55 protein-coding genes and 1 pseudogene are annotated in these 55,825 nt (G+C 49.2%); 45 read left to right on the top strand and 11 right to left on the bottom strand.

What is annotated here, in order from left to right:
* Positions 1–460: 460 nt before the first annotated feature.
* Both tnpA and hrpA read left to right on the top strand, forming a co-directional pair.
* A pseudogene (gene tnpA, locus L3J94_07640) lies at positions 461–700 on the top strand (IS200/IS605 family transposase).
* Between the two features lie 350 nt (positions 701–1,050).
* Positions 1,051–4,938 (top strand): ATP-dependent RNA helicase HrpA, encoded by a 3,888-nt coding sequence (gene hrpA, locus L3J94_07635; protein ID MCF6218614.1) that lies wholly within the window; start codon positions 1,051–1,053, stop codon positions 4,936–4,938.
* A 13-nt stretch (positions 4,939–4,951) separates the two neighbouring features.
* On the opposite strand, the gene folD is transcribed toward hrpA, so the two are convergent.
* The 3 genes from folD to L3J94_07620 all read right to left on the bottom strand — a co-directional run bounded on the left by folD (position 4,952) and on the right by L3J94_07620 (position 7,829).
* Positions 4,952–5,809: a bifunctional methylenetetrahydrofolate dehydrogenase/methenyltetrahydrofolate cyclohydrolase FolD gene (gene folD, locus L3J94_07630; GenBank protein MCF6218613.1), complete on the bottom strand. Its 858-nt coding sequence runs from the start codon at positions 5,807–5,809 to the stop codon at positions 4,952–4,954.
* 83 nt (positions 5,810–5,892) lie between these two features.
* Positions 5,893–6,540 (bottom strand): 2-polyprenyl-3-methyl-6-methoxy-1,4-benzoquinone monooxygenase, encoded by a 648-nt coding sequence (gene coq7 / locus L3J94_07625; protein MCF6218612.1) that lies wholly within the window; start codon positions 6,538–6,540, stop codon positions 5,893–5,895.
* 38 nt (positions 6,541–6,578) lie between these two features.
* Positions 6,579–7,829, bottom strand: a complete 1,251-nt coding sequence (locus L3J94_07620; GenBank protein ID MCF6218611.1) for a (Fe-S)-binding protein — start codon at positions 7,827–7,829, stop codon at positions 6,579–6,581.
* Positions 7,830–7,942: 113 nt separating this feature from the next.
* Here L3J94_07620 and L3J94_07615 point away from each other — a divergent pair, with 113 nt between their 5' ends.
* The 30 genes from L3J94_07615 (at position 7,943) to L3J94_07470 (ending at position 34,725) form a co-directional block, all read left to right on the top strand.
* A complete protein-coding gene (locus L3J94_07615) occupies positions 7,943–8,257 on the top strand; it encodes an NAD(P)H-dependent oxidoreductase subunit E (GenBank protein MCF6218610.1) in 315 nt (104 codons plus the stop codon).
* Complete coding sequence (locus L3J94_07610; GenBank protein MCF6218609.1) at positions 8,257–8,877, top strand: alpha/beta hydrolase; 621 nt, start codon at positions 8,257–8,259, stop codon at positions 8,875–8,877. Before L3J94_07615 ends, L3J94_07610 begins: the two co-directional genes overlap by 1 nt.
* A 236-nt stretch (positions 8,878–9,113) precedes the next feature.
* Positions 9,114–9,542 (top strand): 50S ribosomal protein L13, encoded by a 429-nt coding sequence (gene rplM / locus L3J94_07605; GenBank protein MCF6218608.1) that lies wholly within the window; start codon positions 9,114–9,116, stop codon positions 9,540–9,542.
* A gap of 13 nt (positions 9,543–9,555) precedes the next feature.
* The gene (rpsI, locus tag L3J94_07600; GenBank protein MCF6218607.1) at positions 9,556–9,948 is read left to right on the top strand and encodes a 30S ribosomal protein S9; all 393 of its coding nucleotides are present in this window, start codon (positions 9,556–9,558) and stop codon (positions 9,946–9,948) included.
* Positions 9,949–10,114: 166 nt separating this feature from the next.
* Positions 10,115–11,110 carry a porin gene (locus tag L3J94_07595; GenBank protein ID MCF6218606.1) on the top strand — a complete coding sequence of 332 codons (996 nt, stop codon included), beginning with the start codon at positions 10,115–10,117 and terminating at the stop codon, positions 11,108–11,110.
* 20 nt (positions 11,111–11,130) lie between these two features.
* On the top strand, positions 11,131–12,168 hold the full coding sequence (locus L3J94_07590; protein MCF6218605.1) for a 6-bladed beta-propeller: 1,038 nt from the start codon (positions 11,131–11,133) through the stop codon (positions 12,166–12,168).
* 340 nt (positions 12,169–12,508) lie between these two features.
* Positions 12,509–13,375 carry a cytochrome c3 family protein gene (locus L3J94_07585; GenBank protein ID MCF6218604.1) on the top strand — a complete coding sequence of 289 codons (867 nt, stop codon included), beginning with the start codon at positions 12,509–12,511 and terminating at the stop codon, positions 13,373–13,375.
* Positions 13,376–13,450: 75 nt separating this feature from the next.
* Positions 13,451–14,422 (top strand): peptidylprolyl isomerase, encoded by a 972-nt coding sequence (locus L3J94_07580; protein ID MCF6218603.1) that lies wholly within the window; start codon positions 13,451–13,453, stop codon positions 14,420–14,422.
* A 58-nt stretch (positions 14,423–14,480) separates the two neighbouring features.
* Positions 14,481–16,190: a hypothetical protein gene (locus L3J94_07575; GenBank protein MCF6218602.1), complete on the top strand. Its 1,710-nt coding sequence runs from the start codon at positions 14,481–14,483 to the stop codon at positions 16,188–16,190.
* 80 nt (positions 16,191–16,270) lie between these two features.
* The gene (locus tag L3J94_07570) at positions 16,271–16,663 is read left to right on the top strand and encodes a hypothetical protein (protein MCF6218601.1); all 393 of its coding nucleotides are present in this window, start codon (positions 16,271–16,273) and stop codon (positions 16,661–16,663) included.
* A gap of 26 nt (positions 16,664–16,689) precedes the next feature.
* Complete coding sequence (locus L3J94_07565) at positions 16,690–17,325, top strand: cytochrome c, class I (GenBank protein MCF6218600.1); 636 nt, start codon at positions 16,690–16,692, stop codon at positions 17,323–17,325.
* 152 nt (positions 17,326–17,477) lie between these two features.
* A complete protein-coding gene (locus L3J94_07560; GenBank protein ID MCF6218599.1) occupies positions 17,478–18,908 on the top strand; it encodes a hypothetical protein in 1,431 nt (476 codons plus the stop codon).
* A gap of 12 nt (positions 18,909–18,920) precedes the next feature.
* Positions 18,921–19,481 carry a hypothetical protein gene (locus L3J94_07555; GenBank protein ID MCF6218598.1) on the top strand — a complete coding sequence of 187 codons (561 nt, stop codon included), beginning with the start codon at positions 18,921–18,923 and terminating at the stop codon, positions 19,479–19,481.
* Positions 19,442–20,584, top strand: coding sequence for a 6-bladed beta-propeller (locus L3J94_07550; protein ID MCF6218597.1), 1,143 nt, complete (start codon positions 19,442–19,444; stop codon positions 20,582–20,584). The genes L3J94_07555 and L3J94_07550 overlap by 40 nt, the downstream gene beginning before the upstream one ends.
* Before the next feature lie 139 nt (positions 20,585–20,723).
* Complete coding sequence (locus tag L3J94_07545; protein MCF6218596.1) at positions 20,724–21,812, top strand: 6-bladed beta-propeller; 1,089 nt, start codon at positions 20,724–20,726, stop codon at positions 21,810–21,812.
* Positions 21,813–21,922: 110 nt separating this feature from the next.
* Positions 21,923–22,924, top strand: a complete 1,002-nt coding sequence (locus L3J94_07540; GenBank protein ID MCF6218595.1) for a cytochrome c biogenesis protein ResB — start codon at positions 21,923–21,925, stop codon at positions 22,922–22,924.
* A complete protein-coding gene (ccsA, locus tag L3J94_07535; GenBank protein MCF6218594.1) occupies positions 22,924–23,778 on the top strand; it encodes a cytochrome c biogenesis protein CcsA in 855 nt (284 codons plus the stop codon). The genes L3J94_07540 and ccsA (L3J94_07535) overlap by 1 nt, the downstream gene beginning before the upstream one ends.
* A 2-nt stretch (positions 23,779–23,780) precedes the next feature.
* Positions 23,781–24,344, top strand: coding sequence for a hypothetical protein (locus L3J94_07530; GenBank protein MCF6218593.1), 564 nt, complete (start codon positions 23,781–23,783; stop codon positions 24,342–24,344).
* Entirely contained in the window at positions 24,345–24,896 is a 552-nt protein-coding gene (locus L3J94_07525) for a TlpA family protein disulfide reductase (GenBank protein ID MCF6218592.1), read from the top strand.
* A 208-nt stretch (positions 24,897–25,104) separates the two neighbouring features.
* A complete protein-coding gene (gene ccmA / locus L3J94_07520; GenBank protein ID MCF6218591.1) occupies positions 25,105–25,719 on the top strand; it encodes a cytochrome c biogenesis heme-transporting ATPase CcmA in 615 nt (204 codons plus the stop codon).
* A 9-nt stretch (positions 25,720–25,728) separates the two neighbouring features.
* The gene (gene ccmB, locus L3J94_07515) at positions 25,729–26,397 is read left to right on the top strand and encodes a heme exporter protein CcmB (protein MCF6218590.1); all 669 of its coding nucleotides are present in this window, start codon (positions 25,729–25,731) and stop codon (positions 26,395–26,397) included.
* Between the two features lie 9 nt (positions 26,398–26,406).
* On the top strand, positions 26,407–27,168 hold the full coding sequence (locus L3J94_07510) for a heme ABC transporter permease (protein ID MCF6218589.1): 762 nt from the start codon (positions 26,407–26,409) through the stop codon (positions 27,166–27,168).
* The gene (ccmD, locus tag L3J94_07505) at positions 27,165–27,353 is read left to right on the top strand and encodes a heme exporter protein CcmD (protein ID MCF6218588.1); all 189 of its coding nucleotides are present in this window, start codon (positions 27,165–27,167) and stop codon (positions 27,351–27,353) included. Before L3J94_07510 ends, ccmD begins: the two co-directional genes overlap by 4 nt.
* On the top strand, positions 27,350–27,856 hold the full coding sequence (gene ccmE / locus L3J94_07500; protein MCF6218587.1) for a cytochrome c maturation protein CcmE: 507 nt from the start codon (positions 27,350–27,352) through the stop codon (positions 27,854–27,856). Before ccmD ends, ccmE begins: the two co-directional genes overlap by 4 nt.
* A gap of 32 nt (positions 27,857–27,888) precedes the next feature.
* A complete protein-coding gene (locus L3J94_07495) occupies positions 27,889–29,883 on the top strand; it encodes a heme lyase CcmF/NrfE family subunit (protein ID MCF6218586.1) in 1,995 nt (664 codons plus the stop codon).
* Positions 29,883–30,455: a DsbE family thiol:disulfide interchange protein gene (locus L3J94_07490; protein MCF6218585.1), complete on the top strand. Its 573-nt coding sequence runs from the start codon at positions 29,883–29,885 to the stop codon at positions 30,453–30,455. Before L3J94_07495 ends, L3J94_07490 begins: the two co-directional genes overlap by 1 nt.
* Positions 30,455–30,943 (top strand): cytochrome c-type biogenesis protein CcmH, encoded by a 489-nt coding sequence (locus L3J94_07485; GenBank protein MCF6218584.1) that lies wholly within the window; start codon positions 30,455–30,457, stop codon positions 30,941–30,943. The genes L3J94_07490 and L3J94_07485 overlap by 1 nt, the downstream gene beginning before the upstream one ends.
* Complete coding sequence (gene ccmI, locus L3J94_07480) at positions 30,940–32,199, top strand: c-type cytochrome biogenesis protein CcmI (protein MCF6218583.1); 1,260 nt, start codon at positions 30,940–30,942, stop codon at positions 32,197–32,199. The genes L3J94_07485 and ccmI overlap by 4 nt, the downstream gene beginning before the upstream one ends.
* Positions 32,200–32,344: 145 nt before the next feature.
* Positions 32,345–33,445: a regulator gene (locus L3J94_07475; protein ID MCF6218582.1), complete on the top strand. Its 1,101-nt coding sequence runs from the start codon at positions 32,345–32,347 to the stop codon at positions 33,443–33,445.
* A 38-nt stretch (positions 33,446–33,483) separates the two neighbouring features.
* A complete protein-coding gene (locus L3J94_07470) occupies positions 33,484–34,725 on the top strand; it encodes a regulator (protein MCF6218581.1) in 1,242 nt (413 codons plus the stop codon).
* Positions 34,726–34,816: 91 nt separating this feature from the next.
* On the opposite strand, the gene L3J94_07465 is transcribed toward L3J94_07470, so the two are convergent.
* From L3J94_07465 to ccsA (L3J94_07440), 6 genes are all read right to left on the bottom strand, one after another.
* On the bottom strand, positions 34,817–35,188 hold the full coding sequence (locus tag L3J94_07465; GenBank protein MCF6218580.1) for a rhodanese-like domain-containing protein: 372 nt from the start codon (positions 35,186–35,188) through the stop codon (positions 34,817–34,819).
* Positions 35,189–35,331: 143 nt separating this feature from the next.
* Positions 35,332–36,528 (bottom strand): cupin domain-containing protein, encoded by a 1,197-nt coding sequence (locus tag L3J94_07460; GenBank protein ID MCF6218579.1) that lies wholly within the window; start codon positions 36,526–36,528, stop codon positions 35,332–35,334.
* A gap of 36 nt (positions 36,529–36,564) precedes the next feature.
* The gene (locus L3J94_07455; GenBank protein MCF6218578.1) at positions 36,565–37,452 is read right to left on the bottom strand and encodes a carbon-nitrogen hydrolase; all 888 of its coding nucleotides are present in this window, start codon (positions 37,450–37,452) and stop codon (positions 36,565–36,567) included.
* Between the two features lie 27 nt (positions 37,453–37,479).
* Positions 37,480–38,538, bottom strand: coding sequence for an agmatine deiminase family protein (locus tag L3J94_07450; protein MCF6218577.1), 1,059 nt, complete (start codon positions 38,536–38,538; stop codon positions 37,480–37,482).
* A 7-nt stretch (positions 38,539–38,545) separates the two neighbouring features.
* Complete coding sequence (locus L3J94_07445; protein MCF6218576.1) at positions 38,546–39,811, bottom strand: HlyC/CorC family transporter; 1,266 nt, start codon at positions 39,809–39,811, stop codon at positions 38,546–38,548.
* A 65-nt stretch (positions 39,812–39,876) separates the two neighbouring features.
* A complete protein-coding gene (ccsA, locus tag L3J94_07440) occupies positions 39,877–40,698 on the bottom strand; it encodes a cytochrome c biogenesis protein CcsA (protein ID MCF6218575.1) in 822 nt (273 codons plus the stop codon).
* A gap of 492 nt (positions 40,699–41,190) precedes the next feature.
* Here ccsA (L3J94_07440) and L3J94_07435 point away from each other — a divergent pair, with 492 nt between their 5' ends.
* From L3J94_07435 to L3J94_07375, 13 genes are all read left to right on the top strand, one after another.
* Entirely contained in the window at positions 41,191–41,955 is a 765-nt protein-coding gene (locus L3J94_07435) for a 3',5'-cyclic-nucleotide phosphodiesterase (GenBank protein MCF6218574.1), read from the top strand.
* A gap of 41 nt (positions 41,956–41,996) precedes the next feature.
* Positions 41,997–43,379 (top strand): signal recognition particle protein, encoded by a 1,383-nt coding sequence (gene ffh, locus L3J94_07430; protein ID MCF6218573.1) that lies wholly within the window; start codon positions 41,997–41,999, stop codon positions 43,377–43,379.
* Between the two features lie 135 nt (positions 43,380–43,514).
* The gene (gene rpsP, locus L3J94_07425) at positions 43,515–43,760 is read left to right on the top strand and encodes a 30S ribosomal protein S16 (protein MCF6218572.1); all 246 of its coding nucleotides are present in this window, start codon (positions 43,515–43,517) and stop codon (positions 43,758–43,760) included.
* 69 nt (positions 43,761–43,829) lie between these two features.
* Positions 43,830–44,348: a ribosome maturation factor RimM gene (rimM, locus tag L3J94_07420; GenBank protein ID MCF6218571.1), complete on the top strand. Its 519-nt coding sequence runs from the start codon at positions 43,830–43,832 to the stop codon at positions 44,346–44,348.
* Positions 44,348–45,091, top strand: coding sequence for a tRNA (guanosine(37)-N1)-methyltransferase TrmD (gene trmD / locus L3J94_07415; protein MCF6218570.1), 744 nt, complete (start codon positions 44,348–44,350; stop codon positions 45,089–45,091). The genes rimM and trmD overlap by 1 nt, the downstream gene beginning before the upstream one ends.
* Positions 45,092–45,133: 42 nt before the next feature.
* Positions 45,134–45,490, top strand: a complete 357-nt coding sequence (gene rplS / locus L3J94_07410) for a 50S ribosomal protein L19 (GenBank protein MCF6218569.1) — start codon at positions 45,134–45,136, stop codon at positions 45,488–45,490.
* Positions 45,491–45,688: 198 nt separating this feature from the next.
* Positions 45,689–46,606, top strand: coding sequence for a site-specific tyrosine recombinase XerD (gene xerD / locus L3J94_07405; GenBank protein MCF6218568.1), 918 nt, complete (start codon positions 45,689–45,691; stop codon positions 46,604–46,606).
* Between the two features lie 273 nt (positions 46,607–46,879).
* Positions 46,880–47,620, top strand: coding sequence for a thioredoxin fold domain-containing protein (locus L3J94_07400; GenBank protein ID MCF6218567.1), 741 nt, complete (start codon positions 46,880–46,882; stop codon positions 47,618–47,620).
* A 64-nt stretch (positions 47,621–47,684) separates the two neighbouring features.
* The gene (locus tag L3J94_07395) at positions 47,685–47,969 is read left to right on the top strand and encodes a hypothetical protein (protein MCF6218566.1); all 285 of its coding nucleotides are present in this window, start codon (positions 47,685–47,687) and stop codon (positions 47,967–47,969) included.
* A 47-nt stretch (positions 47,970–48,016) separates the two neighbouring features.
* The gene (locus tag L3J94_07390; GenBank protein MCF6218565.1) at positions 48,017–48,766 is read left to right on the top strand and encodes an endonuclease/exonuclease/phosphatase family protein; all 750 of its coding nucleotides are present in this window, start codon (positions 48,017–48,019) and stop codon (positions 48,764–48,766) included.
* Between the two features lie 22 nt (positions 48,767–48,788).
* Positions 48,789–50,081: a hypothetical protein gene (locus tag L3J94_07385; GenBank protein ID MCF6218564.1), complete on the top strand. Its 1,293-nt coding sequence runs from the start codon at positions 48,789–48,791 to the stop codon at positions 50,079–50,081.
* A 217-nt stretch (positions 50,082–50,298) separates the two neighbouring features.
* The gene (locus L3J94_07380; protein ID MCF6218563.1) at positions 50,299–51,285 is read left to right on the top strand and encodes an efflux RND transporter periplasmic adaptor subunit; all 987 of its coding nucleotides are present in this window, start codon (positions 50,299–50,301) and stop codon (positions 51,283–51,285) included.
* A 6-nt stretch (positions 51,286–51,291) separates the two neighbouring features.
* On the top strand, positions 51,292–54,372 hold the full coding sequence (locus L3J94_07375) for an efflux RND transporter permease subunit (GenBank protein MCF6218562.1): 3,081 nt from the start codon (positions 51,292–51,294) through the stop codon (positions 54,370–54,372).
* A 231-nt stretch (positions 54,373–54,603) separates the two neighbouring features.
* On the opposite strand, the gene L3J94_07370 is transcribed toward L3J94_07375, so the two are convergent.
* Together L3J94_07370 and L3J94_07365 are read right to left on the bottom strand one after the other, a co-directional pair.
* Positions 54,604–55,185: a hypothetical protein gene (locus L3J94_07370; GenBank protein MCF6218561.1), complete on the bottom strand. Its 582-nt coding sequence runs from the start codon at positions 55,183–55,185 to the stop codon at positions 54,604–54,606.
* Between the two features lie 278 nt (positions 55,186–55,463).
* On the bottom strand, positions 55,464–55,825 hold a 362-nt coding region (locus L3J94_07365), incomplete at its 5' end, for a transposase (protein ID MCF6218560.1).

Below are 55,825 nucleotides of genomic sequence, written 5' to 3'. Positions count from 1 at the left end.
CCGTGTGCGTAAATAGCGCAAGCACGGTTCTGAGAGGGGTGTGGTAACAATGGTAGAAGCAGGAAATCGGCCGTGTGATGGCCATCATGATCCTGATAAAGCTAGAGGAACCCATCTACTCGACCAAATACAATATTGACGCTGTATTTTTCGACCTGACAAGCCAAACTTTTATCTTCTTCCATCATACGCCTCAATCCCAAGCGAACTGCGAGCAGCATGGATAACCAAGGATAAGTCATACAACAAAAAGAGTAATATTGCATTTGCCCCCTTTTTGACCCCTTTTCTTGCATTTTCTCTGTCATGAGGAACATGATGAATGCGTTTCTATAAGGCGCGTAAGAGAGTTGCGGACCAAAATTCTTAATGAAACCCGAGAGTCGTAGGTTGCACCCCCCGATCCTGGGGACGTAGACTCTCGAAATTCGGAGAGTTTACATGCAAGTACCTAACCGGACACTATTGGATAGGAATGCCACCGAGTTTATCGGTATCTAAAACGGTGCAGTTTATGAAGGGTAAGAGTTCTCACAAGATGTTAACGGAGTTTCCGCAATTGAAGAGGTACTGGGGTCAGCCTTTGTGGGCGAGAGGCTATTGGGTAGCTTCAAGCGGAAACGTGACAGACGAAGTCTGGAAAGCGTATATAGAAAACCAGAAGCCGAACAACCCCGATGATGATTTTAGTGTGCTGTAAGTCGCCTTTAGCCGGTGGAGTATTCATGAGTTCTAGTGAATATGTATACCTAGTTACAGGGAGTATTACTGAGTAATTTTCTCAAACACGGCTATCTGTTTTGAAATATCTTTACTAAAGAAACACATAACTGGGTAGATCAAGGGTCGTGTTGACTGGCAGATTCAACCCAGAATTGCGACAATTCAGCTCAAATATCGATCAGACAGCCGATGAGGTTGGTTTTTTTTGTTGCGAGAGATTAAAATCACCCCTCGATTATCGTAGCAGCCACCTTTAGGTGGCGAACCCTGTAGGGTCTCTGCTTTATCGCAAGCTAACGCTTGCTTCTGTGTTCGTGGCTGTTTTTCATGAGAGATAAAAATACAATTCAACAACTGTTCTCCCGGCTTGGCCAATGTATGTTGGCCGAGCAGTTTGTGTTGCGTAAACGGTTGAATGGTCTTCAGCGGCGCGTTAAAGAGGGCCAGCCGATTGAGCAGGCGCTGGCTAAAATAACCGAGGCAGTTGATGCTTCTGTTGCACTAAAATCTAGTCGTCTACGGCATTTACCCAAGCCCAGCTACCCAGAAAATCTCCCCGTTAGTGAGCGGCGTGAGGAGATTAAAGAGGTGATTGCTGCACATCAGGTGGTGATTGTGGCGGGTGAGACCGGTTCGGGTAAAACCACCCAGCTGCCTAAGATCTGCTTAGAGCTGGGGCGCGGTGTTAATGGCTATATTGGTCATACCCAACCGCGTCGGCTGGCGGCTCGCAGTCTTGCCGCCCGTATTGCTGAAGAGCTTAATAGCGAAGTGGGCAAGGCGGTGGGTTTTAAGGTGCGCTTTAGTGATCAGACTCAACCGGAAAGTTATATTAAAATTATGACGGACGGTATTCTGCTGGCAGAGATGCGCCAGGATCGCTCTCTGAATCAATACGACACCCTTATTATTGATGAGGCCCATGAGCGCAGTCTCAATATCGATTTTCTGTTGGGTTATCTAAAGCAGCTACTGCCAAAGCGCCCTGACCTTAAAGTGATTATCACCTCTGCTACGATTGATACGGCTCGTTTCTCTAAGCATTTTGATGATGCGCCGGTGGTTGAGGTCTCGGGGCGTACTTATCCGGTTGAGCAGCGTTATCGCCCACTTTATGAGAGTGAGGAGAAGGGAGTGGATCGGGTGCAGGGTATTCTCGATGCAGTGGATGAGATCTCCCGTCTGGATCGCCGGGGCGATATGTTGATTTTCCTGCCTGGCGAGCGTGAGATTCGTGAAACTGCCGAGGCGTTGCGTAAGCACCATCCTCATGAGAGTGAAATCTTGCCACTCTTTTCCCGTTTGAGTGCTGCGGAGCAGGGGCGCATCTTTCAGCCGAGCCGTAAACAGCGGATTGTGCTCGCTACCAATGTGGCTGAAACATCGCTTACTGTGCCGGGTATTCGTTATGTGATCGACCCCGGTGTGGCGCGTATTAGTCGTTATAGCTATCGCAGCAAGGTGCAACGTCTGCCCATTGAGGCGATTTCACAGGCGAGTGCTAATCAGCGTGCCGGGCGCTGCGGACGTGTCGCGGCGGGGGTCTGTATTCGCCTTTACTCAGAGGATGACTTTAATGGTCGCCCCGAATTTACCGTGCCCGAGATACACCGCACCAATCTTGCCAGTGTTATTCTGCAAATGAAGGGTCTGGGGTTAGGGGATATTGAGGCGTTTCCGTTTGTCGATGCTCCTGATAGCCGGATGGTGAATGATGGTTATAAACTGCTGCAAGAGCTGGGAGCCATCGACCGACAGCAAAAACTGCTGGAGGTGGGGCGCAAGCTGGCTCGCTTGCCTGTTGATCCGCGCATTGGACGTATGGTGTTGGCAGCGATTGAAGAGGGGGCGCTGGCAGAGGTACTAGTGATCGCTTCTGCGTTAAGTGTTCAGGAACCCCGTGACCGCCCCGCCGACAAGCAACAGGCGGCGGATGAGAAGCACAATGAATTCAAAGATGAGGCATCCGATTTTTTGCTCTACCTCAATCTGTGGAACTGGTTTCAGCAGCAGAAGGCACAGCTGAGCCGCAATCAGTTACGCCGCTTGTGTAAAAAGCAGTTTATCTCTTACCTGCGTATGTTGGAGTGGGAAGATATTCATAAACAGCTGGCCAGCCAGTTAAAGGAGATGGGGCATCGCAGTGGCCAGCAACCTGCCGATTACGCCAAAATACACCGCTCGCTAATGAGTGGCCTGCTGGGCAATCTTGCCTTTAAACAAGATGACAAAACCTACCTGGGTACCCGCAGTAAAAAGCTGATGATCTTCCCTGGCTCTGCGCTGCGCAAAAAACAGCCCAAGTGGCTAATGGCTGCCGAGCTGGTCGAGACCTCTCAGCTTTTTGCTCGCACCGTTGCCAAAATAGAACCTGAGTGGATCGAAGCCATTGCCGAAGGGCTGTGTAAAAAGAGTTACAGCGATGCGCACTGGGAAAAGCGGCGTGCGCAGGTGGTCGCTTTTGAAAAAGTAACCCTCTACGGATTGTCGATTGTGGCGTGGCGCAAAGTTCACTATGGCCCGCTGGAGCCTGAACTGAGTCGGGAGATTTTTATCCGTGGTGCGTTAGTGAGTGGTGAATACCGCACTCAGGCTGCCTGCTTGAAGCATAATCGTTGTCTGATTGATGAGATTGAGCAGCTGGAGAGCAAATCCCGCCGCCGGGATTTGCTGGTCGATGAGGAGCTGATTTTTGCCTTTTATGATCGTCAGCTACCGAAAGACATTTTCAACGGTATCCATTTTGAACGCTGGTACAAAAAGGCGCAGCTCGATAGCCCCTCGTTACTCTTTTTATCAAAAGAGGATCTGCTACAGCGCGAGAGTACGCTTTCACAACAGGCATTTCCTGACCAATTAAACTATCAAGGTATTCAGCTTGACCTAGAGTACCACTTCGATCCGAACCATCAGGCCGACGGCATCAATCTGAAAGTACCGCTGGCGCTGCTTAACCAGCTAGAGGCGGAATATTTCGAGTGGCTTGTGCCGGGCATGTTGCCTGAAAAGGTGACCCGGCTGATTAAAGCGCTGCCCAAACCGATCCGGCGAAACTTTGTGCCAGCACCCGACTATGCTCAGGCGTGTGTTGATGCGCTGCCCGCTACACCGTCAGGCTCACTGCTCACGGCTGTTGCCCGCCAACTGAATCGCATTGCCGGTGAGCCGCTGCCAGTAGGGGTATGGGATCAGTTGGCGCTACCCGACCACTTATTGATGAACTTCAAGGTGATTGATAGCAAGGGCAAGCTGTTGGCCCAAGGGCGCGACCTTAGTCACTTGAAAAGTGAGTGTGGTTCTTTGGCGAGTGAGCACTTTGCAGCGCCACAGCGCAACGCTCTGGAGAGAAGCAATATCACTCAGTGGGATTTTGAATCCCTGCCAGAAGTGGTTGAGCATAAGCAGCAGGGGGTGGCGTTACGCGCTTATCCTGCGCTGGTTGATGAGGGCGCATCAGTGGCGCTTAAGGTGCTTGATACAGCCACTAAAGCCGAGCAGAGCCATCATGCGGGGCTGCGCCGGCTCTTTGTGCTGCAACTGTCGGATAAAATTAAGTACCTGCACAAGAATATTCCGCATCTACAGAAAATGACGCTCTGCTATAGCAGCCTGGGCAATGGTGAGCAGTTAAAACAGCAGATTGTCCTCGCAGCGGTTGAGCGGAGTTTTATGAGTAATGGCGTTTCGATCTATGACAAGCAGACCTTTGAAGAGCAGCTTCAGCGCGGGCGGGGTACCTTTATTACTCATGTGAATGAAGTGGCTGATTTGTTGCAGAGTGTGTTGCAGCAGTATCACCAAATACGGGTTGCCATCAAGGGGAATATCCCCCCTTTCTGGTTGAATGCAATGGCCGATATTCAGCAGCAGCTGCAAGAGCTAATTTATAAGGGATTTATTATTGAAACACCGTATCAATGTTTGGTAAATTACCCACGCTATTTGAAGGGTATATTGCTTAGAATTGATAAGCTGAACCACAATCTGGATAGAGATAAAACCGCGATGCTCACCGTTGCGCGGGTGAGAAAAGAGTATCAGCAATGTTTTGATCGTATCATCAAAAGGGGAGATGCCGAGCAGGTTGAGGCGCTGCTTAAAATAAGGTGGTTGATCGAAGAGTTGAGAATTTCGCTCTTTTCTCAGGAAATAAAAACCTTGCAGCCGATTTCAGAGCGCCGGCTGGAGAAGATGATGGGCCGTTTGCTCGGTTGAGATTGCTGTGGGTTTAGCGGTGGCGGTGCTGTTCATCTGCCGACTGCAATGTGTTTTCCAGTAATGTGCAGATGGTCATTGGACCAACACCGCCCGGCACCGGAGTGATCCAGCGGGCACGAGGTAGTGCGCCTTCAAAGTCCACATCGCCACAAAGCCGGCCATTGTCCATGCGGTTGATACCGACATCAATTACAATGGCACCTTCTTTAACCCACTCGCCGGGGATGAAGTTGGCTTTGCCCACCGCAACAATCAAAATATCTCCCTGGCTGACGAACTGCTCCAAGTTTTTCGTGAAGCGGTGAGTGGTGGTGACCGTGACACCTTCCAGTAGTAGCTCAAGCCCCATTGGACGGCCAACAATATTAGAGGCACCGACAATAACCGCGTGCATCCCTTTGATATTTTCCCCGGTTTTTTTCAACAGGGTGATAATGCCTTTGGGTGTGCAGGGCTGCAAGAGTGGCTGCCGTAGTGCAAGGCGACCAATGTTATAGGGGTGGAAGCCATCCACATCTTTAGCGGGATCAATCGCTTCGACAACCTCATTGGTCGACAGCCCTTCAGGCAGTGGAAGTTGAACCAAAATACCGTCAATTGTCTCATCTTTGTTGAGTGTTTTGATGAGATTTAGGAGTGCTTTTTGCGTGGTATCGGCAGGCAGGTTATGGGAGATGGATTTAAAGCCAGCCTCTTCACAGGCCTTGCGTTTGGCTCCCACGTAAACTTCGGAAGCGGGGTTGTTACCCAGCAAAATGACGGCTAAACCAGGTGCTCGCTTACCTTCAGCGATGCGCTGCTCTACGCGGACTTTGATGCTTTTACGAATCTCCGCAGAGATCGCTTTACCGTCGATGATTTGTCCCATAAGCCCTGTGTCGTTTGGTTAGTGTTGGCTAGCATTTTCTCATGAAGAGCGAGATATTCCAAATTGCCTCATGTTGTGTGGTTTTACACCCAATAGGCTGTCTTGGTCATGATTTTTGAGGTGAGCTGCATCATGCCTTTTATGGGTGATGGTAGCTCGGCACCACCCGCATGGAGTGCCACCGTTGCGTGGCGGGCTTCATCCTCTTTCATCTGCTGCAAAATGGCTTGGCTTTTTTTATCTTCTGCGGTGATTTCGTTCATATGTTCATCCAGGTGTTTTACCACTTGGCGTTCTGTCTCTACCACAAAGCCAAGGCTCCACTTGTCACCCGCCAAGCCTGCAATAGCACCAATGGTCAGAGACCCCATATACCAGAGAGGGTTAAACAGACTAACCTGGGTATCAAGCTCTTTGGCGCGTGTTTCACACCATGCTAGATGGTCATTCTCCTCCTGTGCGGCGCGCTCCATTTTATGACGAATTCCGGGTAAACGTGCGGTGATCGCCTGGCCTTGGTAAAGCCCTTGGGCGGAGACTTCGCCCGCATGGTTGATACGCATCAGCCGGCCAGCCAGTTTACGCTGTCCGGTGCTGAGGTCGCTCTCCTCAATATTGGCCGCAGGGTTGGGGCGCTCGGTGATGATTGGCTGGCCAAACACGGTGCGCAGTCCATTGTCTACAGTGGATATCAGTTGGTCCAGCGGTGAAAAGTGGCGTGCGTTTTTCATGGCTGTCTACTCCCTTGGAATGAACGGATAGCTATATGCTAATGGATAAGCTGACGCACCAGCAAGCTTATTGGATGAATAACCTCTACCGACAGCCCCTGCTGGCGAATACCAGCTGCGAGGTACATGGCGCAACCGATATTACTGCTGACCAGTATCTGGCTCTGTTGCTGTTGTACGGCGTCCAACTTGTTCTGGCGTAGCTGCTGAGCCATTTGTGGCTGTTCCAGCATATAGCTTCCCGCTGCGCCGCAACAGTGGCTATTATCTGCCAGTGGAGTGCTTTTTAGCGAGGGGATGAGCTCAAGTAGCTCAAAGGGTGTCAGGCTCTGCTTGAGAACATTGCGTTGGGTGCAGGGGAGGTGAATAGAGACTGACTTATGTAATGGCTTGAATGCGAGCTTTTGAATGCCATTGCTGAGCAGAAAGTGGCTAATTTCATCTACTTTGACTGAAAAGTGATGGGCTTGAGAGGTGTTTAACTGCTGTCGGTACTCCATTAAATGAGCCCCGCAACCCGTGGCGCAGTGGATGATATGTTGGTCTGCGTTAGCAGAAAAAGCTTCGATATTAATCTCGGCCAGACGTTGGCTGTTGGCGGTGTCTCCCGCGTGGTGGTGCAGTGCGCCACAGCACGCCTGCTGTGCGGGAATCTCTACCCGAAAACCTATGTGTGTTAGTAGTGTGACGGCATCTTGCAGGGTTTTTTGGTCGCAAATATCGGCAATGCAGCCAGTAAAGAGTGAAATGCAACCTCGCTCTTCGCCTATCGCCGAGTACTGTTTTTCCCAGTTTTTACGGGCGGGCAGTGGTGCCGGTAGTAACTCGCTGATGTGCGGTTGATCTACAATAAAGCGCTCGATGCCTTTACTCAGCAGCGCGTAGGTGCCGCTGCGTTGTGCAAGCCGTATCAGTTTTGCGCTGTTGCGCAGCCTTTTGCCAGAGGCGAGTGTCTTGAGAAGCCGCTCTTTCGCTTGGTTTGGCCGCTCTTCTTGTTGACGTTGCACGGCGCGTATACCGTCCAGTAACTCACCATATTTCACCCCGGAAGGGCAGCTTGCTTCGCAAGCACGGCAGCTAAGGCAGCTATCGAGGTGCTGTTTTAGTTGATCATCCAGCGCGAGCTTGTCGTTGAGAAGTGCTTGTATTAATGCAATGCGGCCACGGGGTGACTCTGCTTCATTGTGGTGCTCTCTATAGGTGGGACAGTGAGGCGCGCACATACCGCACATGACGCATTGGTCGCTTATCTTGAGTAGGGCTGTTTTTTTGTCAGGAGAGATGTTCATGGTGTCTCGGTTATGGGGTGCAAAATATGCACGGGTTATTGTTTTCCCTAATATGATGGCACACTATAAGAGGGCTATGAATAAATCGTTTTATCTGTCTTCGAGAGGGTCTGATGGAAGAGAAGCACTATTACCGTTATCAGCTGTTCTTTTGTACCCACCAACGTGATGGGGCTGCGTGCTGTGCAGATCTTGGAGCCCAAGCCTTACGTGACTACTGTAAAGAGCGTATTAAGGCGTTGGCACTACAGGGTGCGGGCGCTGTTCGCGTCAATAGCGCAGGCTGCCTGGGGCGTTGTGGCGAAGGGCCTACAATGGTGATTTATCCAGAAGGCACCTGGTACACCTATAGTGATCGGCGTGATGTGGATGAAATTATTGAAAGCCACCTGCTGAAAGGCAACCCGGTCGAGCGGTTGAAGATTTGATGCCGGTACTTGAGCGAATGGTGCCCGGTACAGTGGGCGATATTGAACTGCTGGTTCAGCTTCCGGATGATTATTTTCCAGGTGACCCCGTTGCAGTGGTGTGCCACCCTCACCCTCTGCGAGGTGGGACGATGAGTAACAAAGTGGTGCATACGGTGGCGCGCAGCTTCGTTGAGATGGGGGTGCCTGTGGCGCGTTTCAATTTTCGCGGGGTGGGGCAAAGCGCCGGTTGTTATGATGAAGGGCGGGGTGAGAGTGAAGACCTGCTAACCGTGGTGAATTGGTTGCGGAGGCAGTATCCGCAAGCACCCTTGTGGTTGGCGGGTTTCTCATTTGGCGCTTATGTGGCAAAAAGAGCCCACCTGCGAGTAGGTGCTGAGCGGTTACTGCTGATTGCACCACCCGTTACAATGTATGATTTTTCTGAAATGCCGCCATTGACTGTGCCAACCCTGGTGATACAGGGCAGTGATGATGAGGTGATTGATCCTCAGGCGGTCACCGTGTGGGTGGCTGAAAAAGCACCCCATGCAACCTACCACTGGGTTGAAGGGGCTGGACACTTCTTTCACGGGAAATTGGTTTTGTTGCGCAGCTTGATTACCCAGCGCTGGGGGTGAAGATGGCCGGGAATCGCACTCTCTGAGAATGAGGGTTATATATTTCGTGCTGTTTTAATATTTTTTTGTTATTATTCGGCTCCCGTTTGGTTCGCTGATCACCCCGTTTCAGCGGCAATAGTATCTATATGTCAGGTTTTTCCCGCCTGATGTTGACGTGGCCGCACATAAAAACTACTATGTGCCGCCTGTTATTCGAATAAGATTAAGCTCTTACGCTTTTGGAGAAAAAAGTTGTGAAAACATTTAGCGCAACTCCCGAAACGATTCAACGTGACTGGTTTGTGGTTGATGCCAGTGATAAGATTTTAGGTCGTTTGGCCACAGAAATCGCACATCGTTTACGCGGTAAGCACAAGCCCGAATACACTCCTCATATGGATGTTGGTGACTACATTGTCGTTGTGAATGCAGAAAAAATCCAGGCATCCGGAAACAAAATGAAAGATAAGATCTATTACCACCACACCGGATTTCCGGGTGGTCTGAAATCGATCTCTCTAGGTAAGCTGCTGCAAGAAGCACCCGAACGCGTTATTGAAAACGCTGTAAAAGGCATGCTTCCAAGGGGTCCTCTGGGTCGTGAAATGTACCGTAAGTTAAAGGTATATGCCGGCCCTCAGCACGCCCATGCAGCGCAACAGCCGCAACCTTTAGATATTTAATTAGGATAGATTCATGGCAGAGAAACAGTATTACAGCACTGGTCGCCGTAAAAGCTCTTCGGCTCGCGTCTTTCTTCGTCCGGGTAGTGGTGCGATCACCGTAAATACCCGTCCGCTGGACGACTATTTCGGACGAGAGACTTCCTGCATGGTTGTTCGCCAGCCACTGGAAACCGTAGAGATGACAGAAAAGTTTGACATCATGGTGACGGTTAAGGGTGGTGGTGACACGGGCCAGGCCGGCGCAATTCGTCACGGAATTACCCGTGCCTTGATGGAGTATGATGAGTCACTGCGTGGCGTACTGCGCAAGGCAGGCTTCGTTACTCGTGATGCGCGTGAAGTTGAGCGTAAGAAAGTTGGCTTGCGTAAGGCACGCCGTCGTCCACAGTTCTCTAAGCGTTAACTTTGGCGTAGTTCAACTGCAATAATTTTTGTAGTTGTGACGGAAAAACGTGATAGCCGATCTTTGATTGGCCGTTGCGTTTTTTTATGTCTACCAAAAAGTGCCGAGATTTGATATAAACATGGCCTGTTATATATAGTATAGTTCTTATTTTTTAGGGGTTTTTATGAGGAAAGTTGCTGCACTGCTTGCGTTTGGATGGTTTGCTGCTGCGCCTGTGATGGCCGCCCCTGTGTTGTACGGTGAGGCGCACCTTTCAGTCAATAAGTTTAGCCAGCTAAGCGATGGCGAGCTGCGAATGGAGAGTCATAATTCACTGATTGGCCTCAAGGGAAGTGAGGACCTTGATCACGGTGTTAAGCTCATTTACAAAGTTGAGTTTGGATATGACACGACTGAACAAAAGAGCGATGCCACTAATGCCTCGACCGACAAAGCGGCCACATTTACTGATCGAGATCAGTGGGTGGGGTTTGCCAGTCAGGAGTGGGGTGTTATTCGGCTAGGGACTGTTTCGACAGGATATAAGAGTTCTGGCGCAGCGCTCGACCCGCTTTATAACACTGTTTTTGAGCAGCGCGGTTATCTTGGTATGCAATCTTCACTGCATGCGGGGAATAGTGTTGATGGTGGCCGCTCAACCAATACGATGCGTATCGATACCATCACTCGTCATGGCTTAAAGCTCACTGGTAGCTACTCGCTAGGAGAGCAAAAAAAGAACACCAAGGCGTTAGGTGTGCGTTATGAGCGAGATGGGCTCAAGTTGAATTTTGACTACCTCGACTCGCGAAGCAAAGACGCAACTGCGCTCAAGTTTGGGCTGGGTTATGCGGTAACACCGCAACTGCGCTTTTCATTGCAGCACGAAAGCGCGGATAGCGTGTTGTTTGATGGTGGGGTAGATGCTGAGCGCCACGCTCTGGATTTGGGCGTGATCGATGCCGTTTATAAGGTAGATATGAGTTACATCATGGGTAACAGTGCGTGGGTGTTGGCGTATGGGGTGCAAAGTAGTTACAGTCGATCCTATCTGTTGGCCTGGAATTATAAGTTTTCACCCAAGTCAGACATCTACGCAGGTTATGGCAATAAAAGTTTTGATCGCCGTGGCGTGAGCTCTGATGCGATTTTTGCGTTTGGATTAAGGCATAAGTTTTAAGTTGTACTGAGGAGTTTTCAGTGAAGGATAAAATCGTATTTTTTGTAATTACGTTGGCTTTGTTGTTGGCAGGGCTGTCAGGCTGCGCAGTAACCGAAAAAACAGCTGAATTTGACAGGCCTGTCTGGCCCAAGCCGCCGGAAACGGCTCGTTATGAGTACAGTGGTACGCTCAGAACAAATATCTCGTTCACTGGGGATAAATCGAGTTTTACGGAGCGCATGGCGGGGGTCGCGCCAGAGGGCGTGCCACTTTTTGCCAAGCCGTATGATGTGGTCTCTAGAGGGGGTGTGTTGCTGGTGAGCGATACCGTGCAGCGGGTGGTTCATATGCTGATTTTGCCAACGCGCTCGATTTTCCGTATTGGCGCTTCAGGTGGTGATGGGGCGCTTACCAAGCCGGTAGGTGTGGCTATTGATGGTAATGGACGGATTTACGTGGCAGATGTGACGGCCAGAGAAGTCAAGGTATACGGCATGAATGGCCACTATCTTATGACGTTGGGTAGCCCTGAGTTGCTGGTGCGGCCGACCGATGTGGCGGTTAATGATGAAGGTACTCGTATCTATGTGGTTGATACCGGTGGGATAGAGAGTAGAAATCACCAGGTTCAGGTGTTTGATGGCGAGGGTGATTTTATTAAAACCATCGGCACCCGAGGTCATGGAGAGGGAGAGTTTAACTTGCCAGTACAGGCGGCCGTTAATTCAGCGGGTGAGCTGTATGTTTTAGATGCCGGTAATTTCAGGGTTCAGGTGTTTGATGCGGATGGTTTGTTTTTGCGCACCTGGGGCAAGGCAGGGAGAAATATGGGCGACTTTGCTCGGCCACGTGGTTTGGCACTGGACTCGGATGGGCTGGTTTATGTGACTGACACAGCATATGGTAATTTTCAGGTTTTTCGCGATGATGGGCAGTTGATGCTCGCTGTCGGCAAGAGCGGCGATGACGTGCCAGGTGAATACTCGCTGCCAGCAGGGATTGCGGTAGATGAGTTGGGTTGGGTCTACATCCTTGATCAGCGCTATAATAAGCTGGAAGTGATAAAGAAGTTGTAGTTGTCTAGCTTGGTCGTTTTGCGCGTGATAATGCCCCTATTGGTCGGTAATTGACAAAGTTTTGTCACGTGTGTATTTTTTTGTTAAAAAATCATTTAGTGTTGGGTTTGAGGGGTTTTTAGCTTTTGTTTAAAAAACAGCCAGCTATGGTTTATTTCCATATTTTTTGAGTGGTTGGTATAAAAACTGCGTTAAAAAATATAGCAGTACTGTGGGGTGTTTAAGTTGACATTGTTTGGTGAGTAATGCTATAAATTCATTCGAAATACTAGAAAGAGGTAAGGGCAGTTGCCCATACAAGTTTTAACAGCCAAGAGAATGGTGACTAAGGGGATAGTTTATGAAAAGAGTTAAGTATATATCAATGATGGTAGCTGCGGTTGCAATGACAGCGGCGGGTAGTGCATCAGCAATGATCGATTCAGCGATCTCAACCACAAAGCACAACTTGTCGGTTAGCAGCACGCAGGACAACAAAGTAGCCACAGGTGGTACCACTGAAATTTGTGTCTTCTGTCACACGCCTCACGGTGCAAATATCAGCCAGGCAGTACCGCTGTGGAATCGTAATATGAGTTCACCAACTGGATTCCAAACCTATGCGGATTTAGGTTCGGCGACACTCGATGGTAGTATCGGTCTGGTGGGTTCTGTTTCGTTGGCGTGTCTTTCATGTCACGATGGTACCGTTGCAATGGACTCTCTGTTGAACTTCCCAGGCTCGGGTGCTGCTAACAGCGGCCCTGCTTGGACTTTCGATAGTGCCCAGGGCACTATGTCGAGCGATGGCTTCTTGACGAGCGGCATCGCAGCGATTGGTCAGGATCTGCGAGATGATCATCCAGTCGGTATCCTGTATGCGGGTGGTAATGTTGTTGGTAATGAAGCTAATCGGATGAACTTTAACGATTCTGACTTTTTGCCGGTTGAAACCACTGTGCTCAATGGTGCAACTTACTGGTATGTTGAAACCGGTGCTGGAGCAGGTCGTGATCGTGGCGATATGATCTTGTATAGCCGCACCGATGTTACTGCTGTCGGTGGCGGTACAATTGCAGGTACTCAGCCATATGTTGAGTGTGCTTCATGTCACGATCCACACACCACCTCTTCTCAGCTTAGCGGCGGCGGTGCTTCAGGTGAGGTTGACTTTTTGCGTATGTCAAATGCAGGCAGTGCGCTTTGCCTTGCTTGTCATATCAAGTAAGTAGTATCGTGTAGTCGGCTGGCGGATCGCAGTTGTGGTTCGCCAGCTTTTTTTTGCCTAAAGGAACGTAATAAGATGTTAGTAAAACTTGTTTTTATTGGGGCTTTGAGCCTGGCGCTGTTGTCAGTTGCACACGGGGAAGAGGGAGGCAATGAACCCGCCCACTATTTTGCTAAAATTGATGGTGTTGAGATTCCTGCAGAGGTGTTTATGGGGCGGCTTCGGATAGGATATCGAGAGAAGTTTTATCACGGCACCCCACCAAAGGCTGAAGTTGAGGCGTTTCAGGCTGATATGGTTGAGGAGGCGGTAAATGAGGTTTTACTGGTTGCTGAGGCTCGTCGGCGTGGAATTGAAGTGCCGGCTGAGTATATTGAAGCTGAATATATGCGACGTACTGAAGGGATGAGCCAGGAGGAGATCGATGGGATAGATGATTTTCCTGCCCGTATGCGCTCACGAATTGAAATTAGCAAGTTGGTTGAGATGGTAGAGCAGGACGTGATTGATAATGTGCCGGAGCCTAGTGAAAATCAGATTCGCTCATTTTATGAAAAAAATCATGCGCTATTTACTACCCCATCCAGAGATCGGGTGCAAATTATTCTGCTCAGCGTTCCCGCCTATGCAGATCAGGAAGTCTGGAAGGCTGCGACAGATAAAGCCGCCGGTTTAGTAGTCGATTTAAGAGAAGGCGCAGACTTTGCTGAAATGGCGATGATTCACTCATCTGATCCTAGTGCGGCAGAGGGTGGCGATATGGGGTTTTTGCATAAGGGCATGCTCGGGGGGACTGCAGATCAGGTGGTTGCGCTGATGTCACCAGGCGATATTACAGAGCCGGTGCTGTTACTTGAGGGGGTGGGTATTTTTAAGTTGATAGAGCGCTCGGAGGCGGTGTTAAATGATTTTTCTTTAGTGAAGGAGCGGGCTAAGGCGTTGCTAGTGCGTGAGCAAACAGAGGCTGCATGGGAGGGGTTGAAAGAGAAGTTAAATGCTGATGCTGAAATTGAAATTAACCCGGCTTTTTTGTCGGTAGCGAAGTAGTTCGTCTCTGATGATTTCCCGGGATAGGTGACGAATGTATCTTAAATTGTGCGCATGTATGTTGGTGGTCATATTGTTGCTGCCGTTGAGCGTTGTGGCGGCGGTTATTGGTCCTATCAAAACTTCTGGCTCAATTGGCTTTCTGACTCAATATAATAAGTCGGCTGCCGGTGCTGCCTCCAGCTCCCGATCCTATATGTATCGGGGCAGTGCTGATAGTTATATATGGCAGCCATGGTTTATTACTTGGAGTGGCTCCTTGGGTTTGGGGCTCTCTACCCGTGATTCTGGCTCATCAACTAGAAATGTGACGGGATCAGTCTCACTCGATATTCTGCCCCGCTCACGTTTTCCACTGTTGTTAAGTTATTCGGTGTCGAATAGTAAAACTGAATCACAGATAAACTCAAACACACTAGGGGTTGTTTCAAGTGAGCGTGAAGCGGATTCCACCAGTTTTTCAGCCTATCAGCGCTACTCAGCACGCGATGGGACGCTCTACAGTGGCTGGCTGACATCTAACTACACCAACGCCCCTGCGCAGAGTGGGGTTGCTCGGGTGTGGGGGCGTGACACATCGAGGGGAATCAGTGCCGCTAGGCGCTTCGAATTTCATGCTGTTGAGGCAATGCTAAGAGAGTTTAGTAGTCGCTCAGTAGGCTCTGAATCGACCAGAAGGGCGGCGTCACTGTCGCACAATTATAGCCCTGAAAGTGAGTTTGGGGTGAATTCAGGGCTGACAATGAATGAAAGTGTTACTACGGCGAGCAGCGTAAGTAGTCGCTCGGTTACTTTGGGTAGTCGCTTCTTCTGGCGCCCCGATTACAGTAGCTTTTCAGTTAACGGCTCAATAAACGCAGGAGAGAATACCTCGTCAGGTAGTGGTACCCGTAAGGTTGATGCTCAGCTGGCAGGGAGTTACGGGTTGAGTCGTTCGGTGAGGATATCAGCGGGGGTTGGGGTGAGTCTGGTAGAGACTGAGGTGGGTAAAACGGGTAGTTCGAGCCAAAATATTGGCATCTCATACTCTTCAGATCGTTTTTTACTGGGCAAATACACTTGGGGTTGGAATACTGGGGCGGGATTATCAAATAGCCTTTCCCGTGGTGGCGGGCGCGATAGTAGCAGTGCCTCTGCCAATATATCACTTGGTCACTCTGCAAACAGACAGTTTGAGCTGGGAGAAAGATCATCGATTGGTTTGTCACTCAGTCAGTCTGGGGGGGTGTCACAAGTGATCTCGGAGAGTGGCAGTGATCTATCACTTGGTGGCGGTGTGCAAAAAAACATCTCTCACAGCGCCTCTGTGAATTATAGTCACTCGGGTGAGACGGGCACCACTAGCATCTGGAGCTCTCTGAGCGATAGCCGAGATTTGAATAGAGGTACTTCACAGCAAGCGCTTCAAGTAAGTCTAAGTCGTGATGAACGAGTGAGTCGCACCAGTGGTTTAATGGGGAGTGTTAATTACAACTACTCCCAGAGTAGTACCTTGGATGGAAAATCAAGTAGTTCTAATAGCGGGGGTGCGATGAGCTATTTTGATAGTCGCTTTTTAGGGGTTCACCGTTTGCGGTTGCAATCAGAACTCAGGTTGTCAGAAGCGGGTGGTGGTGAAACCGGCCTTGCTTTATCTTCATCTTTATCTAACAGGCTGACATACCAACTTGGCTTGCTGAGTGCCACGTTGTCGGCATCCTATTCGCATCGTACCAGTACTTCAGGTATCGATCAGCGCTATACGTTTAGCGTGACCCGTGCATTATAATATGCTATACACACAGTTCTTAACTTTTTGTTTTAAGCTGGAGAGGAGAGGAAATGAAAATAAAAGGCTTGGTTAAGTCTATGCGCTATGCGCTTATTGGGGGGGTGCTTGCACTGCTGCTGCCATTTTCGGCGAGTCATGCAGAGTATGGTGATGTTGTTATTAATAATTATGCAGATGCTGCTGGAATGCGGCCGGTGGTATTTCCACACTGGTATCATCGTATTCGCTTTCGTTGCAAGGTTTGTCATGCGGACCTCGGATTTGCATTTAAAGCGGGCGGCAATGACATTACAATGGAAAAGATCATTGATGGTCAGTTCTGTGGGGCATGTCACAATGGTGAGGTTGCGTGGTCAATTGAAAACTGCGGCATGTGTCATTCGGGTATACCTAATACACCGACCCAAATCCACGGTAGTACTGTGCAGAGACTGGTTGCACCTAGCTACAAGTCAATGAACGCCAAGTAGAATCAGGGTAAGGGGAGGAATATAAAATGAAAAAATTGATACTCGCAGGTGTAGGCCTGCTAGTGGTTGCTCTTGTCTCTACGCCAGTTGTTGTTATGGCGGCTGACACGGAAGCGGTAAGCTCTGCCAACTCGTTTAATCGTTTGCTACAGAAGCCGGCTGAAAAAAATCTACCGCCAGCGGAAGATGGAATCCATGATGCTGAAAATGATAATACCTATGTTCTGCAGCCACCTAAAATAGCATTCGACTCATTGGTACGCAGTGACTTTGGTAACTATGTTGATTGGATTAAATCATTGCGTGAGCAAAAGATCAGCCCTCGTAATGAGCGCATGGGGGGGGGCGAAGAGCCGATGATAATGGATCTCGATATTGTTCGAGAGGTTCGAGGTTCAATGCCTGATGTGATTTTCCCACATAAAGGGCACACCGAGTGGCTTCAATGTTCAAACTGTCATCCTGATATCTTTATCCCACAGCAAGGGGCTAACAGAATGAACATGGCCGGTATATTGCTGGGACAAAAGTGTGGTGTATGTCATGGCAAGGTTTCATTTCCGGTTGTGACAACCACCTGTCGTCTTTGCCATTCTCAGGCCAAGCCTGAAGGTTGGGCGCCTAGCAAAAGTTCGGCAAGTGTCGATAATCCATGGCAATAGCTCTATAGTCTGAGTGATTTTAACTTTATGATCACTTTAATAAGGTGCAGTATGGTGTTTGCTGTGCTGCACCTTTATTATTGTGAGGCTGAATAACAATTACGACGGGGGTCGTTATGTTATACCTAAAAAAAATTACTTATAGCTTGATAGTGCCAATTCTTTTAATCGGGTGTGGTGGCACAGAGACCAAGCCAGAAAAAATAGTAGATGAGAGTGAAAGTTTAGATCGTGGCGTTGTGCTCTCAGAAGAAATTATAAAGTCACCCTCTCCACCCGTTGAGTTACCAGCTTCGGCTCTTCCGGATCCCGCTTTCAGTGAGACCAAGGCCACTACTGAGTCTGATGTTGCGTTAGCTGACCTCGGGCCTAATTCCTACATTATTTCACTTAAAGTTAAGAGTGAAAAACACCCTTTTTACGGCGTTGGTGATTCAAAAGGCTTCGTTGTAGATGGGGTTGAGGGAAAGGAACTCATTCTAAAGAGGGGTGAAAGTTATTATTTCCATATCGACTCAACGCCGATGCACGATATGTATGTCTCGACCGATGAGATGGGGTGGGGGGCAAACATTGTAGAGGAGGGTGTTGAGGGTAATTTTGCTTTTAAGGGTGTCGTTACGATCACTCCGAATGAAAATACACCCGATATTCTCTTTTATCAGTGTCAAAATCACAAAGCGATGGGTGCTCGATTTTTTGTGGTAGATCAAGATGATACGCGTTCATTAGCGGAGTTGGTGGCTGCGCATGGCACCATTGGCAGGGTGAATGCGGTTAAAGGGGATGGGCCGAAGGTTTCGGATGTTGAGCTGAAGCAGAAGCTCTCTTACGCGAACATGGTGGTTATCTCCAAGCCAGCAAGGCGAGTTAAAAATAGCAATAACCCCGAAGCAAAGGCACTGTTTGAATCATCGCAAAAAAAATTAACAGAGGCGCGTGAATTACAGGAAGCAGGTGGTAATCGTGCGGCAATGAAGCTGATCGATGAAGCGCTACGCAACATGAGCCTAGCTTCACAGATGGTGCCAAGTGAAGGCCTTAAGGGCGAGCAGAAACAACGCTACAATAGTGTGGTTGAGCAACTTTCTCAGCAAGAGAGGAGCCATAAGGAAGCTTATGATCGGCTTTTGCAGGAGGGTGAAGATGTTGTCGGTTATGATCAAGGCGCAGTATCTGTTTATAAATCGAGCGCGAAGGCGCATGCCGATGCACAGCGCTACACGGCAGCGATCACTGATATTGAACAGGCTGACAGAGTTGTAACAACTGCGCTCAATGAAATGCTGGACTCAAGAACGGTAAAATATGAGCTGAACCTCGACACGCCGCAAGGTGAGTATGAGTATGAGCATAATCGTTATTTGGGTTACGCTGAGTTAGTTCCTGTTGCTATCGAAGAGAAGAAGCCATCGGCAGGGCAGATGATGCTGTTGAATAATTTTGTGGATAAGTCGAAAGCAATGAATGCCAAGGGAGAGGCGATGGCGGAGGATGGGAGCTACCCTGATGCAATCCGCTTGATGCAGGAAGCGACAAAACAGGTGCGTAAAGCGTTGCGTATGCTTGGTGTTAAACAGTAGGAAGGTTGGTTTATGTCGTTATTTGCTCAGGTAAGGCTATGGGCTGTCTGTCTCTTGCTGTTAGCCTCGGGTGGCTATGTTTATGCTCAGTTTGATAGTCAGGCGCACTTTCAACTTCATAATAAAAAAGTCCCGCTGGCAGAGGATCTTATTCACGACCCTGAAAATGAGTCAATTGATATTCTTCAGCCGCCTTATGAGGCGCTAAAAGATTTTCCTCGAGATGATGGTGGGTTGATTGACTGGATCGGTGCGGTTGATAATGGACTGATTACGCCTCGTGCTTCTCTCGAGGGAGATACTGAGATGCATGCGGTCGATTTGGACCTGGTTCTGCGTAATACCTCATCAATGCCTTTTGTGATGTTCCCGCATCTACCGCACACTAAATGGCTTACCTGTGAAAACTGCCACCCTGCTATTTTTCTGCCACAGAATGGTGGTAATTTTATTACCATGGCAGATATCATGCAAGGCAAGTACTGTGGTGTTTGCCATGGTAAAATTGCCTTTCCCCCTCTGGAGTGCGCTCGATGCCACAGTATCCCGAAAGACACTGGCGATATTCGCTAGGCATTGTATTTTCGCTCATCTTGCTATTGGCTGGCTGTAGTGCAGGTCAGCCAGTGGTACAGTCGGATGGCTCATCAAAACCAGATGCTCTTGCTAATGAGTCAACCTTGCTATCTGAGGCGGGCGGTGAAGTTGAAATTATCTCATCTGATGAGAGCGCCTTTGGTGATATCTACAGCTCCTTTACCCAAGAGATGGCTATCACCACAGATGCTGATATTGCAGCTGAAGCATCAAAGCTGCCACCATTAGAGTACCTCTACACTATCAACGGTGGTAATGATGCCATTGCATCTGATGTGCCAACTTGGGTTACGGGTGAGCGCTTCATTCGGTTTTTACAACCTTCTGGCTTTGATTTCTATAAGGGTGATCTCTATATTCTCGATTCAGCTCGACACACGATGTTTCGCTACCAGCCCGATGGCGAAAAGATTATTGCTGTTCTCGATTTGGGGGTGTACACGCGGGCTAATGTCGAGAGCATTGTGTTTAGCGAAGAAGGCTACTATTTTGTATCGGAGCCGATGAGTAGCCGTGTTTTGAAGTTTAATTCTCAAAATGTACTGGTAGACGTGTATAAGGACAGTGCGAATTTAGTAAACCCGGAAAAACTCCACTATGATGACCGACAAGGCAAGCTCTATGTGAGCGATGGTGTGTATGGGCGCATTGTTGTGATCTCAAAGTCGGGTAAGCTATTGTACGCACTGGGCAAGCGTGGCACGGCAAAGGGTGAGTTCATCCAGATTAGCAACTTTGTTGTCAATAATAAGGGTGATGTGGTTGTAACGGACAGCCTTAGTCAAAAGCCGATGCAAGTCATCAGTAATGATGGGCTGTTCATACAAGAGTATAGCCGTCGAGTACTCGACATACCGGGTGCGGTTGCGATTGACTCACAACAACGTATTTATGTTGCCAGCCACTCGGATGATACTATTCGTATTTTTGTCGATGGTAAGTTGCGCTGGCGGTTTGGAGGCTCGGGGACCGAGCCAGGAAAGTTTCGTGTGGTAACGCAAATGACGGTACATGAAGATAAGCTCTATGTGTTGGATACCCTTAATCGCCGTATTCAGGTCTTCCAGATAGGCGATTGATAGCTTGAGTTGAATGGTTGTTGTTTGTTTCTGTGGTATTTGATTTGTTGCATAGCTATTTTTGGGGTGTAAGGCCATTTTTAATTTTTTTGAAATAAAGAGCATCAATCGCAAAGATATTTTAAAGCGATCAGCAGTAGTGCTTTGCCTATTCAGCCTGCTTATCTTGAGTGGCTGTGCAGAGACAAAGTATGTCTTTAATTATGCCAATGAAGATGCGAAAGAGCTGCTCTGGCCAAAAGAGGAGCAGACCGCTCGCTATCGCTACGTTGGGCAGTTGCTTGGTGAACAAAACCTTTCTAGCGATTCTGATGGTGGCTTCACGGCAATTTTGATTGATGCGTTGAAGTGGGTTGCTGGTGTGTTTACTGCCAGTGGTGGCAGTAGTGCGATTGTTCTTCAACGACCGCAGGGTGGCACCACCGATGCGAATGGTCGTATTTATGTGGCAGATGCCAGTCGTCAGGCTATTTATGTTTTTGATCCGGCTACTGCAAAACTACATGTGTGGGATGACGCTGGTTCGGGTGGTTTTGTCTCGCCGGTGAGTGTTGTTGTGCTGGATAATGGCGAGGTTCTGGTTTCGGATGCACAGCTTGCGGCGGTGATTCGATTGAACTCGAGCGGTGTGCCGCTTGGCTTTTTTGCTGCAGGTATTATGGAGCGGCCAACTGGCCTGGCCTATGACGCAGTGCGGAATCTGCTCTATATTGCGGACTCGGTTGCGCATGACATCAAAGTCTTTAGGCGCGATGGCACGTTTGTTAAGCGCCTAGGCGGTCCTGGTGTGCTCGAGGGGCAGTTTAACGGGCCTACCCATCTCTCATATCGTGATAATAGGCTCTATGTGACCGACTCGCTCAATTCTAGAGTCCAGATATTTAATGGTGAAGGTGAATTTCTCTCTACATTTGGTGAAAGAGGGGTCTATGTCGGTAATATGCCACGACCAAAAGGCGTCGCTGCCGATAGTGATGGTAATGTCTATGTGGTCGAATCCTATCAAGACCATATGCTGGTGTTTGATGAAAATGGTGAATTCCTTATGCCTCTAGGTGGTACAGGTCATGGAATAGGGCAGTTTTACCTCCCGGCTGGTATCTGGATAGATGATCAGGATCGTGTTTACATTGCGGATATGTTTAATGGCCGTATAGTGATATTTCAATACCTTGGCCAAGAAGGTGTTTCGGTTAAGTTGCCCGCCTCAACTATTATCCCAAAATAATAATGAACACTTTACCCCCTTTCTGGTCGAAGCTCCGACTAGGTAACCCGACTTAAATATCCGGCTATGACTCAATATACCTCTAACACCACGAGCGGTGAAGTTTGACTATGCGCCTGTTCTCGGCAATGGCCTCTTTAAAAGTGACGCTGGTTGGCATGTTATTGCTGGCTGTAGGCTCGATGCTGACCTATGGCGGTGATACAGGTTATTCGGTGTGGGTGTTAATTGTGCCAATGTTATTGCTGGCGGTTAACTTAGCCTGCGCGATTGCAACGAATCGTAAAATTAATCGTCAACCTGGTTTGCTGCTATTTCATGTCTCTTTGCTCAGCTTGGTTATTGTAATTGCGGTGGGCCGTCTGGCTCACCTTGACGCTCAGGTTGAAATTGTGGTTGGGCAGAGCTTTGATCCCAGCCACCTGGTCGAGTTACAGCAAGGGCCGTGGCATGTTGGCGATTTAAATGAAATATCATTTTTACAAGGCCCTTACGCGATTAGCTATGAGCCAGGTGTTCAGCGTGGGGCAACCGCAAGCCAGATAGGTGTGCTGGACGAAAAGGGTCAGTTTTCCGAAGAGATTATTGTCGGTGATGATACCCCACTAATATTTGGTGACTACCGCTTATATACCTCGTTTAACAAAGGCTACTCGGTGATTCTTGAGTGGTTGCCAAGTGAAGGTGGCGCCTACACCGGTAGTGTGAATATGCCCTCATTTCCTCTTAACGACTATCGCCAAAAAAATGAGTGGAATCCACCGGGTAGTGATAACACCATCAAATTCTGGCTGAAGCTAAAAAATGAATACAATAAAGATGACTATTGGGTGCTTTCAATGGAAAACTCATCCGGTGTGCTGGTGGTCACCATCGATGATATGCGGGTTGAGTTACAAGAAGGGGAGTCGCTCCAGTTTGATGATGGCCAGTTAAAATATAAAGAACTAACCATGTGGATGGGCTACACCATTTTTTATGACCCAACACTGCGTTGGCTGTTTTTTATCTCTACTCTTGGTGTGCTGGGTCTTGGTTGGCATCTCTGGTCTCGTGCGGACCGCTTGTTGGGGAAGAATTTTGAAAATGAAACAAAGCGTGGTGTGAGTTGATGGTTTTAGCCGCAGAATTACCCTGGTTATGGGGGGCTCTCCTAGCGTTGGCATTGGCGACAGGGGCCGCAATTTGGGGGATGATACCCCGCTACTCGGGTGATGGTGTGTTGATAGAGCTGCCCTCAACGAAGCGTATTGAATCATTAGTGCTGTGGAGTTTGCTGCTCTCAATTGTGTTAATGACCATTGCCATGGGGGTGCGTTGGGACCGAGTTGGAAATGGCCCCTTCGTGAGCCTATTTGAGTTGCTGATGAGCCAGATCTGGAGTCTCTCCATTTTCTATGCGGTGATCTACTGGCGAGCGCCCAGCTTACGGGGTACCTCGGTCATTGTTTTTCCTGCACTCTGGGTGCTCGGCAGTTGGGTGTTGATTTTAGATCCGGTTGCCAGCTTCTATCCCACAACCTACTACAACAACTGGAAATGGGCACATGTTATATTTGGGAAAATATTTTTAGGGGCTGCACTCTTTGGTGTTGGGTTAGCAGGCATCGTACTGTTACGTCAAACACGGTTTGCGCCTATCTTCTCCAAAATGCCGAGTAGCGAGGTGCTCGATCATATTGCTTGGCGCTTTATGATGCTTGCGTTGATCTTTGATAGTTTGATGTTGATAGCCGGTGCCGTTTGGGCGCAGGATGCTTGGGGTCGCTACTGGCAGTGGGATGAGCTTGAGACCTCCTCATTCCTTAATTGGCTCTATCTTGGGGCGATTATACATCTTCGTATGACCTATCGCATTCCCCTGCCAGTGGGTGCATGGTTAGTGATTGGTGTTTTTGTTTTTGCGTTTTTGACCTATTTCGGAGCGCCCTATTTTAGTGCTTCAGCACATAAAGGAGTTGTATAAGCGTGATGCAGCAAGGTGACTACCAATATCTGATTACGGTTTGTGCATTAGCTGCAGTGGCTACCATTGTGGTGAGTATTAGTAATTTAACCGAAAACTTTTCAGACCAGCCGCTGGTTGCAGTGGCCGATCGAAAGCTCCCTGTTAACCCCTACTCAGAACCCCAGGGGCATGCCCGCGAAGTACGCCTTGCAGAAGCGGATGCACGTTTTCAGCAAGCCGTTATGATGTTGCACGCCAAGCGGTATGATATGGCGGTTAAGGCGTTGCACCGCGTGCTTGAACTAACCCCCCTGTTACCTGAGGCGCACTCTAATATGGGCTATGCGCTGCTGGGTACAGGTGAGTATAAAATTGCCTACGACTTCTTTAGTACCGCTGTTGAGTTGCGTAGTATGTTTGATAATGCCTACTACGGTATGGCGTTAGCACTTGAAGGACTTGGTGAGTATGAGGGGGCCATTGGGGCGATGCGCACCTATCTTCATTTGACTGCAGACCCTAACTATCGCAACAAAGCCGAGAGCTATATAGAGGGTTGGCGGCAAAAACTCGATAAGCCGTAAATGAAAAGTGATCACAGTAAACTCCCTTTATGGGTACTTATTGCGCTGATTGTGGGTATGTTGTTGCTGTTTTTCTGGCCCGAAAAAGAGCCTGAAAATTCTGACCACCTTCTTGGTCAGACCATAAATGACCTTCCGTTGATGGATCTGCAGGGTGGTGCGGTGAGTTACTCCCCGGTTGAAGGTAAGGTAACGGTGCTTAATTTGTGGGCTACATGGTGTCCGCCTTGTCGGGAAGAGATGCCCAGTCTGCAACGTCTGGCGGACGACTTGCCTGATGACCAGTACCAGCTTGTTGGTATTGCCATGGATCATGACGATCACCTGGTGAGGGAGTTTCTTGCAGAGCGTAATGTGGTTTTCTCAAATCTTCTTGATGCAACGGAAGATGTTATCACTCAAACACTCTCTGTTCAGGGCTTGCCCTCTACCTTAATAATTAATGAGCAGGGGCGTGTGATTGCAGTTATTCCGGGGGGGCGTGAGTGGGATAGTCATGACTCACGTGAGCTGATAGAAGAGGCTGTGCGTAATGACAGGGCGGCGCGGTAAATGCTCTCTCATAATATTTTCCCATTAGCTGAGCTAAGCAGTGGCCCCGCTTGGTTGGCTATTTAAAATTACTCTATTTGAGCACTTGTTGAGAGTGGGTGGTAAAGGGTTTGAGGGGTGTTGTTGATGGTGTTACACTCATGCGCTTTTACAGCCCGTGTATGACTTTATCGGGATAGAAACATCATTAAACAAGTGGTCAGATGTAATGTTGCAAATTCTTGATCTTGAATGTGTAAGAGGTGATCTCCTGTTATTTACAGGGCTTAACTTTGCACTTGAGTCGGGTGAGTTGCTGCATGTGAAAGGTGCTAACGGTAGCGGTAAAACTACACTACTGCGAACGGTTTGCGGCCTTTCACATCCGGAGTCCGGCGAGGTTATCTGGCAAGGTGAGGCTATTCGAAAGCAGGGAGAGCGCTACCGAGATGAGCTGACCTACATAGGTCACCTTAACGGGGTTAAGGATGAGTTGACTGTGCTAGAAAATCTGCGCATCGCGACCATGCTTTCAGGTGAGCATCACAGCGAGGATCAGTTGATCGATGCCTTGGTAAAGATAGGGCTGGGAGAGCGTATCGATCTGCCTGCTAAGGCGCTTTCACAAGGCCAGCGAAGAAGGGTTTCTCTAGCGCGTCTGTTGCTCTCAGAAAGCAAATTATGGGTTCTGGATGAGCCTTATACAGCGCTGGATGTTTCGGTTATTGCAACCTTGCAACAGGTGATTGCCCAACACTTGCAGGGCGGTGGAGTGGTGCTGCTCACTACGCATCAGGATGTGGATATTGAGGGCGTGGTTAAACAACTGACGCTGTCAGCGTGAGGGCATAAGATGTTTTCGGTTATTAATTTGATGGTTCGCCGAGATATATTGCTGGCCATGCGTCGACCACAGGATGTGATGACCTCGTTGTTCTTTTTTATTATTGTGGTCTCACTGTTTCCTCTCGGGGTAAGTCCCGAAATGGAGATATTGCGCACGATAGGACCCGGTGTCATATGGGTTGCCGCGTTATTAGCAACCATGCTTTCGCTAGGGCGGCTGTTTTCAGCAGACTACCAGGATGGCACCCTTGAACAGATGATTCTGTCGCCGCAGCCGCTCGCCTTGATGGTACTGAGTAAGGCCGTTGCGCATTGGTTGCTGACCGGAGTTCCTCTGGTTATGTTGACACCACTGCTGGGGCTTTTGTTAGGTTTGGGTGGTGAGGAAATTAAAGTTTTAACCTTGACACTACTGCTGGGCACCCCGGTTTTGATCTTGATTGGCTCAATTGGGGCAGCCCTTACCCTGGGTGTAAGAGGTGGGGGTGTACTGCTCTCACTGTTGATTTTACCGCTTTTTGTGCCGGTATTGATTTTTGGTACCGGCGCAGTTTCATCTATGAATGCTGGGATGGGTGTGGAAGCGCACTTCTCACTGCTGGGTGCTTTTCTGATATTGTCGCTGTTACTGACCCCTTGGGCGTCTGCAGCGGCGCTGAAGATTTCAATGGAGTAAAACGAGTTAATGGCCGCCGAACAGAGTGAAAAAAAACCGACTAGCTGGTTAAAATTCTCCTCACCACGTAACTTTTACCCGCTGGCGGGAAAAATGATACCTTGGTTTATGGGGCTTGCTGTTGTGTTAGTGCTTGCCGGGCTCTACATGACTTTTTTTGTGGTGCCACCAGATTACCAGCAAGGCAATAGTTATCGAATTATGTATATCCATGTGCCCGCAGCGTGGATGTCGATGCTTATCTATCTGTTGATGGCTTTCTATGCCGGACTTTATTTTGTTTTGAATGTGAAACTAGCCGATATGATGGCAGGCTCTTTGGCAATTACCGGTGCTATTTTTACTTTTATTGCACTCTGGACCGGAGCCATGTGGGGTAAGCCAACCTGGGGTACTTGGTGGGTGTGGGATGCGCGACTTACCTCTGAGCTTCTGTTGTTATTTCTGTATTTAGGCTACATCTCGCTGCGCGCCGCAATCGATGATCCCAATCGTGCCGCTAAGGCGAGTGGGCTGCTGGCGCTGGTTGGCGTGGTGAATGTGCCGATTATCTATTTCTCTGTGCAGTGGTGGAATACGCTTCACCAAGGTGCCTCAATCACCACAAACAAGACCAGTATGGCAACCGAGATGTTTATTACGCTCATGATTATGGTGTTTGCTTTCTGGATGTATACCATTGCGGTTGTGTTGATGCGTGTAAGAAATGAGATCATTGAACGTGAACGAGATACCAATTGGTTGGTCGAAGAGCTGGGTAAAGAGAAATGAACTGGGATAATCCGTCACAATTCTTCGCAATGGGAGGCCATGGCCTCTATGTATGGGCATCGTATGGTGTGTTGCTGCTGTTTATTTTGGTGGAGATGTTTACTGTCAAAAAACACCGTAAAGATATAACGCGACGTCTGAAACGATTAATACAAGCTCGAGCTAAAATGGTAGAAAAAGAATGAAGCCAAGAAATAAACGTTTACTTGTTGTGCTAGTCGGTTTACTGGGCATTGCCACAGTGGCCACACTGGTTATGAATGCTTTCAACTCCAATATGGTGTTTTTCTACAGCCCCACTCAGGTGTTGAATAACGAAGCACCGAGAGATCATACCTTTCGCCTGGGGGGGATTGTTGAAGAGGGATCACTGGCGCGTGCAAATGATGGCCTGACGGTAACCTTTAATGTGACCGACGGCTTGGAGATTGTGCCCGTTAAATATGTTGGCATATTGCCAGATCTCTTTAGAGAAGGGCAGGGTATTGTTGCTCAGGGCAAGTGGGGCAGTGATTCAGTATTCACTGCAAAAGAGGTGCTTGCCAAGCATGATGAAAACTATATGCCGCCTGAAGTAGCCGAAGCCCTTGAAGCGGCTGAGAAGGAAAAAGCGGCGAGAGAAACCAAAGCAGCTGCACAAGAGAATGAACCATCAACTGATACCCCTGTTGAAGGCATCAGCAAATAATAATAGCCGGTAAGGTTTGAGGAGTATTTTTAATGATCCCAGAGATTGGTCACTTTTCGTTAATCCTGGCGCTCTGTATGGCGGTGGTGCTAGGTACCCTGCCGATAATTGGCGCGGCCAAGGGCATTCACCCTTGGATGGCGCTGGCCCGCCCGGTGGCGACCGGATTGTTTGTTTTCACGGCAATTTCATATGTCTGTTTGACTTATGCCTTCGTAACAGATGATTTCTCTGTTTTATACGTGGCAGGGCACTCTAATAGTTACCTCCCCATACAATATAAAATTGCCGGTGTCTGGGGTGGGCATGAGGGGTCAATGCTCTTCTGGGTGACATCGCTCACACTCTGGATAGTCGGTGTTGCGGTCTTTAGCAAGAACCTGCCGCTGGACATGGTCGCCCGTGTATTGGGTGTTATGGGTGTTATCACGGTGGGCTTCATACTCTTTATGCTGTTGACATCCGATCCTTTTGATCGCCTGTTCCCCGCACCACTCGATGGTCGCGACCTTAATCCACTGCTGCAGGATCCCGGCTTGGTGATTCACCCACCCATGCTCTATTTAGGGTATGTCGGTTTTGCGGTTGCCTTTGCTTTTGCCATTGCGGCACTGCTGAGTGGTCGTCTTGATTCCACGTGGGCTCGCTGGTCGCGCCCATGGACAATACTCGCCTGGGTCTTCCTGACGATTGGTATCGCACTGGGTTCTTGGTGGGCATATTATGAACTTGGCTGGGGCGGTTGGTGGTTCTGGGATCCAGTCGAAAACGCATCGTTCATGCCATGGCTGGTGGGTACTGCGTTGCTTCATTCGCTTATCGTTACCGAAAAGCGAGGTAGCTTTAAAAACTGGACGGTACTGCTAGCGATTTTTGCATTTTCGTTAAGTCTATTGGGTGCTTTCTTGGTACGCTCAGGGGTTCTGACCTCGGTACACGCCTTTGCAACAGACCCTGAACGTGGTGGTTTCATTCTGATGTTCTTGCTGGTTACCATTGGTGTTTCGTTGGCGCTTTACGCATGGCGTGCGCCAAAAGTCGGCCTTGGCGGGCGTTTTCAGCTCTTTTCCCGCGAGTCACTGCTACTGACTAACAATGTGCTGCTGATAGTGGCAATGGCAGCGGTACTGCTGGGAACACTCTATCCCTTGCTGTTGGATTCAATGGGGATGGGTAAGATTTCGGTTGGACCCCCTTACTTCAATGCGGTATTTGTGCCGTTGATGTTGCCACTGCTGTTTTTGATGGGTATTGGGCCATTGGCGCGCTGGAAAGGAGCCTCAGTACCTGACCTCTGGTTGCGTCTGCGCTGGGCCTTTATCGCGTCGATCGTCATTGGTCTGTTACTGCCCTTTACCATGGGCGAGTGGCACGCGATGACCAGCGTTACCTTAATTCTTGCGGTGTGGATTACAGCGTCAATGATACGCCAGTTCTATGACCGCCTGACTGCTGCAAGTAGTAAAGGCTCAATATTTGCGCGACTAAAGAGAATTCCACGTAATTTTTATGGTATGCAACTGGCGCATTTCGGTATTGCCGTGCTTATTGTCGGTATTACGATGGTTGAGACCTATGAGCAAGAGAAAGATATGCGTATGGAAGTTGGTCAGACTGTAGAGATGGATGGATACGTCTTCCGCTTTGACGGCGTTGCCATGGTGACAGGGCCAAATTATGACTCAAATATGGGCACTATTCAGGTGCTTAAAGATGGTAAGGATTATGTTGTCCTGCATCCGGAAAAACGCACCTATCGCATTCAAACCATGCCGATGACCGAAGCGGGTATCGACAGCGGGATATTCCGGGATCTCTATGTTTCCCTTGGGGAGCCGGTGGGTAATGGTGCATGGAGTGTGCGTGTTTACTACAAGCCATTTGTTAACTGGATCTGGGCGGGGTGCTTCATTATGGCGCTGGGTGGTCTAGTGGCGGTCTCTGATAAGCGCTACCGAGTTCGGGCTAAGAAAAAATTGTTGGTCAGTGATGACAAAAAGCCAGCGGCGGCTGAAGGGAGTGTCTGATGGTTAAATATATTATCCCATTGGTTCTGTTTTTAGTGCTGGCAGGCTTTCTGTTTGCGGGGTTAAGCCTTAAGCCACGGGAAGTGCCCTCGCCATTCATTGGCAAAGCAGCGCCAGACTTTAACCTGCCCCAGCTGTTGCAGCCCGAAAAGAGCATTAGCCGCGATGATATGCTGGGCAAGGTCTACCTGTTGAATGTGTGGGCCTCGTGGTGCGTGACCTGTAAATATGAGCACCCGTTGTTAATGGAGCTTAAAAACTCAAGGTTGGTGGACGTTTATGGCCTTAATTATAAAGACAAGCGTGAAGATGCACGCTTGGTTTTACGCCGTACCGGTGACCCCTATGTTGTGAATGCATATGATGAAGAGGGTCGTGTTGGCATCGATTATGGCGTGACGGGTACGCCTGAAACATTTTTGATTGATAAAAATGGCACGGTGGTTCACAAGGTAATCGGGTCTTTAACTCCCGATATTCTTCGTAACTGTATTCTTCCTCTGGTCGAGCAGCTTAAAATGGCTGATCGACAAAATCAGGTTTCGCGGGAGGCGGTTGAGGCATGCGTTTAATGAGTCGAGTTCAGTGCACAGTTGCGCTGCTGTTGGTGTTGGTAAGCACTTCAGTGATGGCTATGGAAGCGAAGCCGATGGCCAAAGATACCGTTCTTGAAGAAAAAGTAATGGAGATCTCTTTTGAGCTGCGCTGCCTGGTTTGTCAAAATCAGACCATTGCCGACTCTGATGCCGAGTTGGCGGTGGATCTGCGAAATCAGGTGAGAGAGATGCTCGTTGCAGGTAAAACGGAAGAGGAAATTGTCGATTATATGGTTGTGCGTTACGGTGATTTTATTCTTTATCGTCCACCTGTTCAGCCCACAACTTATGTTCTTTGGTTTGGCCCTTTTATTCTCTTTGCGGTAGGGTTGGGGGTTTTGGTCATGAATATTAGAGCACGTCGTAGAAATAGTGTTGAGGCTGCTGAAGAGCAGCTCTCATCAGATGAGCTCGCACGAGTGAAATCGCTGTTAAAGCAGTCGTCAGGAGATGAAAGTAAATGATGTTTTTCTGGGTTATTGTCGTATTGCTTATTATTGCAGCACTTCTGTTTGTTATTCCGCCGCTCTTTCAAGAGACCGTTGGGGATGTTGAGGCGGACCAAAGCAAACGTGATGAGCTGAGCATTGCCGTGTTTAAAGATCAGATCACTGAGCTTGAGCGTGACCTGAGCAACGGTACACTCAGCCAAGAACAGTTCGAGCTTGCGAAGCAAGATACCGAACGTGAACTGCTTGAATCAACCCAGGCTGAGAAAGAGATGCAGAGCAGTGGTGATAAAATTGCCAATGCGATGGCGGCAAAGGCTTCTGCATGGGTCATTATCATTGCACTACCTATTCTGACAATCGCCTTCTATAACTCGTTTGGTGGTGGTCCTGAGGCTTTTGATCCATCACTGATTCAGGCGCAGGTTGACGCTGAAGGCCATCAAGGCAGTAATGTTGAGGAGATGATTGCCACGCTTACTCAGCGGCTAGAGGCGAATCCGGATGATGCTGAAGGTTGGGCTATGCTAGGGCGTTCTTACTATTTTGTTCAACAATATGGTGCTTCTGCACAATCGTATGCAAACGCAATTTCCAAGCAGCAAGTTGAGAGTCCAGACCTCTACGCTGATTATGCCGATGCGCAGGCACTTGCCAACGACCGCAGCCTTCAAGGTAAGCCAATGGAGGCGGTGATACGTGCGATACAGCTTGATCCAAATCACACCAAGTCACTCTGGTTGGCCGGTACCGGTGCTTATCAAGCAAAAGATTGGGCAGAGGCAAAACGCTATTGGGAGCAACTACTTGGCCTGATGCCTCAAGGGAGTGAGAATGCACAGATGATTGAGGCTAATCTGAGTGAAATATATCAACTTCTCGGCCAAGCCGCGCCAGAACAGAGCGGCACCCAAGCGGCTGTAAGCGCAGTGGTGCGTGGCACGGTAGAGCTGGATCCGGCTATCAGTGCACAGGTATCACCTGATGATGTGGTGTTTATTTTTGCTCGCGCTGCTAATGGCCCCAAAATGCCTTTGGCGATACTTCGTAAGCAAGTAAGTGACTTGCCGATGTCATTTACACTGGATGACTCGATGGCGATGACTCCAGAAATGAAGCTATCCAGCTTCTCTGAGTTGGTGATTGGCGCCCGGGTGAGTAAATCCGGAACCGCGATGCCGGGTCCTGGTGATGTTGAAGGGCTGAGTGGTGTTATCCGGTTATCTGATGGTAATGAGGTAAATCTGATTATTAACAATATTATTGAGTAAGTTATTTATGGGGGCCCCTGTTTAATCACTCGCCTCTGCCGCCTCAATGTGAAGCGTTATTTTTACATTGCGGTTGCAGAATGGGTGAATTGAGCCGGGGTCTCGTGTTATATTTAGCTTGAAAATGGCGTGCAAGGAATAAAAAATGAACCATCGTCTGATAGTGGCAGTCGCAGCGGCAGTCGCTCTTTTAAGTGGCTGTAGTGACGCAGATAAAACGGCGCCCACTTCCACACCAACAGCGGCAGAGGTCGCGGCGCAAGCGCCCTATAGAATTCAAGAGAGCTTTCAGGTTGGTGAGGGTGTCTATGTGCGCTCTGTTGCCGAAGATACCACCACCAATTCGCTCTGGATCGGGACTTCGGTGGGTGTGCTGCAGATCGACCTTCAAACCAATGACATGAAGGCAACCTATACCCGTGAAGATGGCCTGGCCAATGAGTATGTCTTCGCTATCTACACAGACAGCAAAGGATACAAGTGGTTCGGCACCGATGGGGGGGGGATGTCACGTTATCGTGATGGCGAGTGGAAAACCTACTTCCCGATGCATGGACTGGCAGATTATTGGGTCTACTCTTTTGCAGAACAAAAAGATGGGACTATCTGGGTAGGAACTTGGGCTGGGCTTAATCGTATTGATGGCGAAACCGAAGTTTTCAGTACCTACCTTGAAGAGCTGGTTAATGAGTGGGTTTATGGTCTGGATATAGATGAGCAGGATCGTGTCTGGATTGGTACCGAGGGCGGTGTCAACATGTACGACGGCGTAACGTGGCACGTCTGGACTCATAATGAGGGGCTAGGGGCTTCAAATGGAACCTCCCTTCCTGTGAGTGATAATACTGGCTTGGGCACGCGTAGCCGACATGACTTGAGTATCACTACAAATGGTGTTGAGACCTTTAATCCCAATTATGTTTTTGATATTGAGGTGGCGCAAGATGGTGCTGTCTGGGCAGGAACATGGGGTGGTGGTGTCGCCCGCTACGATGGTACAAGCTGGACAAATTACACCACCAACGAAGGCTTGGCCGGGAATATTGTCTACAGCATTGCCGAAGGCGCTGATGGCATGCTCTGGTTTGGTACTAATCGTGGTCTGAGTGGCTTCGATGGTAGCCGCTGGTTTACTTACAACAGCAGTAATGGCTTACTGGACAATAATGTTTACGATATTACAGTGACGCAAGATAACAGGGTTTGGGTTGGCACACGAAATGGTGTAGCAATACTTGCGCGATGAGCAACTTGAAATAGATAAAACTTAGAAGGAAGCAGAAGATGAACTTTAAGACACTGGGGATTGTTGTTGCTGTCGCGGCAGTGGTGGGTGGTCTGGCATACAATGCCGGAAGCAGTCAATCCACACCTGCACCGATCGTTATGCCCGCTTCTCAACAGAGTAATCCTGCGCCTGTTATGCCAGTGGCCGCAAATGCCTCAGCAATGCCTGCCGCAGCTCAGCCTAGGCTGCCTACGGCTCATAATGCTTATGATCGCTTTACCCACTTTAATGTTGGTCAGCGCAATGTCAAGAGTATCTTTGTTGATGGAAATATTGCCTGGGTGGGAACATCGGGGGGTGTCATCGAGTATGACATGACAACGGGTAGTCACATTTCACACAACGTAAATAGTGAAGCGCTGCTCTCTAATGGTGTTTTCCATGTCAGTAAAATTAATGGAAAAATTGCTGCGGGTACTTATGGCGGCGGGTTGAGCCTCTATGACACTCAAAAAGGTAGCTGGAAAAACTATAACATTCCGGAAGGGCTGGGTGATCAGTTTGTCTATGATGCAATGACCACTGCAAATGGTGATGTCTGGGTGGCAACTTGGTCAGGTGCTACTTTGATTCGTGGTGGTGAGCTTGATAACCCGGATGCTTGGGTAACCCATACCGTGAATAACACAAATAATGGGCTGGCCAATGATTGGGTTTATGGGCTTCAAGAGGGTAAAAATGGTGATGTCTGGTTGGCCACAGAGGGTGGTTTGACTCTTTTCCGTGACGGTAAGTGGAGCTCATGGAATCATGACGATGGCTTGGGTGCCAAGTATGATGAGGTGAAGGATGATATTAAATTTACCAATGACCCGGGTGATGCCAGTAAGCACCATGCACGTCAAAAAGTAGAGCAGGGGCTGGAAGAGGTTGATATTGCATTTAACCCCAATTACATCATCTCTCTGGTTATCGATGATGACGGCAATGTCTGGTGTGGTACTTGGGGCGCGGGTCTATCGATGTTTGATGGTGAAAACTGGAAGACTTATACTCAGTCTGATGGCCTACCTGCTAATCATATCTTTATGCTGCACAAAGATAAGTTTGGCGACATCTGGGCGGGTACAAGTAAAGGCCTTGCCAAGTTCAAGGGAGATGGAAAAGGTTTTGATGTTAAAACCAAGCTGGATGGCCTCTTTAGTGATAATGTATTCTCAATGGCTGAAGCGGATAACGGTTCGGTATGGCTAGGTAGCTTTGGCGGCGTAGCACTTTTCCGTGAGTTTGATTACTGATAGGCAAGTGGTTGTTAACACATTAAAAGGCCCAGCCGGTGTCAAAACCGGCTGGGCCTTTTTTGTTGCTCTCTTGAGCATCAGGCAGTGATTAATTGCGCTTTGCCTCCATCATATCCTGATAGCCACCTGCGTTTAACACATCGGTAAAGCCGTGCTCACGTAGAACTGCTTCAGCTTTCCCAGCACGTCCACCACTACGGCAATAGAGGACGATTGCGCGTGATTTATCCCCTCCCAACTCACTGATTCGATTGGCAAGCTGATCATGTGGAATTAGAAGTGCATTGTAGAGGTGCCCTTGTTGGTACTCTTCTGGTGTTCGTACGTCAAGCAGCAGAGCCCCTTGGTCAATTAACTGCCAAGCCTGTTTTTCTGTTGACCCGTTATCTGCAACCTGACTACAGCCTGCACTGAGAAGCAGAGCGATAATGAGTAGCGAGATGGTTGTAATACGTGGCATGAAGTAACTCCTATGATAAGAATATGATAATGAGGGAGATCTTTGCGGCCTCTCGTGAAAAGGCCACAATAAGTTTATTAACTCGAGAGGTAGACAGTAAGCTCGAGTAAACATTCACCCTTTCGGTAAGTTTTTTGGGTACATTAAACTTCGGTCACCTCTTGTTTTTCATCAGTGAAATAGAGTGCGCCATCACTTATCCAGCGCAGCAGTAGACGGCTTAGCAGTGGATCATTGAGGTAGGGGGAGAGCTCCTGGTGACAATAGTGGGACTGATCACAAATGATATGCCCAAAACCGACCTGCTCTGGATTTAGTAGGTGCTCATCACCATCGATATAGAGATTAATGGCACCACTGGCGAGGGTGATGAAGTTAAATCGGCAGTGGGCATGGCGAGTGAGAGGGTTTGTTTTAAAGTGTTGTAAGCACTGCTGGCGGGTGAATGGCTGCTCAGGTAAATAGCGCGCCATGGGTTGATTCGGTTCGGTTATAAAACGGCCAAACCAGCGCCCGATACTGTCGCTGTCGAGCGGCATTTCACGTAGTAACATGGTCACTCTTTTGATTGTTTCCGGGGTGATTTCGCTTGGGTGTGCCTGCACGGTGAGTGCGGGGTCAGATAAGTGTCGTTTTCCATCGTGCTGTTCCAATATAAAATCAAAATAGCTGGCAAGTAGCTCGCTTTGTGAGAGTGCGCGGTAGCCAATTGAGTAGGTAAGGCTCTCACCTTGAGCAACTCCATGATGCGCAACACCCGGTGGAAGGTAGAGGATATCACCGGCTTCAAGCGTCCACTGGTCTTCGCTGTGGAATGTTTTCATGATGCGCAGTTCGATATCATCAATGACGTTATCTTCATCAACTGGCAGGGTATTTATCTGCCAGTTTTTTCGGCCCTCAACCTGTAGTAAAAACACATCATAACGATCATAGTGAGGGCCAACCGTCCCTTGGTCGGGTGAGTAGCTGATCATGATATCATCTAGCCACCAACTGGGAATGAAGTTGAAGATATCGAGCAGCTCGGCCAGCTCGGGTATCTGTTTATTAGCCTCTTGTAGTAGCAGCGTCCAATGGCTTTCAGGTAGGTTGGAAAAGTCATGCTCTTCGAATGGGCCGTGGCGAAGCTCCCACGGGTGATTGCCACCCTTCTCGATCACAATGCGTGACTCAACTTCATCTTCGCAGGCTAGGCCAGCCAGTTCATCGGCTGATATGGGTGACCTGAAATCGGGAAGTGCGCCCCGGATCAACAGTGGCTTCTTTTGCCAATATTCAGATAAAAACTGCTGCTTTGAAATATCGCCAAAGAGTGAGCGGGTAGGGCTGTTCTTCATTAGATAAAGGCCTAAATAATTGCAAGTGGGGTGATTTTACTCATTTCCATAGCGACGGGTGAGATCATGAAATGCATCGATTCTACGGTCTCTGAAGTAGGGCCAAATCCGCCGAACCTGCTCTGTACGTGCTTTATCAATCGTCGTGACCAATATCTGCGGCTCCTCTTCTGCACGGCATAGTAATTCACCCTGCGGGCCACAGATAAAGCTCCCCCCCCAAAACTGGATGCCCAACCCCTGCGCACTAGGGTCTGGTTCATGTCCACAACGGTTACATGAAAGCACCGGCAGGCCATTGGCGATGGCATGGCTGCGTTGGATTGTTATCCAGGCATCCCGTTGCCGTTGCTGCTCTGTATCGTCGTCACTGGGATCCCAGCCAATTGCCGTGGGGTAGAGTAGTAACTCTGCACCCCTCATGGCCATCAGGCGCGCCGCTTCGGGGTACCACTGATCCCAGCAAATCAGTATCCCCAGCTTCCCCACCGAGGTCGCTATCGGTGTGAAGCCTAGGTCACCGGGTGCGAAGTAAAATTTCTCATAAAAACCGGGATCATCGGGGATATGCATTTTTCGATAGCGTCCGGCCAGGGAGCCATCCGTTTCGATAACCACCGCAGTATTGTGGTAGAGGCCGGGTGCGCGGTGTTCAAAAAGTGATGCGACGATAACAATATTCAGCTCTGCGGCGAGCTGGCCCAGCTGCTCAGTGCTGGGGCCGGGGATCGTTTCAGCAAGATCAAAGTGACGGGTCTCTTCCGTTTGGCAAAAATAGGGGCCAGTATGCAGCTCTTGTAACAAAACCAGCTTGGCACCTTGTTCATGGGCCTCGCGGATACCTTCAACTGAGATTGAAAGGTTATCTTCCCGGCTTGGAGCGAGCTGTTGTTGAACCAGTCCTACGGTGAGATGTGTCTTCATGGTGGTTACTCTTGCTCTAGGTTGCTATCAAGGGAGAACACCTTCCGGTAGCTGCATGGTGACGCAGTGCAGGCTGCCAAATTGCTGAATCAGCGGTAACGAAGGGATGCCAATAATCTGCCGATCAGGGAAGCCCAGTTGTAGGCGCTCTAATGCGCACCTATCTTGCGGATCATCATAGGTTGGTGCCAGCACAGCGCCGTTGATCACTAAGAAGTTAGCATAACTGGCGGGTAGTTTATCCCCTTTTTTATTGCGCTTTATTTGCGGCCATGGCAACGGGATTAGCCTGTAAGGCTCACCCTTCACGGTGCGCATCGCTTGCAGCTGTTGCTGCATGCGTCTCAGGGCGGGGTAATGTTCATCATTTATATCATCGCAGCTGACGTGAATAATCGTTTTATCATCACAGAATCGCGCCAGCGTATCGATGTGGCTATCGGTATCATCACCTGCCAGATAACCATCATCCAGCCACAATACTCTTGATAGACCAAACAGTTGGCAGAGCTGTTGTTCGATGCTGGCTTTGTCCATGTTGGGGTTGCGTGTGGGTGACAGCAGGCAGTGGGAGCTGGTGAGTAGCGTACCACAGCCATCTGATTCAATGGCGCCGCCTTCGAGCACCATCTCAACCCGTTTAAGTGGGGTGTGGCCGAACGCACCCGCCGCATGCAGGTGTGTTGTTATCTGGTTATCCAGCTTTGCTGTGAATTTGCCACCCCAAGCATTAAAGGTGAAATCAAGGAGTGTGGGTTTTCCTGCATCTAAAATGGTGATGGGGCCATGATCTCGTGCCCAGCTGTCGTTGCTGTCAACGAGATATAGCGTTATGTTTTTCAGGTTGACTGCAGATTTTGTCAGCTGTGCAAGGATGTGCTGGCGATGCCTCTTATTGTTGGCACTAATAATGAGTAGCTGGCGCTGGGCAATCTGCTTGGCAAGGGTGACAAAGACAGCCTCTACTTGATCGAGGCACGCTCGCCAGTCGGTGTTGAGGTGAGGCCAAGTGAGCATCACACCACTTTGCGGTGCCCATTCCGCCGGAAGTGTGATTGCACAGTCACTTGTTGCTGTTTGTGGCATGGTCTCTCTAGGTTTTTCTCAGCTGTGGATAAATACGCACAGATTTAACCGTGTTCCCCTTGGTTTTAATAATGTCGATGGGGTAGCCCGCTAAGCGGAGGCTGGTGCCCGCCTTGGGGATATCTTCAAGATATTCGATAATTAAGCCGTTGAGTGTTTTTGGGCCATCAGTCGGCAGATCCCACTGCATCAGTTTATTGAGCTGGCGGATGTTGAGGCTGCCATCAATGATATAACAGCCATCCGTTTGTTTGTGGATATCTTTATGAGCCGCAGAGGGGTCGGAGGTGAACTCACCGACAATCTCTTCCAGAATATCTTCCAGTGTGATCAGTCCCAGCATCTCGCCGTATTCATCAACCACCACCCCCATTCGCAGGCGGTTATGTTGCATCTCTTGCAATACGTTGTGCAGTTGCGACCCTTCAGGGACAAAGTAAGGTTCCTGGATTATGTTGCGAATTGTTTCGCGAGTAAGCTCGCCACGCATCTGTTTGTGCAGGGCGTTTTTCAAGTGCAAAATACCGACAACATTGTTGATATCATCATCGTAGACAAGAATTCGTGTGTGCTGGCTGCTGGTTAGCTGTTTGATTATTTGATCTTCATTGTTTTTAAGGTTAATGGCAAAAACCTCGTTACGAGGAATCATAATATCCTCAACAGTGACCTTCTCTAGGTCGAGAATGCTTAGCAGCATCGCCTGATGTCGATGGGGGATCATTATGCCCGCCTCATTGACCACAGTGCGCAGCTCTTCCCTCGAAAGGGTGTCGCTGTTGTTCTTGTCCAAGGGAACGCCAAGCAGCCGAAGCACTGAGTTTGCCATTAGGTTGGTGACCCAGACAAGGGGGTAGAGCAGTATCAATAACGGCCTTAAAATAAAGCTAACAGGAAAAGCGAAGCGCTCTGGGTGCCGTGCAGCAATGGTTTTTGGCGCGACCTCTGAAAATATCAGAATAACAAATGTCAGAATACCGGTAGCGATTGCGATGCCAGCCTCACCATAGAGGCGCATGCCGATTATTGTCGCCAGTGCAGAGGCGCAGATATTGACAAAGTTATTGCCGAGCAGAATCAGGCCAATGAGACGATCGGGTGTGCTCAGTAGTTTTTGTGAGCGTATTGCGCCGCGATTACCTGATTTGGCGAGGTGTTTAAGTCGATAGCGGTTCAAGCTCATCAGGCTGGTTTCAGAGCCAGAAAAAAATCCAGAGAGCACTAATAAAAACGCCAAGATGCCAAATAGCATCTCAATTGGTATCTCATCCAAGGATGAATCCCTCAGTTAGTCGGGTGAATATAAATGGGTGGTTAGAGCAGTGATAGATCATGTGGTTAGTGGGTGATGATGATTTCCAAAACCACCTTACTTCCAAAATAGGCAAGGAACAGTAGTGCAAAGCCTGCCAGGGTCCAGCGGATGGCAGTGCGGCCACGCCAGCCGTGATAGTGGCGACCCCAGAGCAGGGTTGCAAAAACAGACCACGCAGTAATAGAGAGTACGCTTTTGTGTGCCAGCTGCTGGGCAAACATATTTTCGATATAGAGCATTCCAGTCGCTAGGGCGATGGTGTGTAGTACAAATCCTGTCGCAATAATCTGGAATAAAAGTGTCTCCATAGTCTGTAGCGGCGGCAGGGCGCGTATGAGTCCGCCTGGCTTGCGACTGCGAAGATGACGGTCTTGCAATAGAATAATGAGCGATTGAATAGCGGCAACCGTGAGTGCGCTATAGGCCATGATGGAGATCAGTATGTGGAATTTTAACTCACTCGACACATCGGCCGAGACGATGTGGGTACTGGGTATGAGTTGCTCAACCAGTAATGTTACCGCAGCCGCTGGAAGAAATATGACAATCAGGCTCTCCAGAGGGAGTCGGAAATTAGCCAATATCAGAATCAGGGCAATCAGCCACGTTATGAGTGATGCCGCGTTGGTGACACCCAGGTTGAGTCCCGGCGCTAAAAAAATATCCTGGGAGAGTGCGGTGGCGTGCAGTAGCAGCGCAAGCAGTGCTAACCCCATGATCAGGTTTTTCCCGCAAACTGCGCGGCTGTGCTGAGCGTGGCGTAAGGCGTGGAAGCGGTAGAACAGTAGCGTGGTGGCTGTCAAGTAAAGCAGGATAGCTCCGATACTGGTAAACGTCGAACTCATAGGTAATTTTCTATATGGTTGGTTATAGATGCGAATGATGGCACAACTGCGCAGTGCATAGAAGCATTTGCTCAGATTACCGTGTTTTTTTATCGTGTCACTTTAACTCAGCTCACTCACGAGTTATGTGCAATCTCACTTGCCTATTGATTCCACGGGAGATATTCCCTCCACCACTTGCAATCACTGATTTGGATGTTTTTCTGTTAAACCAACACCTTGCGCGTTTTTTAGCGGATGGGTGAAGTATCCAAGTTAACATTGTAACCGTTGTCAGTGATGTGTGGCCCGGCCTTACGTGCAACTGTCAAATAGATCACGAAGAATTAGTGTAGACTGAAACTACGCACGTTTGTTTCAAAGATCGTTACAATGGGCCGTTAGCGAACGCGCCTCAAAATAGATGAGAGTAGTTTCATCTTAACCTAAATTTAGCCGGCCTACTCAGGGGTTTTCTAAAAAATCTGTCGGTATGGTAAAGTCTGGTGAATTATGAAATTGAAAATATTGGGTAGCAGCGGTGGCATCGGCGGTAAGTTGCGTACCACGTCTCTGATGATCGATGATGATATCCTCATTGATGCAGGCACTGGTATCAGCATACTCTCGCTGGCAGAAATGGAGAAGCTGCAACATATTTTTTTAACGCACTCCCATCTGGATCATATCGCCAACCTACCTCTTCTTATCGACAGTATCTTCGAAAAAATAAAACGACCTATCACGGTTCATGCACAGCCCGCAACCATAAAGGCACTCAAAGATCATATTTTCAACTGGGTGATTTGGCCAGATTTCAGCTGTCTGCCTAATGAAGAAAACCCTGTGATGGTTTTTAGCGAAATGGTACCCGGTAAACGGGTATCCATAGGTGATCGAGAATTCGAAATGATACCGGTCAACCACACGGTGCCGAGTGTGGGTTACTACGTTCGCCAGGGTGAGAAGTCATTTGCCTTTAGCGGTGACACCACCACTAACGATACCTTCTGGGCTGGGCTGAATCTGCGTGAAGGACTGGACGTGCTGATTATCGAAGTCGCTTTTCCAAATGCACAGATAGCGCTTTCAAAGGCAGCATTCCACTACTGTCCCAGCTTATTAGCTACTGATATTGTCAAGCTGGAGCATACTCCGCGAATTTACATTTCACACCCGAAGCCCGGCCAGGAGAAGATGATTGAGGCCGAGCTCAAAGCGTGTGGTGTCTGTGATGAATTTATATGTTTGCAGGGAGATGAATCTTTTGCGGTATAATGCCTCCCCATCACGTTTAAACAACAGGGTCTGTTATCACCATGTTTGAAAATTTAACTGATCGCCTGGGTCGTACGCTGAAAACATTGCGTGGGCAGGGGCGCCTTACCGAAGAGAATATCAAAGAGTCATTGCGTGAAGTGCGCATGGCACTGCTGGAAGCCGATGTTGCTTTGCCGGTGGTGCGTGATTTTGTGGGGCAGGTTAAAGCACGTGCGGTGGGCGAAGAGGTGCATAAAAGCCTGACCCCGGGGCAGGCACTGATCAAGATCGTTAATGAAGAGCTCACCACGCTAATGGGTTCTACCTGTGAAGAGCTGGACCTGGCTGCTCGTCCTCCTGCGGTTGTGCTGATGGCGGGTCTTCAGGGTTCAGGTAAAACGACTTCGGTGGGTAAGCTCTCTCGCTGGTTAAAAGAGCAAAAGAAAAAATCAGTACTGGTAGTGAGTGTGGATATTTACCGCCCCGCCGCCATCGAGCAGCTGGAGACACTGGCAAAAGAGGTGGGTGTCGAGTTCTTCCCAAGTACTACCGATCAAAATCCAGTTGATATTGCTCAAGCCGCAATTCAGCACGCAAAAGTTCAGGCAATTGATGTTGTATTGGTTGATACCGCAGGCCGACTGCATATTGACGAATCAATGATGGGGGAGATTACCCGCCTGCATGAAGCGATCGACCCGGTGGAAACACTGTTTGTGGTTGATGCCATGACGGGACAGGATGCAGCTAATACTGCAAAAGCCTTTAATGAAGCGCTCCCCCTGACAGGCGTTATCTTGACCAAGACCGATGGTGATGCTCGTGGTGGTGCCGCGCTCTCAGTTCGTCATATCACCGGTAAGCCAATTAAATTTCTCGGCGTAGGTGAAAAGAGCACCGCACTTGAGGCGTTTCACCCGGATCGTGTGGCATCGCGCATTCTAGGGATGGGCGACATGCTGACGCTGATTGAAGAGGCGCAGCAGAAGGTTGATCACAAAGAGGCTGAAAAACTTGCCCGAAAATTAAAAAAGGGTAAAAGTTTTGATCTGGAAGATTTTCGCAGCCAACTGCGTCAGATGAAAAAAATGGGTGGCATTACCAGCTTGATGGATAAGCTGCCAGGCGTTGCCAGCATACCTAAAAATGTAAAAAGCCAGGTGAATGATAACGAACTGGTGCGCCTTGAAGCGATCATTAACTCAATGACTCCAGGAGAGCGCCGCAAGCCGGAGATCATAAAGGGTTCACGCAAGCGGCGTATAGCCGCAGGCTGTGGCTTGCAGATACAGGATGTCAATCGTCTGCTAAAACAGTTCAACCAGATGCAAAAAATGATGAAAAAAATGAACAGCAAAGGCGGTCTGGCCAAAATGATGCGAGGCATGGGTGGCCGGATGCCGCCAGGCGGTGGATTGCCTCCCGGTGGAATGCCATTTTGATTTCCTGGGGATTAGGGTTAAATATTTCTATTTCTATTTTTAGTAAAGTTGGGTAAGATACGCGCCCAAATTCATTACGATTCTGTCGACTGACAGAGTTGTTTAATTTATGTACAGAGAGAGGGTTTTTAGTTCATGGTTACTATTCGTTTGTCACGCGGTGGCTGCAAAAAACGTCCATTTTACAGCATTGTTGTAAAAGATAGCCGTGCTAAGCGTGACGGCCGCTTTATTGAGCGCCTTGGTTTCTTCAACCCAACCGCTCAGGGCGAAGAAGAGCGCCTGCGTATCGACAATGAGCGCGTATCGTATTGGTTGGCTCAGGGTGCCCAGACTTCTGATCGTGTTGCCAATCTGCTTAAGTCAGTGGCGAGTGCATAAATTCCATACCAGGAATTTTCCACAAACACACCTTAAAAATAGCGTGTGCAGTTGTTTTAAGGCGTTGGCATGAGTCAGGACGAGCAGGATTTAATCCAGGTGGGCCGGATCTCCGGCCTTCACGGTGTTAAGGGATGGGTCAAAATATTCTCTTACACCCAGCCTCGAGAAGGTATTCTCAAATATACTCCGTGGTTAGTCAAAGTGGCTGGCCAGTGGCGCCCCTTCAAGCTAAAGGCGGGTCGAGCTCAGGGCAAAGGTGTTGTTGCGCATGTCGAGGGTTATGATGACCGAGATGTGGCTGCCACACTAATGAATTGCGATATTGCCATCTTGCGTGAGCAGCTGCCAGCGGCAAAAAAGGGTGAGTACTACTGGATTGACCTTGTGGGTCTGGCGGTGGTCAACGCCGAGGGTTTATCCCTTGGTAGCGTTCAAAAAGTGATGCCCACAGGTGCCAATGATGTGCTGGTTGTTGAGGGTGTCAACGGTGAAGAGCTGCTGATCCCTTTTGTTAAGGATCTCTACGTGCTTGATGTTGACCTTGAGTCGCGATCTATTACGGTCGACTGGCAGCTCGATTACTGATGCGTATAGAGCTGGTTACGCTATTCCCGGAGATGTTTGATGCCATAATGGACTATGGTGTAACGGGGCGCGCAGTTGACCGGGGGCTTTTAAAGCTGGGCTTTAATAACCCCCGGGATTATGCAACAGACCGTCATCGCACGGTAGATGATCGCCCCTATGGTGGCGGCCCCGGCATGTTGATGAAAGTGGAGCCGCTGAGAGAGGCGATTCAAGCCGCCCGCAGCCGAGTGTCGGGTGAGGTGAAAGTGATCTATTTATCACCTCAGGGGCGTGTGCTGGATCAGTGTGGAGTCAAAGAACTCAGCCTGCGTAATAACCTGATTGTTATTGCGGGGCGTTATGAAGGGGTTGATGAGCGCCTGATTCAGTCACAGGTGGACGAAGAGTGGTCCATTGGTGATTATGTGCTTAGTGGCGGTGAATTGGCCGCTATGGTGATGATCGATAGTGTGGCAAGATTACTGCCGGGTGTCTTGGGTCATCAGGAGTCAGCACTTCAAGACTCTTTTTACCAAGGGCTGCTGGATCACCCTCACTATACTCGTCCCGAAAAAATGGCTGAGGGTGAGGTGCCAAAGGTGCTGCTTAGCGGTAATCATAAGGCGATAGAGCGCTGGCGACACATGCAAGCGCTGGGGCGAACCTGGTTAAGGCGGCCAGAATTGCTTTCTGATCAACCGCTTACCGATGAACAGCAAGAGCTCTTGCGGATTTTTTTGCAAGAAAATGAACAGAGTTAAGAATTTTGGCGTATAATGCGCGCATAATTTTGGGAGTAGCAAATGAGCAACATTATTGATCAAATTAACGCGGAGCAAATGGGCCGTAAATTAGCGGACTTCGCGCCGGGTGATACGGTTGTGGTTCAGGTTAAAGTAAAAGAGGGCACACGTGAGCGTTTGCAGGCATTTGAAGGTGTTTGTATTGCTAAGCGTAACCGTGGTTTAAACTCCTCATTCACAGTGCGTAAAATATCTCACGGTGAAGGTGTTGAGCGTGTTTTCCAGACCTATAGCCCAGTTGTTGCGGATCTTCAAGTTAAGCGTCGTGGCGATGTACGTCGCGCCAAGCTCTACTATCTGCGTGCCTTGGAAGGTCGTGCTGCGCGCATTAAAGAAAAGCTGGTTTCTAAAAAGTAACCCGCTGAGTGCGTTGCACGATTCATATTTTTCTTGCAGGAATGAGAACTATTTATCGTGCACTGCGCCCGCTTCTTTCGCTGTAGTGGCGAATAGCTTGAAAAGCAGCTGTCATGAAAAGATGACAGCTGCTTTTTTATGCCTGCTTGAAAGCCGTTCTGAAAGAAGTTCTCTTTGTCGGTACAGGTGCCTTTAACCATGAGTGTAATGGATCAACTTAGCCTAGATCAGCAGCAGTTGATTGAGTTGTTTATTGATGCTTTATGGATGGAGCGGGGCCTGAGTGACAACACCCTTGCCGCCTATGGAATTGATTTGGCAAGCCTATCAGCATGGCTTTACCGTCAGAGTTCAAAGGGCTTACTTGAAGCTGATAATAGAGATCTTTTAGACTACTTGGCCTACCGTGTTCAGCAGAAAACAACACCACGCTCAACGGCCCGTATGCTCTCTTCAGTTCGCCGTTTTTACCGTTATCAATTGAGGGAAAAGCGCATTGTGGTGGATCCCAGTGGGCGTATTGAGACACCTAAAATTGGGCGAAGCCTGCCTGCTGCATTATCAGAAACCGAAGTGGATGCGCTACTGGATGCGCCGGATACTCAGCGACCAAACGAACTTCGTGACCGCGCAATGCTGGAGGTGATGTATGCCTCAGGGTTGAGAGTCACGGAGCTAATTAGCTTGCAGCAGTCACAGATTAACCTGCGCCAGGGGGTTGCGAGGATTTTTGGCAAGGGCTCTAAGGAGCGCATTGTTCCATTGGGAGAGGAGTCCATAGAGTGGCTTCAGCTCTATTTCTCACAGGCTCGACCCCACTTGGCAAAAGGGGCTGCAAGTGAGACGCTCTTCATCTCATCTCGAGGGACACAGGTGACACGGCAGACATTCTGGTACGCCATTAAACGCTACGCTCAGCGTGCTGATATTACCAAAAAACTCTCACCACACACCCTCCGGCACTCCTTTGCAACCCACCTTCTTAACCACGGCGCTGACTTGAGAGTCGTGCAGATGCTCTTGGGGCACAGTGACCTCTCCACAACCCAGATCTATACACATATTGCCAAAGCAAGGCTACAAGCGCTGCATGCAGAGCATCACCCTAGAGGTTGATCTGACAGTGTCTGCAAGCGCAGAGTTAGAAACTCAGGTTAAACTATGGCATAGTTACGCGGTCTTAGATAATGATGGCGTTAGGAGGCTGTCGGACTGAGGTGATCGTAGCGAGGGAAAGCCATTTTGAGCCCATTTTTTGATCGTTTGAGGCAAATATTGGGCATATTCAACGAAAAGGGTCGGAATGGCTTTTCCGCAGTCGATTCACCCTCAGTCCGGCAGCCTCCTAGTCCGGCTGAAAACGAATTAATAACTTAGGTAAATAATATAATGAAGAGAATGCTGGTGGCCATGCTGGCCCTGTTGATAAGCGGTGCCACGCTAGCGGATGACACTGAAAATGATATTCGTGAGGCAATGAGCAAGCTTGCCCCTGACCTGAAGCTGGATTCGGTGAAGGAGTCACCCATTGAGGGGTTATATGAGGTGGTATTTGGTTCGGAGGTAATCTATCTTTCCAGTGATGGCAAATACCTGATCCAAGGGAGCATTATTGAGACGGCAACCCGGAAAAACCTGACAGAAGATGCCCGTGGTGCAGGCCGCACCAAACTGCTTAACAGCCTGAAAGATAATGATATGGTGATCTTCGCTCCCAAAGACAAAGAGACCAAGCATGTTGTGACGGTTTTTACCGATATTGATTGTGGCTACTGTCGCAAGCTGCATGATGAGATGGATGCATACAATGCGCTGGGTATTGCGATTCGCTATGTCGCTTATCCACGAGCAGGTGCAGGTTCTGCGGCGTTTAAAAAGGCGGAGATTGTCTGGTGTGCAGAAGATAAGTTGAGCGCCATGACCATCGCAAAAGCTGGCAAGTCACTGGATAAGAAGGTTGAGTCAGGTGAGATAGTGCTGAAGAAGGATTGTGTCTCACCGGTACGCGATCAATACATGATGTCTCGCGCCCTGAATTTGAGTGGCACCCCAGCACTCTTTTTGGAGAGTGGTGAGCTGATCCCAGGCTATGTCTCTGCAGAGCGCCTGATCGAAAGCCTAGAAAAATAACGAATGTTCCTATCTGCGGATGAGGGAAGTAGGGTTTTTAACCCGTTTTGCTTAGAGAGCCACTATGAAACAGCCGCTACGACGCCTATTTTCCCCACTCCTTAATCGGTTTGAGTCGGGAAACGAGCCATTTGATTACAAACCATCTAACCGGGCTATTTTAGTGATTCTGGGTAGCCTGTTTGTTGGGTTGGCAACGCTGGTGAGTGCATTTTCAACCGGGGAAGATCTTAGTTATCTTTTTCCGGTGGTGGTCTTTGGTGGTATTGGCGCGTTAAGCCTAGTGATCGGTTTTCTCGGTACAAATCGTGCTGTAGCAACGATTTGGGGCAGTAAAAGAAAAAAATAGGGCAGGCTCTGCCAGTAATACAACTTTCGGTCGCAGCGCTGTGAATTATGAAGATAGATGCTCTCAGCTACAATATTCATAAGGGGTTCAGCCCACTTAATCGAAAGTTTACACTCCATGATATTAAAGCGTTTTTTAAGATCACTCATGCCGATATTGTTTTTCTGCAAGAGGTTGTTGGCGAAAATCAATACCATGCAAATTCAGTGGGGCAGTGGCCCGACAACGCTCAATACGAATTTTTGGCAGATGAGCTTTGGCCGCACCACGCTTATGCCAAAAATGCAGTCTACGAGAAGCGCCATCATGGCAATGTCATTCTCAGTAAATACCCAATCATCAAAACAAACCAGATTAATATCTCTAAGAATCAGTGGGAAAAACGCGGCATTCTTTTTGCCCGGCTTGAAATGCCCGATGGCAAGCACCTCGACACTTATTGCGTTCACCTGAACCTGCTAGGTAAAGATAGGGCGCTGCAATACGCCGACCTCAGGCGAATTATTAAACACTACAGCGGCAACCGTCCGATTATGCTTGCCGGGGATTTTAATGATTGGAATAGAAAAGCGACACCAGGACTTGCAGGCCTAGGGATTCATGATGCTTACAAGCGAGTACATGGCCATTACGCCAAGACATTTCCATCACTCTTTCCATTGGTTCCCCTTGATCGCTGTTACACCAATCTTGAGGTAGTGGATGCTAAGGTTCTCTATGAGTGGTCAAATCCACTTCTATCGGATCATTGCCCTATTTTATTGAAGGTTAAATATGATTTGCAAAACGGTTTCTAAATTACTCTGTGGGATAGCAACAATGCAAAAAAGCATACGCTATTTTCTAATGCTGATGGCCTTGCTGCTGCCTTGGTCAGCCCAGAGCGCACCACTCACCTTGATCTACTCCGGTGACTTTAATGGTGAACTGGAGCCATGCGGCTGTAGCGAAGGTGGGAATTATGGGGGTGTGTTGCGGCGTTCAACCACCCTGAAGGCGTTACGTGAAGAGCAGCCTGATCTGGTTGCTATATCAGCAGGACAGTTGTTGGCGAATGAGTCGAGAAGGGATCAACTGAAGAGCGAGTATATTTTGAAGGCTTTTTCAACCCTCCACTATGATGCCGTTGCCGTACGCTGGCGAGACCTTGCTTATGGCACGGCATTTATTGAGAGCTACAACATCCCTTGGCTGGTGGGAAATTGGCAGCATCCCGACGACAACGTCACCACATCACGCAAGATCACACGTGATGGCGTTACCTTGCGGGTCTTTAGCTGGTTAAGCCCCAAACGCTCCCCTTTTCGTCAGATGGATGAGAGCCAGTGGCTGACGCTGGATGATGTCAGTGTGGTGCAGCAGGGGCTTAAAGAGGCCAGCGAACGTGGTGAGCTGACCGTGTTATTAACCGCGTGGCCACTGCGTAAGGTAAAGCGGGAATTTAATCTCGCTGACGTCGATATTTTAGTGGTGCGTGCGGCGCATGAGATCTTTTCAGAGCCTCAGTTGGAGGGCGATACTCTGGTGCTGCAACCCGGTTCACGCGGTATGCGTTTGGGGCGGGTGGATTTAGAGTTTACGGATGGAAAAATAAAAGAGTACCAACACCAGGTGATTGAGATGCCAGAATCTGTCGCCGATGATGAGAGTTTGCGCCAGTGGTACATTGAGTACAATGCTAAGGTGAAAGCGGCTTACCTGGCCGAGGTGGAGGTTAAAAAGAGGCTCGCATCAGGCGAACGTGACTACCTGGGTGTTGACACTTGTGCAACCTGCCATCAGCCACAGTTTGAGGCGTGGCAAGGTATGAAACATGCCGATGCATTTGCTACGCTGGAAAATGTTGGTAAATCGTTTGACCCAGACTGCATTGTTTGCCACACCGTTGGCTTCGATGCGGGTGGCTTTATTGACTTTACGATCACCCCGGAGTTGATGAATGTACAGTGTGAAAGCTGTCACGGTGCAGGTAAAGCTCATGTGGAGAGCCGGGGCGAGATAGCCACCCCTAATCAAGCGATGCCACCGCAAGCGCGGTGTCAGCAGTGTCATGTGGGTAGCCATAGCCCCGATTTTAGTTATGATCGTTATTGGCCTAAAGTTGTCCACTGAGATAGAGTGGAAAGCAGAAGCTACCCATGGTGGAAGCACAACGGTGTCAAAAAAATAGGTAGCTACCCAGCGTATTCATTTTTTACCCCAATGTTTGGTTATTTTTGTACTCAATTGGTCACATATGCCTTATATGCTCCCTCTTTTAGTGCGAAAGCACCTCGATTTGAGGCAAAATATAAACACGCTGAACAGTTACCAAAATAGAAGGTATGTGATGAAATGGACTAGGGTCTTTCTGTTTTTTTTCACTCTTTTTTATGCCGCTGCTGGCGGTGCCACACCTCCACAAAGCGTGCCCCTGGGTGAGTTGGTGGTCTACCCGCAGCACAGCGCACTGGCGAGTGTGGTGGCGAAAAATAACAGCCAGATCTCCACCGAAGTGAGTGGTCAGGTGCAGGCGATATGGGTTGATGTGGGCGATCGGGTCGACAAAGGTGAGCCACTACTGCAACTGGATGATTTTAACTATCGCCAGCAGCAGCGACAGCGGGTGGCGGCAATCGAAGGCACGGAGGCACGCATCGCTTTTGCCGAATTCCAGTTGCAGCAGTCTCAGCGCTTGGGCAAAAGCCATAATATTTCCGAGGAGCTGTTACGGCAGCGCCAAACCAATCTGGTGGTACTTAAGGCGGAATTGAGAGGTCAGCAGGCGCAGCGGGATCAGCTACAGCGATCTATCGATGATGGCACCGTAAAGGCACCCTTCTCTGGGGTTATTGTTGAGCGTCAAGTGCAGCTGGGTGAACGGGTCACCCCGGGCACGCCACTGCTGCGACTGCTGGCGAATGAGGGGCAGCAAGTGCGTGCCGATCTGCACCCGCAGGATGCACAGTACCTGCATCAGGGGAGTGAGTTAACATTTGTGAGCGGCAATAAGCAGTACCCACTGCGGCTGAATACACGCCTACCAATGCTCCACCCTCAACAGCGCACGCAACAGGTGCGGCTCAGTTTTATCCATGAAACAGCTCTGGTGGGTGCCAGTGGCCGACTGGAGTGGCGAGACCATCGCCCGGCACTACCTGCCGCGTACCTACAGCGTCGCAACGGCGAGTTGGGTATTTTTACCCTGCGGCAGGGCGAGGCGATATTTGTACCGCTGCCCGGCGCGCAAGAGGGGCGATCAGTCAAGGTTGACCAGCTCCCCCTGACCACCGAGGTGGTGCTGGATAATCTCGCCTCCCTGCGTGTGGATTCTTAATACGCTATGCTTAAACGCCTCCTAACCAATCATGTATTGGCCAATCTGACCTTTGCCATCGTTCTTGTGATGGGGGTGGTCTCCTATTTTGAAATGCCCCGTGAGCAGGACCCGGAAATAAACTTCAACTGGATTAACATCAACACTATGCTGCCGGGCGCATCCGCAGAAGATGTCGAAAAACTGGTTACCAACCCACTGGAAGATGCCTTAACTCAGGTGGCTGATGTGCGCTTTGTACAGAGCAGCTCCCGAGAAGGATTTTCTGACATTACCATCCGCTTTAATGACATTGGTGAACGCACTTTCGATAAACGCATTAACGATCTGCGCCGTGAAATTCAGAATAAAGCGAATACCGAACTGCCGGATACCGCAGAAGACCCCTATGTTTTTGAAGTTACCTCAAGCAACTCAATGCCAACCGCCATGCTGGTGGTACAAGGTCAGGAGGATGACGAGCGGTTGCGTCGCCACGCCAATGCTATAAAAGAGGACCTGGAGCGGCTTAAAGGGGTGGATGGAATCAATGCCGCCGGGCTGCACCTGCCCGAGCTGCGGGTAGAGTTTGATCCGATGAAACTGGCGCAATACGGCATTACTGCCACTGCCGTCGCCGATACGGTTCAGGCTAATTTTAGGGATCTCTCTGCCGGTGTCATGTTTAGCCAGGAGCGAGAGTGGTTAGTCCGTATTCTGGGGGCCAATGCTGATCCTGAATATATTGCAGGGCTGCCGATAATGACAGCGCAGGGAGAAGTACCGCTGAGCGCTCTGGCCACGGTCAGCCGGGCACGGGAAAAGGCGCAGCAGCTGGTGCGTTACCAAGGCCAGCCAGCCGTGTTAATGGCGATCAACAAAAAAAGCTACACCAACACCCTGGCGCTGGTAGAACGGCTGAAAACCTATATTGAAATACAAAACAGGGGGCGAGCGGTCGAGGGCATTCAAGTCTACCTGCTGGATGATCAAACAGTCCCCACCCGTGAAGCCCTCAATATCATGCAAACCAACGCCCTGTATGGCTTGCTGATGGTAACACTGGTGACTTGGCTCTTCTTAGGCTCGCGCATCGCCTTTTTTATCGGCATTGGCATCCCCTTTACACTGGCGGGAACCTTTTGGCTGCTGCACTCAACAGGCTCAACCCTGAATGTTTCGGTACTGTTGGGGCTGGTACTGGTGCTGGGGATGCTGGTGGATGATGCGGTGGTGGTTGTCGAGGCGATCTACTACCGGATTCAGCGCGGCATGGATGCCCTGCAAGCGGCACAACAGGCGCTAGTAGAGGTTTTCACCCCGGTCACCGCCGCTATTATCACCACCATGGCCGCATTCTTGCCCTTGATGCTGCTGCCCGGCATTCTAGGGGATTTCATGTTTGTCATCCCCTTTGTGGTGACCGTGGCGTTAGCCATTTCACTGCTGGAAGCGTATTGGCTACTGCCGGTACACATCTCGATGATGAAGGTTAACTTTAAGAAGCCTTCAAGAGTGCACCGCTACCGAGTGCGTTATACCCACTTACTCAGGGTCAAATACAGCCGCTTGTTGATTAAGGTTTTACGGCGGCCCAAACGCTCGCTGCTGGGGGTTGCCCTAGTCATGCTGGCGGCAGTGGGTGTCTTTTTTAGCGACATGGTCAAGATACAGTTTTTTGCCTTTGACCCGCTGCGACTCTACTACGTGAATGTGGAGATGCCAGCAGGATCCTCATTGGAGCACACCCTAGATCGCGTCATCATTCTAGAGCGAGAGGTGAGAAAACATATCGATAAAGATGAAGTGCGTGGCATCAGCGCCGTTGCTGGTCAAATGTTTACCGAAACAGAGCTCTCCTTCGGTGATCGTTATGGACAGGTTGCCATCAGCTTGCAGCCCAAGGGTGATGGGGGGCGGGGAGTCGATGAAGTGATCGACTCGATGCGTACCGCTATTCAAGAAAATGCCGGCAGCGCCAAGGTGGTTATCCTACGCCTGGCGGGCGGGCCGCCCACAGAAAAGCCGATTAAAGTGAAGGTGCGAGGAGAGGCGTTTGAACAGATACGTGCTGTCACAGATCATCTGACAACCTATCTGGAGACGTTGCCCGCAGTCAAAGATATCAGCGATGACGACAGCCCCGGCAAACAGGAGTTACGCCTAACCCTGAATCAGGATGCGATTAGACGTGCCGGACTCCAGCCCTATGAGGTGGCACGCACTGTTCGGTTACTGTTTGATGGCGAAGTGGTGGCCTCAATGCAAGAGAGTGGTGAAAAAGTCGAAGTGCGGGTGCGCGCAGCATCTAACGAACACCAAAGTATCGAGCACCTGCTACGAACGCCGCTGGTGTTGCCAACCGGAGGTTACATACCGCTGGGAGAGGTGGTGCATGCTGAAACCTCACGGGGCAAAGCAAAAATTCGTCACTACAACTTCCGTCGCACCATCACCCTGAGTGCAGACCTCGATAAGAGGGAGATGAACACCCTCGAAGCCAATCAACGGCTACAAGCAGAGTGGCTAACTATTCGTGACCAATATCCAGGGGTTAATCTGGACTTTACCGGCGAGCTGGAAGATATTAATGAAAGCATTGAGGCACTCGCACAGCTGATGCTATTCGGTCTCGGCCTGATCTACCTCATCTTGGGCACCTTGTTTCGCAGCTACTTCCAACCGTTAATGATCTTAATGACCGTGCCCATGGCTTTTGCCGGTGTCACCTTTGGCCTGTTAGTGACACAAAACCCACTGAGCCTCTACACCCTTTACGGGGTAGTCGCACTGGCGGGCATCGCCGTTAACGCCGCCATTGTAATGATCGATGCAGCGAACACCCGCCTTACGTCGGGGATGAGCGTACTGCATGCCACCGTCTATGCCGCAAGACGGCGCGTAGTGCCCGTATTGATCACCTCGCTAACCACAATCGCCGGGCTATTCTCACTGGCAACTGGCATCGGCGGCGACTCACTGATGTGGGGGCCCGTCGCCTCCGCCATTGTCTGGGGGCTAGGCTTTTCAACCGTGCTCACACTATTTGTCATTCCACTGCTCTACTGCATTTTTATGGGGAGAGGGAGAGTGGTGCCCACTTCTTGAATAAACTGAATGGTAAGTTATGTGGGAAAACGCCGCAGTCAACCGGCTTTGTCAACATGGTGTAGCAACAAAGGGCTTAGTGCTCAATATAGAAAAATTGGCTCTATGTGAAATAGAGCCGAAAAACTGACCAATTATGGTCAGCTAGCCCACTGAAAGTGAAATAAAAGCCAAATAAGACCCTTAAACGTAGTGAACTCCGCTACTTTTTGGCATTAAAGGCGGAATATTTTAGAAGTGATAATTCATAAAAAACATTCTACTTGTAAAGTCTTTATGGCCCGCTTCAAACTCTACCTCTGTGAACCCAATATACGTCGTATCCGATCCTTTCAAATCAGTTGAAAGCCTTTGGTATTTATAACCAAATGTCCAATTGCCACTTTCATAGCCAACACCTAATCTAAAGCCAGAGGCTGGCGCAGTGCTGCTTATACTGAAACCTGATGTTATATACTCCATTCTTGAGTGGCCATATGCAAAGCCAATAAATGGCCTTATTTTTCTATCTTTCATAAAAATATAATCTGCCGTTATTATTGTATAACCGATAGTATTTTCATCTCCTTCCACCGCAATACTGCCCCCCGTTATACCAAACTGATAATTTGAATTTAACCTATAGGCTAATGATAATTCACCAGTGCCACCTCTCTCATCCACAGTTGATGATCCACTTATTAGAGATGACGAATAGTTTACAGTTGTAGTGGTTTCGGTACTTCCTAGGCCTAAACTTAAAATCAAACCATCGCTTGACACAGCAACACCCGTGGTTGCCATTAAAACACTTGCTAAAGCCAGCTCCTTCACCTGAAACCTCCCGAAATTAAAAAAATCTGTTTAATCAACAATGTTAATACCTAAATCCTGCAAGTAAGAATACCGCAAATCACCCCCCCAAAAAGTGATCACTTATTGGCCTGAGGGTGGTGGATTATCACCCACCCTCAAGCTAAAGAAGCAGAATAACGCCCTCGTTGTTCTTTCTGCTGAACGAGTCGAGTGTTTTTTTGTTCGCTCAATGCAGAACAAGCAGCAGAACCCCTGCCTGTCTTTTTCAAAGCATCCGACGCCCATGGTTTCGTTTTCTAAGCGGCGAGTTTTAACCAGTCATCCCACGGCTCAGTGTGTAAATGGTGTTCTGGCAAAACAATCCGAACTTGGTTTCCACCCGTCAACAGTTTACCCGCAACACAAATCAGGTGGACGCGAATACTTTCTGGTTCCCATTTTTTGAGCTGTATATTGTTGCTTGTTAATGCCATCCAGCGGAGTGTGTTGTAGGCTAATATAGCCGACTGAAAGAGCGCCGCATTGGCCAGGAAGTCATTTGTTTTAATATGAGCCAGCCCCAGTTGACTCTTCGCTTCTTCAATCCATGTTTCACTCGTTGCCCGCTGTCCATAACGTTTATGGATTTCCCACGCCGTATCATTTTCTGTGGTGACAT

This window comes from Gammaproteobacteria bacterium (genome assembly GCA_021647245.1).
Classification (GTDB): domain Bacteria; phylum Pseudomonadota; class Gammaproteobacteria; order RBG-16-57-12; family RBG-16-57-12; genus JAFLJP01.
This window is presented reverse-complemented; position numbering and strand designations above follow the sequence as displayed.

Coding starts and splice junctions, on each gene's coding strand:
- L3J94_07460 (MCF6218579.1), bottom strand. CDS start 36,528: ATGAAGAACAGCCCTACCCGCTCACTCTTTGGCGATATTTCAAAGCAG.
- L3J94_07575 (MCF6218602.1), top strand. CDS start 14,481: ATGTTGGTGGTCATATTGTTGCTGCCGTTGAGCGTTGTGGCGGCGGTT.
- L3J94_07385 (MCF6218564.1), top strand. CDS start 48,789: ATGCAAAAAAGCATACGCTATTTTCTAATGCTGATGGCCTTGCTGCTG.
- ffh (MCF6218573.1), top strand. CDS start 41,997: ATGTTTGAAAATTTAACTGATCGCCTGGGTCGTACGCTGAAAACATTG.
- L3J94_07585 (MCF6218604.1), top strand. CDS start 12,509: ATGAAAAGAGTTAAGTATATATCAATGATGGTAGCTGCGGTTGCAATG.
- L3J94_07450 (MCF6218577.1), bottom strand. CDS start 38,538: ATGCCACAAACAGCAACAAGTGACTGTGCAATCACACTTCCGGCGGAA.
- L3J94_07490 (MCF6218585.1), top strand. CDS start 29,883: ATGGTTAAATATATTATCCCATTGGTTCTGTTTTTAGTGCTGGCAGGC.
- rpsP (MCF6218572.1), top strand. CDS start 43,515: ATGGTTACTATTCGTTTGTCACGCGGTGGCTGCAAAAAACGTCCATTT.
- L3J94_07525 (MCF6218592.1), top strand. CDS start 24,345: ATGAAAAGTGATCACAGTAAACTCCCTTTATGGGTACTTATTGCGCTG.
- L3J94_07570 (MCF6218601.1), top strand. CDS start 16,271: ATGCGCTATGCGCTTATTGGGGGGGTGCTTGCACTGCTGCTGCCATTT.
- coq7 (MCF6218612.1), bottom strand. CDS start 6,540: ATGAAAAACGCACGCCACTTTTCACCGCTGGACCAACTGATATCCACT.
- L3J94_07565 (MCF6218600.1), top strand. CDS start 16,690: ATGAAAAAATTGATACTCGCAGGTGTAGGCCTGCTAGTGGTTGCTCTT.
- folD (MCF6218613.1), bottom strand. CDS start 5,809: ATGGGACAAATCATCGACGGTAAAGCGATCTCTGCGGAGATTCGTAAA.
- L3J94_07400 (MCF6218567.1), top strand. CDS start 46,880: ATGAAGAGAATGCTGGTGGCCATGCTGGCCCTGTTGATAAGCGGTGCC.
- L3J94_07540 (MCF6218595.1), top strand. CDS start 21,923: ATGCGCCTGTTCTCGGCAATGGCCTCTTTAAAAGTGACGCTGGTTGGC.
- L3J94_07580 (MCF6218603.1), top strand. CDS start 13,451: ATGTTAGTAAAACTTGTTTTTATTGGGGCTTTGAGCCTGGCGCTGTTG.
- ccmB (MCF6218590.1), top strand. CDS start 25,729: ATGTTTTCGGTTATTAATTTGATGGTTCGCCGAGATATATTGCTGGCC.
- L3J94_07465 (MCF6218580.1), bottom strand. CDS start 35,188: ATGCCACGTATTACAACCATCTCGCTACTCATTATCGCTCTGCTTCTC.
- L3J94_07390 (MCF6218565.1), top strand. CDS start 48,017: ATGAAGATAGATGCTCTCAGCTACAATATTCATAAGGGGTTCAGCCCA.
- L3J94_07375 (MCF6218562.1), top strand. CDS start 51,292: ATGCTTAAACGCCTCCTAACCAATCATGTATTGGCCAATCTGACCTTT.
- ccmA (MCF6218591.1), top strand. CDS start 25,105: ATGTTGCAAATTCTTGATCTTGAATGTGTAAGAGGTGATCTCCTGTTA.
- L3J94_07495 (MCF6218586.1), top strand. CDS start 27,889: ATGATCCCAGAGATTGGTCACTTTTCGTTAATCCTGGCGCTCTGTATG.
- L3J94_07470 (MCF6218581.1), top strand. CDS start 33,484: ATGAACTTTAAGACACTGGGGATTGTTGTTGCTGTCGCGGCAGTGGTG.
- L3J94_07550 (MCF6218597.1), top strand. CDS start 19,442: ATGCCACAGTATCCCGAAAGACACTGGCGATATTCGCTAGGCATTGTA.
- L3J94_07610 (MCF6218609.1), top strand. CDS start 8,257: ATGCCGGTACTTGAGCGAATGGTGCCCGGTACAGTGGGCGATATTGAA.
- L3J94_07435 (MCF6218574.1), top strand. CDS start 41,191: ATGAAATTGAAAATATTGGGTAGCAGCGGTGGCATCGGCGGTAAGTTG.
- L3J94_07620 (MCF6218611.1), bottom strand. CDS start 7,829: ATGAACATCTCTCCTGACAAAAAAACAGCCCTACTCAAGATAAGCGAC.
- rimM (MCF6218571.1), top strand. CDS start 43,830: ATGAGTCAGGACGAGCAGGATTTAATCCAGGTGGGCCGGATCTCCGGC.
- L3J94_07485 (MCF6218584.1), top strand. CDS start 30,455: ATGAGTCGAGTTCAGTGCACAGTTGCGCTGCTGTTGGTGTTGGTAAGC.
- L3J94_07615 (MCF6218610.1), top strand. CDS start 7,943: ATGGAAGAGAAGCACTATTACCGTTATCAGCTGTTCTTTTGTACCCAC.
- ccsA (MCF6218575.1), bottom strand. CDS start 40,698: ATGAGTTCGACGTTTACCAGTATCGGAGCTATCCTGCTTTACTTGACA.
- L3J94_07595 (MCF6218606.1), top strand. CDS start 10,115: ATGAGGAAAGTTGCTGCACTGCTTGCGTTTGGATGGTTTGCTGCTGCG.
- L3J94_07395 (MCF6218566.1), top strand. CDS start 47,685: ATGAAACAGCCGCTACGACGCCTATTTTCCCCACTCCTTAATCGGTTT.
- hrpA (MCF6218614.1), top strand. CDS start 1,051: ATGAGAGATAAAAATACAATTCAACAACTGTTCTCCCGGCTTGGCCAA.
- rpsI (MCF6218607.1), top strand. CDS start 9,556: ATGGCAGAGAAACAGTATTACAGCACTGGTCGCCGTAAAAGCTCTTCG.
- L3J94_07455 (MCF6218578.1), bottom strand. CDS start 37,452: ATGAAGACACATCTCACCGTAGGACTGGTTCAACAACAGCTCGCTCCA.
- ccsA (MCF6218594.1), top strand. CDS start 22,924: ATGGTTTTAGCCGCAGAATTACCCTGGTTATGGGGGGCTCTCCTAGCG.
- L3J94_07475 (MCF6218582.1), top strand. CDS start 32,345: ATGAACCATCGTCTGATAGTGGCAGTCGCAGCGGCAGTCGCTCTTTTA.
- L3J94_07555 (MCF6218598.1), top strand. CDS start 18,921: ATGTCGTTATTTGCTCAGGTAAGGCTATGGGCTGTCTGTCTCTTGCTG.
- ccmD (MCF6218588.1), top strand. CDS start 27,165: ATGAACTGGGATAATCCGTCACAATTCTTCGCAATGGGAGGCCATGGC.
- rplS (MCF6218569.1), top strand. CDS start 45,134: ATGAGCAACATTATTGATCAAATTAACGCGGAGCAAATGGGCCGTAAA.
- ccmI (MCF6218583.1), top strand. CDS start 30,940: ATGATGTTTTTCTGGGTTATTGTCGTATTGCTTATTATTGCAGCACTT.
- trmD (MCF6218570.1), top strand. CDS start 44,348: ATGCGTATAGAGCTGGTTACGCTATTCCCGGAGATGTTTGATGCCATA.
- L3J94_07510 (MCF6218589.1), top strand. CDS start 26,407: ATGGCCGCCGAACAGAGTGAAAAAAAACCGACTAGCTGGTTAAAATTC.
- L3J94_07380 (MCF6218563.1), top strand. CDS start 50,299: ATGAAATGGACTAGGGTCTTTCTGTTTTTTTTCACTCTTTTTTATGCC.
- ccmE (MCF6218587.1), top strand. CDS start 27,350: ATGAAGCCAAGAAATAAACGTTTACTTGTTGTGCTAGTCGGTTTACTG.
- xerD (MCF6218568.1), top strand. CDS start 45,689: ATGAGTGTAATGGATCAACTTAGCCTAGATCAGCAGCAGTTGATTGAG.